The organism is Ferruginibacter sp., from assembly GCF_028288465.1.
Lineage (GTDB): Bacteria > Bacteroidota > Bacteroidia > Chitinophagales > Chitinophagaceae > Ferruginibacter.
Genome location: NZ_JAQBNR010000019.1, coordinates 1 through 57,671, shown reverse-complemented (window position 1 = coordinate 57,671; position 57,671 = coordinate 1). Strand labels below are relative to the sequence as shown.

The 57,671-nt window shown below is 42.0% G+C and carries 46 protein-coding genes (1 of these 46 running past the window's edge); 30 read left to right on the top strand and 16 right to left on the bottom strand.

The genetic code is table 11. The features are described 5' to 3' along the window. Together JWR61_RS08335 and JWR61_RS08330 are read left to right on the top strand one after the other, a co-directional pair. On the top strand, positions 1 to 309 hold the end of the coding sequence (locus tag JWR61_RS08335) for a sugar MFS transporter (RefSeq protein WP_301927386.1). Its footprint begins 948 nt before the window's first position; the window shows 309 of its 1,257 coding nt (coding positions 949-1,257); the start codon falls outside the window, past its left edge; it ends in the stop codon at positions 307 to 309. Then, complete coding sequence (locus JWR61_RS08330; protein ID WP_301927385.1) at positions 306 to 1,151, top strand: N-acetylglucosamine kinase; 846 nt, start codon at positions 306 to 308, stop codon at positions 1,149 to 1,151. The genes JWR61_RS08335 and JWR61_RS08330 overlap by 4 nt, the downstream gene beginning before the upstream one ends. On the opposite strand, the gene JWR61_RS08325 is transcribed toward JWR61_RS08330, so the two are convergent. Both JWR61_RS08325 and JWR61_RS08320 read right to left on the bottom strand, forming a co-directional pair. Continuing rightward, positions 1,126 to 2,706 (bottom strand): sodium:solute symporter, encoded by a 1,581-nt coding sequence (locus tag JWR61_RS08325; RefSeq protein WP_301927384.1) that lies wholly within the window; start codon positions 2,704 to 2,706, stop codon positions 1,126 to 1,128. The genes JWR61_RS08330 and JWR61_RS08325 overlap by 26 nt on opposite strands. Before the next feature lie 35 nt (positions 2,707 to 2,741). Beyond that, the gene (locus JWR61_RS08320; protein ID WP_301927383.1) at positions 2,742 to 3,683 is read right to left on the bottom strand and encodes a dihydrodipicolinate synthase family protein; all 942 of its coding nucleotides are present in this window, start codon (positions 3,681 to 3,683) and stop codon (positions 2,742 to 2,744) included. Positions 3,684 to 3,856: 173 nt separating this feature from the next. Here JWR61_RS08320 and JWR61_RS08315 point away from each other — a divergent pair, with 173 nt between their 5' ends. Then, positions 3,857 to 5,047, top strand: coding sequence for an exo-alpha-sialidase (locus JWR61_RS08315; RefSeq protein ID WP_301927382.1), 1,191 nt, complete (start codon positions 3,857 to 3,859; stop codon positions 5,045 to 5,047). Between the two features lie 7 nt (positions 5,048 to 5,054). On the opposite strand, the gene JWR61_RS08310 is transcribed toward JWR61_RS08315, so the two are convergent. The 5 genes from JWR61_RS08310 to JWR61_RS08290 all read right to left on the bottom strand — a co-directional run bounded on the left by JWR61_RS08310 (position 5,055) and on the right by JWR61_RS08290 (position 10,772). Continuing rightward, entirely contained in the window at positions 5,055 to 6,308 is a 1,254-nt protein-coding gene (locus tag JWR61_RS08310) for an NAD(P)/FAD-dependent oxidoreductase (RefSeq protein ID WP_301927381.1), read from the bottom strand. Positions 6,309 to 6,385: 77 nt separating this feature from the next. Then, positions 6,386 to 7,882 carry a malate:quinone oxidoreductase gene (locus JWR61_RS08305; protein ID WP_301927380.1) on the bottom strand — a complete coding sequence of 499 codons (1,497 nt, stop codon included), beginning with the start codon at positions 7,880 to 7,882 and terminating at the stop codon, positions 6,386 to 6,388. Between the two features lie 83 nt (positions 7,883 to 7,965). Next, positions 7,966 to 9,594, bottom strand: coding sequence for a glycoside hydrolase (locus JWR61_RS08300; RefSeq protein ID WP_301927379.1), 1,629 nt, complete (start codon positions 9,592 to 9,594; stop codon positions 7,966 to 7,968). 63 nt (positions 9,595 to 9,657) lie between these two features. Further along, a complete protein-coding gene (locus JWR61_RS08295; RefSeq protein WP_301927378.1) occupies positions 9,658 to 10,446 on the bottom strand; it encodes an SDR family oxidoreductase in 789 nt (262 codons plus the stop codon). A gap of 2 nt (positions 10,447 to 10,448) precedes the next feature. Then, positions 10,449 to 10,772, bottom strand: a complete 324-nt coding sequence (locus JWR61_RS08290; protein ID WP_301927377.1) for a cupin domain-containing protein — start codon at positions 10,770 to 10,772, stop codon at positions 10,449 to 10,451. Positions 10,773 to 11,269: 497 nt separating this feature from the next. On the opposite strand from JWR61_RS08290, the gene JWR61_RS08285 reads away from it, so the two are divergent. Both JWR61_RS08285 and JWR61_RS08280 read left to right on the top strand, forming a co-directional pair. After that, the gene (locus JWR61_RS08285; RefSeq protein ID WP_290341105.1) at positions 11,270 to 11,641 is read left to right on the top strand and encodes a hypothetical protein; all 372 of its coding nucleotides are present in this window, start codon (positions 11,270 to 11,272) and stop codon (positions 11,639 to 11,641) included. Between the two features lie 122 nt (positions 11,642 to 11,763). Continuing rightward, positions 11,764 to 12,288: a DinB family protein gene (locus JWR61_RS08280; RefSeq protein ID WP_301927375.1), complete on the top strand. Its 525-nt coding sequence runs from the start codon at positions 11,764 to 11,766 to the stop codon at positions 12,286 to 12,288. A 15-nt stretch (positions 12,289 to 12,303) separates the two neighbouring features. Here the strand turns inward: JWR61_RS08280 and JWR61_RS08275 are convergent, their stop codons facing one another. After that, entirely contained in the window at positions 12,304 to 13,065 is a 762-nt protein-coding gene (locus JWR61_RS08275; protein ID WP_301927374.1) for a metallophosphoesterase, read from the bottom strand. Between the two features lie 249 nt (positions 13,066 to 13,314). Between JWR61_RS08275 and JWR61_RS08270 the strand changes: the two genes are divergently transcribed. Then, positions 13,315 to 14,736, top strand: coding sequence for an MATE family efflux transporter (locus JWR61_RS08270; RefSeq protein ID WP_301927373.1), 1,422 nt, complete (start codon positions 13,315 to 13,317; stop codon positions 14,734 to 14,736). A gap of 64 nt (positions 14,737 to 14,800) precedes the next feature. On the opposite strand, the gene JWR61_RS08265 is transcribed toward JWR61_RS08270, so the two are convergent. Next, positions 14,801 to 15,121 (bottom strand): hypothetical protein, encoded by a 321-nt coding sequence (locus JWR61_RS08265; protein WP_301927372.1) that lies wholly within the window; start codon positions 15,119 to 15,121, stop codon positions 14,801 to 14,803. Between the two features lie 128 nt (positions 15,122 to 15,249). Beyond that, positions 15,250 to 16,233 (bottom strand): YihY/virulence factor BrkB family protein, encoded by a 984-nt coding sequence (locus JWR61_RS08260; protein WP_301927371.1) that lies wholly within the window; start codon positions 16,231 to 16,233, stop codon positions 15,250 to 15,252. 282 nt (positions 16,234 to 16,515) lie between these two features. On the opposite strand from JWR61_RS08260, the gene JWR61_RS08255 reads away from it, so the two are divergent. From JWR61_RS08255 to JWR61_RS08155, 21 genes are all read left to right on the top strand, one after another. After that, the gene (locus JWR61_RS08255; protein ID WP_301927370.1) at positions 16,516 to 18,549 is read left to right on the top strand and encodes a glycoside hydrolase family 65 protein; all 2,034 of its coding nucleotides are present in this window, start codon (positions 16,516 to 16,518) and stop codon (positions 18,547 to 18,549) included. An 89-nt stretch (positions 18,550 to 18,638) separates the two neighbouring features. Next, positions 18,639 to 19,214: a hypothetical protein gene (locus JWR61_RS08250; protein WP_301927369.1), complete on the top strand. Its 576-nt coding sequence runs from the start codon at positions 18,639 to 18,641 to the stop codon at positions 19,212 to 19,214. A gap of 63 nt (positions 19,215 to 19,277) precedes the next feature. After that, complete coding sequence (locus tag JWR61_RS08245; RefSeq protein ID WP_301927368.1) at positions 19,278 to 20,603, top strand: vanadium-dependent haloperoxidase; 1,326 nt, start codon at positions 19,278 to 19,280, stop codon at positions 20,601 to 20,603. Between the two features lie 108 nt (positions 20,604 to 20,711). Then, positions 20,712 to 21,866 (top strand): hypothetical protein, encoded by a 1,155-nt coding sequence (locus JWR61_RS08240; protein WP_301927367.1) that lies wholly within the window; start codon positions 20,712 to 20,714, stop codon positions 21,864 to 21,866. A gap of 190 nt (positions 21,867 to 22,056) precedes the next feature. Further along, a complete protein-coding gene (locus JWR61_RS08235) occupies positions 22,057 to 23,154 on the top strand; it encodes a hypothetical protein (RefSeq protein WP_301927366.1) in 1,098 nt (365 codons plus the stop codon). 50 nt (positions 23,155 to 23,204) lie between these two features. Next, on the top strand, positions 23,205 to 24,155 hold the full coding sequence (locus JWR61_RS08230; protein WP_301927365.1) for a hypothetical protein: 951 nt from the start codon (positions 23,205 to 23,207) through the stop codon (positions 24,153 to 24,155). 1 nt (position 24,156) lies between these two features. Beyond that, a complete protein-coding gene (locus tag JWR61_RS08225) occupies positions 24,157 to 25,710 on the top strand; it encodes a phosphatase PAP2 family protein (RefSeq protein WP_301927364.1) in 1,554 nt (517 codons plus the stop codon). A gap of 245 nt (positions 25,711 to 25,955) precedes the next feature. Continuing rightward, positions 25,956 to 26,516 (top strand): carboxymuconolactone decarboxylase family protein, encoded by a 561-nt coding sequence (locus JWR61_RS08220; RefSeq protein ID WP_301927363.1) that lies wholly within the window; start codon positions 25,956 to 25,958, stop codon positions 26,514 to 26,516. 3 nt (positions 26,517 to 26,519) lie between these two features. After that, the gene (locus tag JWR61_RS08215) at positions 26,520 to 27,791 is read left to right on the top strand and encodes an MFS transporter (RefSeq protein ID WP_301927362.1); all 1,272 of its coding nucleotides are present in this window, start codon (positions 26,520 to 26,522) and stop codon (positions 27,789 to 27,791) included. Positions 27,792 to 27,848: 57 nt separating this feature from the next. Next, positions 27,849 to 28,400: a carboxymuconolactone decarboxylase family protein gene (locus JWR61_RS08210; protein WP_301927361.1), complete on the top strand. Its 552-nt coding sequence runs from the start codon at positions 27,849 to 27,851 to the stop codon at positions 28,398 to 28,400. 142 nt (positions 28,401 to 28,542) lie between these two features. Then, a complete protein-coding gene (locus JWR61_RS08205) occupies positions 28,543 to 29,103 on the top strand; it encodes a carboxymuconolactone decarboxylase family protein (protein ID WP_301927359.1) in 561 nt (186 codons plus the stop codon). Positions 29,104 to 29,157: 54 nt separating this feature from the next. Continuing rightward, positions 29,158 to 32,109, top strand: a complete 2,952-nt coding sequence (locus JWR61_RS08200) for a SusC/RagA family TonB-linked outer membrane protein (protein WP_301927358.1) — start codon at positions 29,158 to 29,160, stop codon at positions 32,107 to 32,109. Positions 32,110 to 32,163: 54 nt separating this feature from the next. Beyond that, the gene (locus JWR61_RS08195; RefSeq protein WP_301927357.1) at positions 32,164 to 33,465 is read left to right on the top strand and encodes a RagB/SusD family nutrient uptake outer membrane protein; all 1,302 of its coding nucleotides are present in this window, start codon (positions 32,164 to 32,166) and stop codon (positions 33,463 to 33,465) included. A gap of 161 nt (positions 33,466 to 33,626) precedes the next feature. Then, on the top strand, positions 33,627 to 34,175 hold the full coding sequence (locus JWR61_RS08190) for a carboxymuconolactone decarboxylase family protein (RefSeq protein WP_301927356.1): 549 nt from the start codon (positions 33,627 to 33,629) through the stop codon (positions 34,173 to 34,175). A gap of 31 nt (positions 34,176 to 34,206) precedes the next feature. After that, positions 34,207 to 35,343, top strand: a complete 1,137-nt coding sequence (locus JWR61_RS08185; protein ID WP_301927355.1) for a DUF3179 domain-containing (seleno)protein — start codon at positions 34,207 to 34,209, stop codon at positions 35,341 to 35,343. A gap of 119 nt (positions 35,344 to 35,462) precedes the next feature. After that, positions 35,463 to 37,160 carry a hypothetical protein gene (locus tag JWR61_RS08180; RefSeq protein ID WP_301927354.1) on the top strand — a complete coding sequence of 566 codons (1,698 nt, stop codon included), beginning with the start codon at positions 35,463 to 35,465 and terminating at the stop codon, positions 37,158 to 37,160. Positions 37,161 to 37,324: 164 nt separating this feature from the next. Further along, a complete protein-coding gene (locus tag JWR61_RS08175; protein WP_301927353.1) occupies positions 37,325 to 39,331 on the top strand; it encodes a transglutaminase family protein in 2,007 nt (668 codons plus the stop codon). Positions 39,332 to 39,344: 13 nt separating this feature from the next. Further along, positions 39,345 to 41,555, top strand: a complete 2,211-nt coding sequence (locus JWR61_RS08170; protein ID WP_301927352.1) for a hypothetical protein — start codon at positions 39,345 to 39,347, stop codon at positions 41,553 to 41,555. Positions 41,556 to 41,876: 321 nt separating this feature from the next. Then, positions 41,877 to 43,124 (top strand): sugar MFS transporter, encoded by a 1,248-nt coding sequence (locus JWR61_RS08165; RefSeq protein ID WP_301927351.1) that lies wholly within the window; start codon positions 41,877 to 41,879, stop codon positions 43,122 to 43,124. Between the two features lie 23 nt (positions 43,125 to 43,147). Next, entirely contained in the window at positions 43,148 to 44,650 is a 1,503-nt protein-coding gene (treF, locus tag JWR61_RS08160; RefSeq protein WP_301927350.1) for an alpha,alpha-trehalase TreF, read from the top strand. An 80-nt stretch (positions 44,651 to 44,730) separates the two neighbouring features. Continuing rightward, positions 44,731 to 45,729 (top strand): LacI family DNA-binding transcriptional regulator, encoded by a 999-nt coding sequence (locus tag JWR61_RS08155; RefSeq protein WP_301927349.1) that lies wholly within the window; start codon positions 44,731 to 44,733, stop codon positions 45,727 to 45,729. 37 nt (positions 45,730 to 45,766) lie between these two features. On the opposite strand, the gene JWR61_RS08150 is transcribed toward JWR61_RS08155, so the two are convergent. After that, the gene (locus tag JWR61_RS08150) at positions 45,767 to 46,111 is read right to left on the bottom strand and encodes a hypothetical protein (protein ID WP_301927348.1); all 345 of its coding nucleotides are present in this window, start codon (positions 46,109 to 46,111) and stop codon (positions 45,767 to 45,769) included. 240 nt (positions 46,112 to 46,351) lie between these two features. Between JWR61_RS08150 and JWR61_RS08145 the strand changes: the two genes are divergently transcribed. The 3 genes from JWR61_RS08145 to JWR61_RS08135 are packed head-to-tail and all read left to right on the top strand — an operon-like array spanning position 46,352 to position 50,679. Then, positions 46,352 to 47,692 (top strand): MFS transporter, encoded by a 1,341-nt coding sequence (locus JWR61_RS08145; protein WP_301927347.1) that lies wholly within the window; start codon positions 46,352 to 46,354, stop codon positions 47,690 to 47,692. 46 nt (positions 47,693 to 47,738) lie between these two features. Then, a complete protein-coding gene (locus tag JWR61_RS08140) occupies positions 47,739 to 48,713 on the top strand; it encodes a carbohydrate kinase (protein WP_301927346.1) in 975 nt (324 codons plus the stop codon). A gap of 16 nt (positions 48,714 to 48,729) precedes the next feature. Beyond that, positions 48,730 to 50,679 carry an alpha-amylase family protein gene (locus tag JWR61_RS08135; protein ID WP_301927345.1) on the top strand — a complete coding sequence of 650 codons (1,950 nt, stop codon included), beginning with the start codon at positions 48,730 to 48,732 and terminating at the stop codon, positions 50,677 to 50,679. A gap of 25 nt (positions 50,680 to 50,704) precedes the next feature. Here the strand turns inward: JWR61_RS08135 and JWR61_RS08130 are convergent, their stop codons facing one another. The 5 genes from JWR61_RS08130 to JWR61_RS08110 all read right to left on the bottom strand — a co-directional run. Continuing rightward, positions 50,705 to 54,049, bottom strand: coding sequence for a VCBS repeat-containing protein (locus JWR61_RS08130; protein WP_301927344.1), 3,345 nt, complete (start codon positions 54,047 to 54,049; stop codon positions 50,705 to 50,707). A gap of 7 nt (positions 54,050 to 54,056) precedes the next feature. Continuing rightward, complete coding sequence (locus JWR61_RS08125) at positions 54,057 to 54,824, bottom strand: DUF1080 domain-containing protein (protein WP_301927343.1); 768 nt, start codon at positions 54,822 to 54,824, stop codon at positions 54,057 to 54,059. A 79-nt stretch (positions 54,825 to 54,903) separates the two neighbouring features. Beyond that, the gene (locus JWR61_RS08120) at positions 54,904 to 56,631 is read right to left on the bottom strand and encodes a GMC oxidoreductase (protein ID WP_301927342.1); all 1,728 of its coding nucleotides are present in this window, start codon (positions 56,629 to 56,631) and stop codon (positions 54,904 to 54,906) included. Between the two features lie 75 nt (positions 56,632 to 56,706). Beyond that, the gene (locus tag JWR61_RS08115) at positions 56,707 to 57,387 is read right to left on the bottom strand and encodes a DUF1080 domain-containing protein (protein ID WP_301927341.1); all 681 of its coding nucleotides are present in this window, start codon (positions 57,385 to 57,387) and stop codon (positions 56,707 to 56,709) included. Between the two features lie 33 nt (positions 57,388 to 57,420). Next, positions 57,421 to 57,671, bottom strand: a 251-nt coding sequence (locus JWR61_RS08110; protein WP_301927340.1) for a hypothetical protein, incomplete at its 5' end; no start/stop codon positions are given.

The following is a 57,671-nucleotide window of genomic DNA, read 5'->3' as shown; positions in this document are numbered from 1 at the left end:
TTTGCCCTTTTAACCAGTGGGTATATTTCTGTTGCTTTCATTGCTTTGCTGGGGCTGGCAAATTCGCTGGTTTGGCCATCCATCTGGCCGCTCGCCATTAATGGCCTCGGACGCTTTACAAAAACTGGCTCTTCACTTTTGATAGCGGCTGTAGGCGGAGGTGCGCTGTTGCCTTTATTGTACGGATGGCTGGCGGGTCATTACTCACCGCAACACGCGTACGCCATGTTACTTCCCTGCTACCTGTGCATTTTTTATTATGCCATGGCGGGTCATAAAATCGGATTACCAATAAAAAATTCCAAATGATACTTGTTGCTGACAGCGGTTCAACCAAAACAAGCTGGTGCCTGATAAATGAAAAAGCAGGTCTCTCTTTTTTTAATACCGAAGGTTATAATCCTTATTTTGTAAACAGCAGTTACATTGCTCAGTCACTTTCTTTAGGTTTGCCATCCGTCATACCCCCATTGCAGATCAGCCATATTTATTTTTACGGTGCCGGTTGTTTTGAAGATAAGACGCACATTATCAAAGACGCCCTGCAAAAGGTTTTTCCAACAGCGACCCTTGCTGTGGGTCTTGATTTGTTAGGTTCTGCAAGAGCTGTATTGCATGATCAGCCAGGCTTTGCTGCTATATTGGGAACCGGTACCAATAGTTGCCTGTATGACGGAAGCGCCATCACTGCCAATATAGATTCACTGGGTTATTTACTGGGAGATGAAGGCAGTGGATTTTACATCGGCAGGCAATTGCTGGGCGACTATATCCGGGAGTATATGCCTGCTGCGGTAAGGGCTGATTTTTTTGCCGCCTACGGCCTTAAAAGAGAACAAATTATGGACCGGGTATATTCGGAAAAACTTCCCAACCGTTATTGTGCCGGCTTTGTGCAGTTTATCTCTGTTAGCACAGCTGATAAAGAATACACCAACCAGCTGGTGAAAAATGCTTTCATTGATTTTTTTGAAACGCTTGTGACCAAATACCCCAACTACAGGCAGTATAGTTTTAATTGCACCGGATCTGTTGGGTATGCTTTTAAAGATATTTTATCCGCAGTGGCAACCCTGTACGGCATGAAGCCGGGTGGAATTATACGGACGCCTATTGAAGGGTTGGCTAGATATCATTCACTTCAAGGCTAACATTTTTGCGGTTGCCCTTTAGCAAAGAAAAAACGGTGCCTGTTAAAAATATGGTGAGTGTGCCAATTACAATTACCATATTGGTATGAAAGCTGCTTCGGATGCCGGCCAAATTTTCCGGAATTAAGGAAGGAAATGTCATCCAGGCAATTACCAATACCCCAATAATAACGGCTATTATAGCTTCTGCATTTTTTGCACGGCTGGCGATACCCAGTAAAAAAAGCCCCAGCATACCAGCCGCAAAAATACCAGACAGTTGCCACCACACATCCAGTATGCTTTTAACCCCAATCATCGCAATACCGGTTATGATAGACAGAACGCCTATCACAAATGTGGAAGTAAAAAGCAACGTCATGGTTTGACGCTGGCTAATGTCATGTTTTATATAGCGCTTGTAAATATCAAACGTAAACACAGTAGCGCAGGCATTCATTCCCGAGCTGATGGTGCTCATCGCTGCGGAAAGTATTGCTGAAACAATAATGCCGACGATACCAACCGGTAATACATTTACCATAAAATCAGGCAATACTTTATCACCGTAATCGGCTGGTAGCAACGTGTTGGCCACGGCTCCCATTTCGGTTACCGAAGCCCCGGAAGGCAAGCGTTCTGCTGCTGCCCTTAGCTTGATGGCATTCAGCATCTCCGGGTGCACCTGGTACCAGGCATACAGCGAAGACCCGATTACAAAAAACAGAAATGAAGCGGGCAGGTATATTTTAACACAAAGCCACAACGATTTAGCAGCTTCTTTACCGGAACTGGTTGCCTGATAACGCTGAATGTAGTTCTGGTCCATTCCAAAATTATTCAGGTTGATAAAAATGCCGTAAAAGAAAATCACCCAGAAGGTGGAGGTAGTAAAATCCGGTTTAAAACTGCCCAGGCTGAATTTACCATCTGCTTTACCAATGGCCATGATATGATCCACACCACCCGGCATTTTGCTGATGATAAAATATAAAATAATGATAGCTCCAAATGTCTTGATAATACCTTGGGCAACTTCGGTCCAGATCACGGCTTCCATTCCACCCAACACGGTATAAATTATAATTATGATACCCATTACAACCATGATGCTTTGCATGGAATATCCCGTCATGGCCTGCAGGCTAAGCGCTATACCAAAAAACACAGAGCCCATGCGTGCCAGCTGCGTCAGCAGAAAACAAACTACTGCATAAGTTCTGGCCCAGGCACCGAAGCGTTTCTCCAGGTGAGTATAGGCTGATACTTCGCCACTGTTTCTGTAAAAAGGAATAAAATATTTTGCCGCAATCCAGGCTGCAAAAGGCATCGATAAACTAAAAACAAAAGCATTCCAGTTGGTACCAAATGCTTTTCCTGGTACGCCTAAAAAAGTATTGCTGCTTAAAAAAGTGGCATAGATAGAAATGCCAACGGCCCATTGTGGAATCTGGCCTGAAGCTTTTGTAAACTGGTCCGGGTTTTTATTCTTTTTCGAAAACCAAACACCGGTCAATATCATGGCCAGCATATACAAGGCAATAATGGCGAGGTCCGCAACCGGTAAATGTTTCATAATAGCTTATTGGCAATCGTAGTTCTGCAAAGGAATTAAATAACTGGCTGTATGCCCAGGCGGTGGCACCAGCCAAGAAAGCTGGTATAGATGTCATCCAGTGTTTTCTTTTGATCAGGAGTTAATTCCAATGCAAATGTTCTGCTGATGGTACGGATGGGCAAACCTCTTTTTTGTAAAAAATATTTTGCACTCATAGGGTATGCCTGGTGAATTAAAGGGTCTACCCTGGTGATTTCAGATTGCAGCCATTTTACGTCCTCCTGCTTGTCGGGGTTGGTAGCATTGTTACACATCCAAACCAATATTTCAGGATAAAAATTACCGGAAATAGATGACATACCTTTAGCACCGGCTTGCAATGAGAACATGGCATTGGGTGAATGCGCATCGTAAAACTCCAGGTTATTATTTCCAACCGATTTCAGCACATCCAGCTTTGCTTTTACCTGTGCGTGTTCTATAGAAGTATCCTTATGATAAACCAGCCGGTTAAAACTTAACAGTTGTTTGAAAACATCCGCTGAAATAATTCTTTTGTACGGCGCAGGGCATTCATACATGCCCAAAGGAATGTTACCGGTGAGATCAAACATTTTTTCAAAATTGCGCAGCAACACATCATCACCGTCTTCTACATTGGCAAAATGTCCGGTAATCATGATGGCCGCGTCGATACCGGTATAGTATATTTTTTTTGTAAACTTTGCCTTGTCTTCAATTGTCAATCCAAAAGATCCGGTAGCTACTACGGGCACCTTTCCATTTACATACTTAACAATATGCTTGGTAATTTCCAGCCTTTCATCTTCACTGATGCTAAACATTTCACTGCTTAAACAATTCGCAAAAAAACCTTTCACCCCTGCCGCCAGGTAAAAATCAACCAGGCTGTTTAAAGCATCCATATCAACGGTTGCCTTCAGGTTAAAAGGTGTAATCATCACCGGAACAAATTTCTTTTCATCGTTGTTCATGCTATTCATATTTAATGGTATAAGACAAGAAAAAGTATATATTTATGATCTGGCATTAAATATAAATCATCCTGATAAAACCCAGCCTGATTTTTATTTTAATAAATAGTTACACCGAATTTTTACCAGACTCATCCAATAAAAAATAACCCTTTTTAACTTACACATATCAAATGAAACGATTACTTGTAATTTGCTTTGCCGGCAGTTTTATATCCAATGCCCTGCTGGCACAACCTGCAACAGAAAAAGTATTGCCTGTTTTTGAAAGCTTGATTTTTCCCACGCAACCGCAGCATACGCATGGCAGCAGCATTGTTGCTTTGCCCAATGGGGACATACTGGCGGCATGGTTCCAGGGAAGTGGCGAACGAACTGCAGACGATGTAAAAATTATGGGCGCACGGTTAAAAAAAGGATCAACTGTATGGTCAGCACCGTTTGAAATGGCAGATACCTACGGCTTACCGGATTGTAACCCGGTATTGTTTCTCAACAGCAACAACAAGTTGTTTTTGGTTTGGATTGCCGTACAGGCTCATCGATGGGAATGCTCTGTTCTGAGATTTCGTACAGCTATTGACTACAATAACAGCGGAGCGCCGGTATGGAACTGGCAGGACAATATATTGCTTGCCCCAAAGGATAGTTTCGCAACAGAAACCGCCATCAAATTTAAACAGCTCACCCCCAACATCGGAGGCTCTGGTGCTTATGCTCCTTCTTACGATAACATGATAATAGACGCCAGTAAGGACCTGGCAAAAAGAAGTACTGGCTGGATGACAAGAATAAAACCTTTGCGGCTTGCCGAAGGTAGAATACTATTGCCATTATACTCAGATGGCTATAACATGTCGCTGGTTGCTATTTCTGATGATAACGGCGATACATGGCATGCAAGTCTTCCTATTGTTGGAAGAGGTAATGTACAGCCGGCCCTCGTGCAAAAAAAGAATGGCAATATCGTTGCTTTTATGAGAGATAATGGAGATGACCCGCCAAGGGTACAAACAAGTGAATCGGCAGATAATGGTCAAAGCTGGAGTGCCGCAAAAAAAACTACCATTCCTAACACAGCAAGTGTTGAACTGATAGCAATGAAAGATGGCCGCTGGGCATTTGTAGGTTGTGATGAAGATGATGGCCGCTACAGATTAAGCCTTTATTTATCGGATGATGAAGGCGCCAGCTGGAAGTGGAAAAGAACGCTGGAGAATGAAGCAAAAGGAAAAGGTAGTTTTTCTTATCCCTGTTTAATACAAACTGCTGACGGGCTGTTGCGCATCAGCTATTCTTATTCAATGGAGAAGTCTGGGGAAGCAATCAAGTATGTGGTTGTAGATCCAAAATCAATTCATTAATACACGACTATCGGTTGAATAAAATCTTTAAGTAAAATAGTGGGTTCATAAATTTTTTTCTGATATCTACATTCTCAAACATACAACTAATCGTTTCTCTTAACTCTTTACTGCGACTGGCTTTGCCGATTACAAAATTAAACAGGCGGGGTTTGCTGGAAAGTATTTGCAGGTAATGGCTTAGCTTCAGCTCTGCCCATAATTTTTTATAAATGACTTCGTCGTATTGCTGTAAAAAGGCTGCGGAAAAGTCATTTGCGGCTATTGCTTTTTTTATTTCTCTAGACGCCACCAAACCAGAAACCATTGCATTGCCGATACCTTCTCCTGTAAACGGATCTATCAGTGATGCTGCGTCGCCGGTTAATAAAAAGCGGTTGCCGCTAAGTGTTCTTTTTTTAGAGCCAAGGGGCAAGCCCCAGCCTTCAATGGCTCCTTCCAGCGTTGCATTTTTAAACCGGTCTTTTAAATTGGGATGTGTTTGAATGGCATCCAGCATCAATTGTTTCAGGTTAACTTTTTTCAGTGAAATGTTTTTGCTGAGCATGCCCACACCCACATTGGCGGCACCGTTTGCCAATGGAAAAATCCATAAATAACCTGGCTGAAATTCTTTTAAAAAATGCAGCTCAATATAATTTTTGGCATGCAGCCCGCCTACGTTTTTATAATAGCCACGAATACCTGCACTGTAATGTTCAGGCTCCATTTTTTGATTGGCCATTTTTTTCGCCACGATGCTACCCCTGCCTTCGGCACCCACAATCATTTTGGTAAATATCTGTTTACGTTCGTTGCCCTGTTTTACGGTTACGAGTAAACCACCTTCCTGTTCTTCGATGTCTTCAAGTATTGTTTCAGTAAACCATGTAGCGTATGGACTTTTAATTAAACCTGCCAGCGTATTATCAAAATCAATGCGCTTGCTTACAAAGCCCGGCGGGTCTTGCCGGCCGGTATCATTTAGTAAAAAAGGCACATTGAGTGTGGCATTACTGGGCGCAATAAATTGGATGCCGGTGCAAACAATGGCTTTGTTTTTATCTGCTAAAAAATAATCCTGCCAGGCGGGTGTAATGCGTTTTAACATGCCGACAGATTTGCCACTTAATGCATCGCCACAAATTTTATCTCTCGGAAAAATAGCTTTGTCAATAATAATGTGGTTGATTTTTTCCTTTGTAAGAAAAATAGAAGTGCTTGCTCCGCCGGGCCCTGCACCTGCAATTAAAACGTTGGTTGTGTATTGAGGATTATTCAAGATTTTTTATTCAGAAAATTTTAGCCTTGCAAAATAACACAGTAATATAATATTGTTTGGATGGCTTTTAAACTGCTTTAATTTACCAATCCCAATACAGCACTTGTTTTTGCCCTGATGGCATCACAGAGGTCCGGATTTGTTACCAGTGAACTACCATAAGAGGGTATCATTTTTTTGATGATTGATTGCCATTCGGATGATTTTATTTTCTCCGGAAAACAACGTTCAATTAAACCAAGCATAATAGACACCGATGTAGATGCTCCCGGCGAAGCACCCAACAGCGCAGCCAGGGAGCCATCAGCAGCTGCCACTACTTCAGTTCCAAACTCCAGTACACCCCCTTCTTCCTTATCTTTTTTTATTACCTGTACCCGCTGACCTGCAATTTCCAAATCCCAGTCTTCCAGCTTCGCTTCAGGTAAAAACTGTTGGAGTGATTTTAATTTATCTTCCGGTGTTTGTAATACTTCGTGGATAAGATATCTTGTTAAAGGAATATTTTTTAGGCCCACCGAAATCATCGGCACTATGTTGCTGAACTTAACCGACAGGGGCAGATCAAGATAAGATCCATTCTTTAAAAACTTGGTGCTGAAACCGGCATAGGGTCCGAACAACAATGCTTTTTTTCCTTCAATCAGGCGAGTATCCAAATGCGGTACCGACATGGGCGGTGCTCCTTCCGGCGCTTTACCATACACTTTTGCTCCGTGTCTTTCAATCACAGCGTCATTGGTACAACGCAGCCATTGCCCACCCACCGGAAAACCTCCAAAACCTTTGCCTTCAGGTATACCCGACTTTTCCAGCAACCACAACGAGCCGCCGCCTGCGCCAATAAAAACAAATTTGGCATTCAGTTCACGTGAATCTTTTGTAGCCAGGTCTTTTACAGAAATACGCCATTGATCGTTTTCGGCCCTTTCAATATCCCGTACTTCATGCTTCAGGTGCAGGGTTACATTATCCCGCTGTTGCAGGTGCGTAATCATAGCACGGGTGAGCTCGCCAAAATTTACATCGGTGCCGATGTCCATATAGGTAGCCGCTATTTTTTGCGAAGGCTCTCTGCCTTCCATTACAAGCGGCATCCATTTTTTTAGTTGAGCAGCATCTTCACTATACTGCATTTTTTTATAGGGATGATATTGCGTAAGTGCTTCGTATCTTTTTTTAAGATAAGTAACATTGTCTTCGCCCCATACAAAACTCATGTGCGGTACACTGTTTATAAACCCGGGTTGGATGATTTGCTGTTCTACCATCCAGGACCAAAACTGCCGGCTGATATCAAACGCTTCGTTGATGGCGAGGGCCTTTTTGCAATCGATGGTGCCGTCTTCTTTTTCGGGTGTATAATTCAATTCGCATAAGGCTGCATGACCCGTACCTGCATTGTTCCATGCATCTGAACTTTCTCCGGCCACCATATCCAGCCTTTCAAAAATTTCAATGCTGGCTTGCGGCATCAATTCTTTTATCATCATTCCCAGGGTAGCGCTCATAATACCGGCACCAATTAAAATAACATCTACCGTTTTCTCCCCGTTTATATCCTTCTCAATCATCAAAATTTGTTTTGGTTTTTTTACATCACTTCACATGCCATAAATCTAGGCTGGTTTTATTTACCTTAAAGTACGGACATTAACTATAAAGAAAATAAGAGAGTAGTGATTGACCTGGCCGGCAATATAATGTCATAGCTATTGGCCGATTTTTCATCTGCTGTGTTTGCAACGGGGTAGGGCATCATATCTTCTCCGGCACCCGCTGATGTTATATACCGTTTGATCAACCTTGGTTTTGCAGCCTTTGGTAAACCCTGCAATGCGAAACCGGCAATGGTGTTTTCTATCGTATAATTGATCACATTTACCACCAATGTTTTAGCATCTTTAAAGGAAGATACCATTACCTGCTGTGCAGCGGCAATATCGCTTAAACCATCACTTCGACTGGTTTGCAGCCGGTACATGCCCGGGCGCACAAATAAACTGTAATGCCCCAGCGCCCATAAGTTTTTGGTTACGCTATACAGCTTTGCAGTTGTATCTTTTGGTTCTTTCAGTGCTATCAGGTAATACCTTGTATTGCTGTCGGCAGCGCCCGGTTCAAAAGCATTCCAATAATGCCAGGCAGTAGCATTGCCTGCTGTAAAATCCTGGTGAATTACTTTCGCTAAAAAAAGAGCGCAATCCATAGCACTTCTTTTTTCAGTCATGGCTTTTTCTTTATATCCATCTCCAAGCATGCAATATTCCGATTGCCAGTATTCCAGGCGTGGATCATATTTTTTTAAAGTATCTCTCAGTTTTTTTCTAGCACCCAACAGGTTTTCATCACCTTCATCTGTAAAATATCCATGGCCTTCAACAAAGGGTGTAGTATGGCTTAAATTACCAATGAACAAATCGCTTTTGGGGTTCCAAAAATGGGCAATTTGCCGGGAAGCCTTTGCGTTGGAATCATACAGATTGGATAACATGGCAGCTTCGGTAGTAATTATTTTTGTGCTCAACTTTTTTTGCTGCAAACTATTGTTCAGTGATTTCACCACTTTATAAATTTCTTCGTTTGTCCATGGAGATCCTTCCTGCTTTGCCTTGCCATACTCCCCGCTCCAATCCCATTGCGGCTCGTTTACCGGGCTGATGTAATTGAAATGGCAGTTGATCTTATCAAAGTGCTGAATGACGGTTGCTAAAAAATTAGTGTAGTTTGTATATTGATCTTCTTTTAAATTACTTATAAAGTCTTTCTGTAGTTTATACCCCAGGCCGTTTTTTGTAAACTGAACAGGTGGACTGTTTACAAATGCAATCAAATCTTTTACCCCATATTCTTTTGCCTGTTTTAGCAACCAGGTGTATCCCTGTTGTTTGCTCCAGTCGTATTTACCTTGCGGCGAAAGGAAACACTCTACCCGGCGTGCAGGATCACTGATCCCGCTGCTGTCTCCCTGCTCGGCAGTACCGGCGCCGATATTAAATCGAAAGGCAGAAAGGCCAATGCCTTTGGGCTGACCATTCTTTTCAAAGCCACGGCTAAACAGGCGTTCCGTGATGACTGCCTTTTCAGCTGCCGGCCATTTCTTCCCAATCTCTTCTCCAAACCAACAGGCCGATGCCCCAATGTTCCTGATTTTTTGTACGGTGTCGTTTAAGTTAATGGTAAAAATTGTCTGGCTTTTTTGTTGCGAAAATGCTGCTGGTAAAATGAGCAACAGGGTGCCGACAATCCATCCAATTTTTAAATCTGGTTTGTATAAATATGCCATAAAAGAACTGGTTTAAAATAACTTGGTTTATTAAAATATGCTGTATTGTTTTTTGGCAGTTGGTTACAAACTGCCGGTTCTTCCGCCGTCAACCGGGATATTTACGCCGTTGATATAAGCTGCCGCAGGCGTACATAAAAAAGCCGCGACGGCTCCAAATTCTTCGGGTTGCCCCAGGCGTTTTGCCGGAATGCTGTGCACAATATTTTTTTCAATATCGGCTATCGTCAAACCTTGGTTACTGGCTTGCTTTTCAAAAAGATATTTCAACCGGTCGGTATTGGTGTAACCCGGTAAAACATTGTTGACCGTAATGCCGGAGTGGGCAATTTCATTGGCCAGTGTTTTTGCCCAGTTGGCCACTGCCGCCCGAATGCTATTTGAAATCCCCAGCCCATTGATGGGTTGTTTAACAGCGGTAGAAACAATATTGATGATGCGCCCATATCCAGCCTGCTGCATACCCGGCACCAATAGTTGCGCCAGTAAATGACTGCTTACAACATGTGACAGAAAAGCTTTTTCAAGGTCTGCAGCATTAGTATCAATCATAGGCCCCGACGGCGGTCCGCCTGCGTTATTGATTAAGATATGTATCGTTCCATGTTGATGCATCCATTCTTCCACAACGGCTTTTGCTTTTTCAGGATCAGTGAGATCTGTCACCAGGTAATGATGTCGCTGGCCTGCGGTGCTATCCAGTTGTTGAAGGGCTTCCACTAATTTATTTTCTGTACGGCTTGCGATAATAACTGTTGCACCCAGTAAGGCAAGTTCTTTAGCTGTTGCTAGTCCAAGTCCTTGCGAGCCTCCGCAAACAAGAGCAGTTTTATTAATCAGGTTAAGGTTCATGTTTAAAATTTATAATCTTCTCTTTCCGGTGTAAAAACATCCAGCAATTCGCAGGCCGTAATGGCCCTGCCACTATGTACCGCATAAGACGGAATTACAGCGACAGTACCGGGTTCTAAAATTGTTGTTTCTCCATTTATCGTTAATTCAAATCTGCCTTTTAATACATTGGCCACCTGTTCGTGCAGGTGTTGATGCTCCGGCACTTCGGCCCCGGCCTTCACATCCCAGTAAATAAAACTCATGGTACCTGTATGGATTCCCCGTGCGGTAAAACCCGGAAAAATTTCTTTTTCAGGCAGGTTCTCTAATTCTATAAAAGGCATGTTATATGGTTTATTGAACAAATGTAATACTAAGATGATAAGCGAATATGCTTTGCCCTTAAACAGTTATACAAATTTCTTTTTGTATCATCATGAACTTTATAAAGAGGTAGTTTGCGCTGTATCCTGAAACTTAAAATTGGTAATTAAAAAAAAAGCTGTAGTTTTACAATGCTTCTACGTACCCTGACTCCAACATCCGTTTAACAACCAGCCATTCCAATTTAGATTTAAACTTTACACCAGTCATTTTGTCCAACATCTTGCGAACGCCAATAACTGGCACGGCAAATGCACATTAGTTTATAAAATCCTTCTATACTTTTTTTGATTTATTCCTATCCTGTTTAAAAATCATCCGTTATTGCTGTTTCTGATTTAGTGCGAAATGCACATTGGTACCATACTTTAACTTGTTCCACTATCTGCACTGAAAACCGGGAAATTATCTTAAATACAAACACCGGTAAATACCGTAAATTTTAAAAAATACTTGTATGGAACATTATTACAGCGCCTATACCCGGACGATTAATAACAGCCTTTATTTTTTTGTAAAGAAATATATCCGTTACACTGAAGTAAAAGATGCACCGGCCATGCTGGAAGGTTTTGGTATGCATACAGACTTTGATAAGGCCTGCAATATTGCCGGTATAAAAGATGCAGAATTAAAAGAATGGCTTAAGGCAGAAGCAAGGCCATCAAAAGTGCATCCTGAAAAAGTTGCGCCAGTTATACCCATTCTTTCTAAAAACTTCAGGGTGGAACATGTCAATAACAGAACAGCACTGGTGAATAAATTATCTGGCATTAAAAAAAGTATAACAGATAGAATGCCACAGTGGATGGCCATTTCACATTCTTAAAGACAGTTTCTTTTTAGTATATATATATTTGCAACAGGGTATTTTGGTAATTCAAAATACCCTGTTTTTTTGGACCACAATAACCTCTTTATTTCGGATTGATAAAATAATTTTTACAAAATATGGCAGATCAAAATTTAGAGGTTTGGCAACGGGGCCCTGTACCAGATGTGCCTCCTTTACTGCAACCTGTTGCACATGCGCTGTTGCAGGCCAGAGAAGAATTGGCCGTACTGTTGCAACATTTTCCGGACAGCCTGTTATGGGAAAGGCCCGCCGGCGTTGCGTCTCCTGGATTTCATTTACAGCATTTATCCGGCGTCCTGGACAGGGTATTTACTTATGCACGCGGCGAAGCATTGACTGCTCATCAACTGGAGCAATTGCATGCTGAAGACATCGCCCCTCAAACAGGTGTTGATACCAACGCACTGTTAACCCGTTTTAATCAGCAGGTAGATGAGGCAATTGCGCAGTTAAAAAATACAGATGAAAAAATACTTACTGCCTTTAGAGGTGTGGGACGAAAGCAGTTGCCTTCAACTGTAATTGGTTTGCTGGTGCATGGCGCAGAACATACCATGCGGCATGTGGGTCAATTGATGGTAACGGTAAAATTTTTACAACACAATAACACAAAGAAATAATTCTTTGCCAATTGTTTATACAATCTCAATCACTGCATCATTTTTGAAACCTGCATTTTCCCTGAATTTAATATAGCCAAGCTGGTTGGTGATGAGTTTGGTTTTGCCAATGTTAAATGCAGGCGTATTAAAATGGTGGTGGCCATACAACCAGTAATCAATGCCTGACTGTTCAATCAATGTATGCAGTTCGGTTGCAAAGGCTTCATTCAAAACATCTCTTTTATATTTTGCCGGGTACTGTAAAAATGTTGGAACATGATGGGTGATTACCATGGTGGCGGTATCTGCTTTAATCGCTAATTCATGCTCAATAAAATTTTTGCATTGGCCATGCAGTGTGTTATAATCATCAGGAGTGAAAACCCTTTCGCCAAAGTTGATAGCACTAAAATCAGCCATCCTCCTTTGAATAAAAAAAGCTGCATCTGTTGATATAGCAGACCACAATGTTGAAAAGATTAATCTTGCCTTATTCGTTTGTATCGTTTGATTATTGACTAAAAAAACATTGCTTCGAATAGCTTCATTGATAGTGCCGCTTTTTGTACTGATGTCCCAATAATAATACTCATGATTTCCGGGAACCCAATAGGTTGTTTCAAAGTTATCAGCCAGGTAATTAAAAAATTCATGCTGTTCTTCGATTATTGCAAAAGGCACTATATCACCGGCCATTACCAATATATCTCCCGCAGGTTTTAACGGATGTTTTTTTATAAACTTGTTATTCTGTATAAACTCCAGGTGAAGATCAGAACAGTATTGTATTTTCATTTCTTAATAAATAGCCGTTGTAAAATTAGGTCACCTGTATGGCAACCATGAGATAATTCTGTACTCAATTATTTTCAAGATGATTGTTTTTAAAAACTAAATCCCTATTTTTATAATCTCAATTTAAGTTTATGAAAATGGTTCCGGGTTCTGTAATCTGCTAAGAACCTCTTTTTTACCGGCAAAAATTAACAGCTCATCCCTTGGCTGTGCCTTACATTTCATCTACATCTAAATCTACTTTACAAAATGGAACAAGCCATACCTGCCAATAAACTATCTTATTATTTTACCTTACTAAAACAGGCCATCAACGGGCACGAAATGGATTATACCTCCGGCAGCCTGCGGAAAGCCGTGCTGATGCTGGCCATACCCATGATGCTGGAAATGTGCATGGAGAGCGTATTTGCAGTGGTTGACCTTTATTTTGTCGGCCACCTGAAAGATGCCAGTCATGCCATACAAACTGTTGGCCTTACAGAATCTGTACTCACCATTATTTATTCCCTGGCCATTGGCATGAGCATGGCTGCCACCGCAGTAGTGGCCCGCCGTATTGGTGAAAAAAATCCGGAAGCTGCTGCACATGCGGGCATACAAGCCATAGTGGTTGCACTTGCTGTAACCGTATTAATCAGCATCGGGGGCTGGGTTTTTGCCGCTGATATTTTGCGCTGGATGGGTGCATCTGCCGACACTGTTTTAAAGGGGACAGGCTTTGTCCGCATAATGATGGGCGCCAGCATTGTGATCATGCTGCTCTTTTTAATCAACGGTATTTTTCGCGGCGCAGGCAATGCAGCCATGGCGATGAAGAGTTTGTGGCTGGCCAACATCTGCAATATTATTTTATGCCCTATCCTCATCAACGGACTTGGACCAATACCCGCATTGGGTTTGGAAGGCGCCGCCTGGGCTACGGTGATTGGCCGTGGCAGCGGGGTCGTGTACCAGTTGTATCATTTGATAAACGGAGACAGCCAGTTAAAAATTAAGGAAGATCACTGGGAACCAGACTGGGCGGTGATTGGTTCGCTTGTAAAAATTGCGGCGCCGGGTATTTTGCAATTTATTATAGGCAGCTGCAGCTGGATTTTTTTAGCACAGCTGGTAGCTACAACAGGCGGAGAAACCGGCTCGGCAGGTTACCAGACAGCGCTGCGTTTGATGATGTTTTTTTTATTGCCGGCATGGGGCCTCAGTAATTCTGCTGCAACGCTGGTAGGCCAAAACCTGGGTGCCAAACAATTGCAGCGGGCAGAAGAATCTGTGAAGAAAACCATTTACTATAATGTAATTTTTATGGCCGTAGTAACTGTCATTTTCTGGGTGATGGGAAATTACCTTGTGTCATTTTTTACAGCAGATGAAGCCATCCGGAAAGTGGCAACGCAGGCAGGGCGTATCATTGCATCGGGCTATGTTTTTTACGGCATAGGTATGGTGATGATGAATACGTTTAACGGTGCCGGCGATACATGGACGCCTACCATTATTAACTTTTGCGGCTTCTGGTTAATCCAGATTCCATTGGCGTATATGCTGGCTAAATATTTTGAATGGGGACCTTTAGGCGTTTTTATTGCAATACCCGTTGCTGAGACTGCCATCACACTGGCTGGTTATTTTTACTTCAGAAAAGGGAAATGGAAAACGATCAAAGTGTAAAACAATTTTTTTATTCACAGGATTTTAAATGTGCAGGTTGTAAATCAATCTGCACATTTTAGTTTTACCCAAACAGACAAAAAAGCAAGACGACTCCGATACCAATACATCCTCCCAATACGCCTGCCCATACATCCGGCAATTCGTAATGTCCTTTTCCGGTAATTAACGAGTATAGTTCAAAAGCGTAACACCCTGCAAATAATATCACAAAACTGGCTGCGGTATCCGGCCAGGTATGTTTTGGAAATGCTGATAAGCAGATTATTTGCAGCGATGCACCCAGGGGAATGCCTACAAAAAAATGCTTCCATTTATCAGGTGCTATCTTTTTCAGTACAAAAAAATAAAAGTGAGCAAAATGGTTAGTACTGATAAAATTCATTCTTTTTAATGAAGAATAAAAAGACTTTTATTTGATTGGTATTTGCCGGCACATGTGAAGAAAGGAGTTTAAAAATCAAATTACAAACTTGTAAGTTGTACAAAAATTGTTGATCAAATTGCTGACAATTATTTTTTGTTATTTGTCACCTCGCCGTGATTGGTTTCCATTGTCATATTTTCCTTGGATTGAATACTTTGATGGCCTGTCTCAACTTCTACGATTTTGGTTGTTACCGCATACTGGTTTGGGTGAATAGGTGATCCATACTTTACGGCATAAGCCTTAGTAAGTTCTGCACCAAAATAGAGTATCAATGAAGAATAATAAATCCACAATAATAAAACTACCAGTGAGCCAGCGGCACCATAAGTGCTGCCCACATGGCTTTTGCTGATGTAAAAAGAAATACCAAATTTCCCCAGCATAAACAAAAATGCGGTAGCCATGGCACCAGCCAGCACATCTTTCCATTGAATATCGGCATCAGGCAATACTCTGAATATAACGCCGAAAATGAGTGTTGTAACACTAAAAGTGATCAATACATTGATGATATAAAATACAATAACAGCCACACCGGGAAATTGATTGGTAAGCCTCTCGCTGAAACCATCAATAATGGAACTGATGGAGAGTGAAACAAGCAACAAAAAGCCTAGACTAATAATAACGGAAAAAGAAAGCAGCCTGTTTTGTATCATCTTCAACCAGCCTCTCTTGGGCTTTGGTTTAAGGCCCCAAATACTGTTGATGGAATCCTGGATTTCTGCAAAAATTGATGTAGCCCCCAGTACCAACGTTACCGTGCCAACAATCGCGGCTAATTTGCTTTTGCCGGCCAGCGATGCATTCTTTATCATATCCTGTAACTGCACTGCCGTATCGGAGCCCACAAAACCTGCCAGCTGCCCGTAAATTTTTCCCTCAACCGCTTCCCTCCCTAAAAACATACCACACAAAGAAATAATAACAATGAGCAAAGGAGCCATTGAAAAAACGGTGTAGTAAGCCAGCGAACCGCTTAGTTTCATTACTTTATCATCTCCAAAGCCACTAAAAGCATTTTTAAATATTTCTATCAATCCTTTAAAAGAAAATTTTTTAGCCATCCCGGTAGTTTTTCCATTGCAGAAAACAAATAGGTTGCCAGTTAATTTTTGCCTTATAAAACAATGGCTACACTCCTGTACGGGAAAATTATGCTACAGTGGCCGCCCAGGATTTTATGTTTTCTAACAAAGTGTTGTGGATATAAAATGACGAGTTGTTTTGTCTTTCGATGCGGCTAAAAATATTTCTGCGATTGAGCGTGTGATCAAAAAAATTATATCATCAATTTTGTGCTGTAATGTTTATTTTTAAAAATTCTTACCAACAAGTCAATTGCTGCCATGATACAAAAGCATTTATTAGCCACCGCCTTATTCCTGTTATTTACGTTAACCATCACCGCACAGGATCCATGGAACATCACTGCCACTAAAATAGACCCCGCAAATTATTATGGAATTACGGTTGCCAACGGTATGATTGGCATTGTGTCTTCACCAGAGCCTTTTAAGGTAAAAGATGTAGTACTGGCCGGCGCTTACGACCTGTATGGCCGGGGCCGGGTGAGTAATTTTTTAAGAAGTTTTAACCTGCTCAATATGTACCTGGAAGTGGATGGAAAACGCATTGGCAGCGCTGATGCAGCCAACATGAAACAACAGCTGGATATGCATCACGCCAGTTTCACAACCCGTTTTAATTATGGTGATAAGGCAGATGTTAGTTATACCTATTATTCATTGCGCCAGCTGCCATTTACGGTTTTAATGGATGTTACTGTTACTGCGAAAAAAGATATTACAATTAACAGCGCCAGCGTGATGGAAGCGCCAGATGCCTTAAAGGAAGTACAGAATTATTATAATGAAATTGACCGGCCGCACGTGGTCATCAGCCTGCTGACTTCCACCGCTAAAAGCCCTACGGGTAAATTATTGATGTGTGCCAGCAATACTTTTTTATTCACTGAAAAGCATGGCGAAGAACCAAGGGTAATTCACGAAATGTGGGACAATAACATGCACCTGATGAAGTTTACCAAGAAAATAAAAGCGGGTGAAACCTATCATTTTTCTATCGCCGGTTCCTCCATCACTTCTGCGCACCATGACGACCCGTTGAACGAAGCAGAGCGAATGACCATCACAGCGAAATTAGAAGGCAGGGACAGGTTGATTGCATTTCACAACAAAGCATGGGATGAAATCTGGAAAAGTGACATCACCATCGACGGTGATCCGCAGGCGCAACAGGATATACACAGCATGATGTATCACCTATATTCTTTTGTACGGGAAGGTACGGCTTTAAGTCCTTCACCTATGGGTTTAAGCGGACTAGGCTACAATGGTCACGTGTTCTGGGATACGGAGTTGTGGATGTATCCCGCCATCTTAGTCCTGCATCCAGAAATGGCTAAAAGCCTTGTGGAATACAGGTTTCAGCGACTGGGTGCAGCCAAACAAAACGCTTTTAACCATGGTTTTAAAGGTGCCATGTTTCCCTGGGAAAGTGCGGGCACCGGCGTAGAAGAAACACCCGTTTGGGCATTGAGCGGTCCGTTTGAACATCATATTACCGCATGTGTTGGCATCGCCGCATGGAACTATTATTGTGTAACGCAGGATAAGGACTGGCTGCGTGAAAAGGGATATCCAATACTAAAAGAAACCGCCCTGTTTTGGGCAAGCCGTGTGGAAAGAAACGGGCCGGGCAAATATGAAATTAAAAATGTGGTAGCTTCTGATGAATGGGCTGAAAATATTGACAACGATGCTTTTACCAATGCAGCCGCCAAAGCGGTATTGCAACATGCCACAGAAGCGGCTGTTTTATTAGGCTTAAAACCAGACGCAAACTGGATGAACGTGGCCAATAACATTCCCATTTTGAAAATGGACAATGGTGTTACAAGGGAACATGGTTCTTACAATGGCGAAGGCATTAAACAGGCCGATGTAAACCTGCTTGCTTATCCTTTAAAAGAAATTACAGATGTTAAACAAATCAGGAAAGACCTGGAGTATTATGAAACAAGAGTGCCCAACGAAGGCACACCCGCAATGACGCAAGGCGTGTTTACTTTGTTGTATTCAAGGCTGGGTGATGGCCCCAAAGCTTACCATTTTTTCCAGGATGCTTACCTGCCTAACCTAAACCCGCCACTCAGGGTAATCGCTGAAACCAAGGGTGGCACCAATCCCTATTTTGCTACCGGTGCCGGCGGCATTTTGCAAAGTGTGCTGATGGGTTTTGGCGGACTTGAAATTACCCCGAAAGGCATTGTTCAAATTAAAACCGCGTTACCCCCCAATTGGAAAAGTGTAACCCTAACCGGTATTGGAGTGGATAAAAAAACATATATCAATAAGTAAAAACTGCGCTTTTTTCTGCAGTGAATAAAAATAAATCGCACCAAATGCGCCACCAATAAGAATTTTCATTATTTTCACTTTTCCAAACAATGCGTAAAACTGCTGCCATACTACTTTTAATGCTGTTTGTATTCAACACCATTGGATATAAACTGTGGTTCAGCATCGCCATGCAACAGGCCGATAACAGGCTGGAAGCCGCACTGGATAAGAATAATTTTAACGAGCAGGACCTGTTTACTTTAAAAATTCCCATCAACTTACCTTACCAGAATACCTGGGCCAGTTTTGAAAGAATCAATGGCGAAATTACAGTGGATGGAGAAACATACATGTACGTTCAACGTAAAGTAGCGAATGATACCATGTATTTACAATGCATCCGCCATGCAGAAAAAAATGACCTGCAACAAAAATCAAACGATTATTTTGGAAAAATAAATGATGTCAATGGCAGCAGTGATGCTAAAAAAATGCCGGGCAAAACTTCCGGCATGGTGAAGTTTGCCGCATCTGATTTTACAAATGATATTATCTCCTGGAAATGTATTTCGTTTATAGCCGACCCCCTGGTCTATGCTATCAAACCTTCATTGGATAACAGTTCCGCTCACATCCTGCAACTGATTAAACCTCCGCAGGCAAGTACTTCTTTCACAGTATAGTTACTTAATTTCAGCGATTATTTATACGTTGCTGATACTGTCCATTTACTATAACAACAAAAGATGAGAAGACTTTTTGTATGTCTTTGCATTGTAGCATCATTGTATTCCTGCAAGCAAAACATCGAGTATAAAGCGTACCTGCATGACCCACAGTTGTTTTCCAACACAGTACATGAACTGAATGGTGTTGTAATGGGAAACAATTTTCCACCAATGATTGCCGCACGCAATTACACTTATGGCGCAATAGCAGCGTACGAAGTAATCGCAGCGGGCTACCCAAAAAAATACCAGTCACTGGTGGGGCAGGTACACGGGCTTACTGCGGTAGCTAACCCAGCAGCCAATACGCCGGTTGATTTTGAGCTGGCTGCATTATTAGCTTATATTAAAGTTGGTGAAGCGGTTACATTTCCGGAAGGAAGTATGCAGGAATATAAAGACAGTATTTTGAAACTGGCACGAGATAAAGGTTTGCCGGAAAATATTGAAACTGCATCACAGACATTTGCAGACAGTATGAGCGCAAGTATCATAAGATGGAGTAAAAAAGATAATTATGCTGAAACAAGAAGCGCTGAAAAATACACCGTAAGAGATGAACCCGGCCGCTGGGTTCCTACGCCGCCCATGTATGCGCAGGCCGCAGAACCTCACTGGATGGAAATAAGGACCATGGCTATCGACAGTGCCAACCAGTTTTTAACACCGCCGCCTATCCCTTTTGATATTACCGATAAAAAGAGTAAGTATTACGGGCAGTTAATGGCAATCAAAAATGCAATAGACAGCTTAACCGATGAACAAAAGCATATAGCTGACTTTTGGGATGATAATCCTTTTAAACTCAATGTTTCTGGTCATGTAATGTTCGGTACAAAAAAGTTTTCTCCCTCAGGTCACTGGATGAGTATAATTGGCATTGCGGCTAAACAAGCTAAATCCAGTTACGATGAAACGGTGTATGCATACGCCAAAACTTCCATTGCCTTATTTGATGCATTCATTCAATGTTGGCAGGTGAAGTATACGTACAATACAGTGCGTCCTGAAACAGTGATCAACAAATACATTGATCCCAACTGGAGACCTTATTTACAAACACCGGCTTTTCCGGAATATACCTGCGGACATTCAACCATTTCATCAGCGGCAGCGGAAGCATTAACTGATATTTACGGTGATAATTTTGCCTACACAGATAGCACGGAGCTTGAGTTTGGAATTCAAAACCGCAAGTTTACTTCTTTCAGGCAGGCGGCACTGGAAAATAACTCAGCCAGGTTTTACGGCGGCATTCATTTTCACCCATCCTGCATCGTAAGCAATGCCGTGGGCAAACAAGTAGGCGACTTCATTAACGGTAAATTGAAAATGAAAAAATAACAACCTGTGCCGGTTAGTTAGCAATTAATATTGCCAGGTGTAGTCACCTGTTAGCATTGATTGGAGTTGTACATGGCATCCAAAAAATTCACTACTCAAAAATCAAACATGAAACAGATCATATCTATTTTTATTATAGCTTTATTATTAACCACCACTATTCATTTACAATCAACAGCGCAGGGCTGCGTAGCCGTACGCCAGATGGGCGGGCTGGGCGCCATGTCTCCATCAGGCTCATACAATCTTTCCAAAGGCGATTTCCAGGTTGGAACCAACTACCGTTACTTTCACAGCTGGCGGCATTTTGTAGGCACAGATGAACAGCCTCAGCGCCAGGTATTGGGCAATGCGGTTAATATTTATTCTCATGCGGTGGATCTTAATTTGTCTTACGGTTTAACCAATCGTTTACAGTTAAATGTGACACTACCGTATGTGCACAATGAGCGCTCTCAAACGCTAACGCTGAATAAAGATTCGGCTTCAAAAAAACTAACCCGTTACAGTGTATTTGCGCAAGGAATTGCTGATGCCCGTTTGGGACTTAACTATTGGGTTACTGATCCTGCAGTTGCACACACAGGAAACCTGATGATTGGCTTTGGTTTGAAACTGGCAACTGGTAGCCATAATACCAGCGACAATGCACTGCAAAAAGATGGCACCACTAAAAGTTCAATCAACGATCAGGCAATACAACCGGGCGATGGTGGCGTAGGATTTTCTTTGGAATTCCAGGGATTTACAAAAATCTACAAAGACATTTATGGCTTTGCAAATGGCTATTATTTGTTTAACCCAAGGGAGTCAAACGGCACATTTAAATCTGCGGCAAAACCAGGTTTGGCAGGTTACAACATTTACGCCTGTCCTGATCAGTATTTTGTTCGTGCCGGCTTTATGGCTTCTGTTTTAAAGGCTAAAACACTCACTTTTTCATTGGCAACCAGGATGGAAGGCATTCCTGCGTATGATATAATCGGCGGCCAGGTAGCATACCGCAGACCAGGTTATGTAGTAGCTATTGAATCCGGTGTTTCTTACCGCATGGGTCAACACAGCATTAGTCTATTTGTTCCATATAACTTCATTAAAAACCGTACACAGAGCGCCGCTGATAAGGCAGACCAAAATCTGCAAAATTCAAAAATCAGCGACGTAAGTAAATTGGTTCATGTACAAGGCGATGCTGCTTTTGCAGATTATTCCATCAGCCTTGGTTATTCTTACAGGTTTGCAAAAAATAAAAAACACGCTTAACCAGAACACCCTTTTTTAAACCAGCGACATAAGACTTTGTAAAATTAATGAAGCCCTGCATTGGGGTATATTAATTTTCACACGCCTTATCTTTTTATTTACTGCTCCGCATTGAAAAATAGGGCCGCTATTCATTCTATTGACTTAAACATAAACCATTCTTAAAAACTAACTACTAAAAAAAATTATTATGAAGTACATTTTATCTATCCTGTTGATTGCAGGCTTTTATATTCAAACATCGGCGCAGGGCTGCGTTGCAGTTCGCAGTACAGGCAACATCAATATGCTGCATCCTGACGAACATGATAAAGCTTCCTGGTTATTAAGTACCACATCCCGCTCCTTCAGGTCTTTTCGCCATTTTTCCGGCACTACTGAAAATAAGCAAAGACTGGTAGATGGGAGCGAAGTAATCAATCACCAGACAAGTATTGATCTTGCATTAACACGCATAGTAAATGACCGCTGGTCTTTTATGGTTGACCTGCCTATTTTGTCGAATGCACGTTCATCCCTGTATGAACATGGGCTTGTAAACGGCGCTTACATAAAAAAGGAAAGACACACTACACACTCTTTTGGCCTGGGTGATATGCGTTTTGCTGCCTACAGATGGTTGCTTGATCCAAAGAAAAGTACCAAGGGAAATATCCAGGCAGGGTTGGGAATTAAGCTGCCAACAGGTGATGACAATTTTAAAGATTACTGGTATAATGTAGGGCCTAACGGAACAAAAGAACTGCGCACAGTAGATCAGTCCATACAATTGGGCGATGGTGGCACCGGCTTTACAACTGAACTAAATGCCTATTATAATTTCACCCGCAATTTTGGTATGTATGGCAATTTCTATTACCTGATTAATCCCAGGGAACAGAATGGCGTAAGAACTTATCGTGAAACATTGGTGGCGTCTTTAGCCAACGAAGCCATTTGCAGTGTGCCGGATCAATATATGTTCAGAAGTGGTTTTAATTATTCAATCAACAGCTTGCACGGATTAACTGTGGCGGCCGGTGCCAAATTAGAATGTGTACCAGTGCATGACCTGATTGGCGGCAGCGGCGATTTTCGCAGACCAGGCTATATATGGTCAGTAGAACCAGCCGTTGCTTACATGGTGCATAAACTAAACTTCTTTGTTTCTGTACCCTTTGCTGTTGCCCGCAACAGAACACAAAGCGTAACAGATAAAGAAAACAGCGTTACACAAAATAAACATGTACAGGGCGACGCCGCCTTCGCAGATTATGTGGTTAACCTTGGTTTTAGTGTGAAATTCTAAATGACAATTCCCGCTTTTATCAAATTAAAAAAGAACTATAAAAATTGGATATGAAATACTTGTTATCGATTTTATCAATCGCAATAGCTGTAACAGGCTTGCCTTTAATGAGCAAGGCGCAAACAGATTTGGATGCCATTATGATGGAGAAAAAGCAGTTTTGCGTAGGACCAATGTACAACCATAGCAGTTGGAAAAATTATTGGGAAGGAACTCTAAAAAGAGACAATCAAAACCTTGGCACAGTAAGCACGAATACTTTTGCAGTAATGGGCGCATACGGCATTACCGGAAAACTAAATGCTTTATTTAATGTTCCCTATATCAAAACAAAAGCCTCAGACGGCACACTGCATAGCATGCAGGGCTTTCAGGATCTAAGCCTGTTTATAAAATGGATGCCAGTTGAGCAGATGCTCGGCCCTGGCACATTTTCTTTGTACACCATTGGGGGCGCATCTATACCGCTCAGTAATTATGTGGTTGATTTTCTTCCCCTGTCAATCGGGCTGCACAGCAAAACACTTTCTGCAAGATTGCTGCTGGACTACCAGGTAAACAACATTTTTGTTACCGGCAGTGCTACTTATGTGGTAAGAGATAACACAAAATTGGACCGCACATCTTACTATGATACGCAGTCGCATCTCACCAATGAAGTGTCAATGCCCGATGCTTCCAACTTTAATTTCAGAGCTGGTTACCGCAGCAGTAAATTAATTGCAGAAGCCGTGCTGAACAAATGGACCACGCTTGGCGGTTTTGATATCACCAGGAATAATATGCCTTTCCCCAGCAATAAAATGAATGCCACCACCATAGGTGCCAATGTTAAATATGTTGTTACAGCAAATCACAATTTATCATTGGTAGGCGGTGGTAATACAACTGTTGCCGGAAGGAATGTTGGGCAGGCAACTGCTTTTTACGGCTCCGTTTTTTATATCCTCGACTTTACACGCAAAACAACATCAACTGATAAATCAGGTAAAACAAATTAACATGAACAAGAAATTATTTTTGTACCAGGTTTGTATTGTGGTTGCTGCGGCAGCAATCATTATAGCATGCAATAAAGATATCGTGGGCAGAACAGACAATGCACCTGCCCTGGCACCAACCAACATTGATTCGAATGCAGGCACGTGGAAACCCGTGCTGCTGGCTGCACCGACAGATATCGTGGTAGCAACTCCTATCGCCACAAACACTCCTGATTACATTGCGCAGATCAATGAAATAAAAAGCGCCCAGGCCAATATTACGCCGGAAGAAAAAAAGATGGTAAAGTATTGGAGTGCCGGCGCTATACTGCGCTGGAACGAAATTTTAAGGGAACTGGTAGCCAAACACAACCTGCCTCCTTATCAAAACCCCGATGGTACCTACCCTATTCCAAGTGCCGCCAATCCACTGGCATACCCGCAATTTCCATTCAGTAATCCGCCTTATGCAGCAAGGGCCTATGCTTATGTAAGTGCAGCCCAATACGATGCTTTGGTAACTGCCTGGTATTATAAAAAACAATTTAACCGTGCGGCACCGTATAAAGTGGATGCTACTTTACAGGTATTGGTTCCAAAGTCAGAGTTGCCGTCTTATCCATCCGAAGATGCGGTAGTAGAAGGTACAGCGGTTGAAATGCTGAAACTACTTTTTCCCGGAGACCAGGATTATATACAACAAAAAGCAGCAGAACACAGAAGAGCAAGAATTATTGCCGGCGCCAATGTACGCAGCGACATCGAAGCAGGTGAGGCTTTGGGCAAAGCAGTAGCACAAAAATTTACAGCGAGGGCACGAGGCGACAGGGCGGGTGCTGCAGTAGGTACGCCCACCATTTGGGCAAAGCTCGAAACGGATTGTATGGCAAGGGGCGAAACCCCCTGGTATAGCCTGGAAATTCCAAAACGGCCGCCCATGCTGCCTGTTTTTGGAAAAACAAAAGCTTTTTTATTTGATTCTTTAACTGCGTTATCATTGCGCCCGGCGCCGCCACCCGCTGTTGGCAGCAAGCAAATGAAAGATGAAACAGAAGAGATTTACCAGATGGTAAAAACCCCAACACGCGAAAGAACCGCCATTGTTCAGTTCTGGGCTGATGGGGTCGCTACATCCACTCCTCCAGGCCACTGGGATGCCATAGCTGCTGAAGATTTTATTGCAAAAGGTTTTAGTGAAGTTCGTTGGGCAAGAAATATGGCATTACTTAACATGTCGCTAATGGATGCCGCCATTGTTTGCTGGGATACAAAAAATTATTATTACAACCCACGGCCGACACAATTGAACCCGGCAATAAAAACACTTACAGGGATACCTAACTTCCCTTCTTATATTTCAGGCCACTCTACTTTTAGCGGTGCCGCGGCGGCCATACTGGGGCATATCATTCCAGAAAGGGCAACCGCTTATGAAGCGATGGCGCAGGAAGCTTCTATGTCAAGAATGTACGGCGGTATTCACTTTCGCAGCGATTGTTCCGTTGGCTTAACAGTAGGGAAAAATGTAGGAGCATATGCCATAGAAAGAGCAAAGACGGATGGCGCCGAATAAATTGATTCAACTTTTAGTTCAGGTTTAGTTTTTAGGTTAATAATGCACAATACAAGGCGTTGTAATTCTTTACAATGCCATTTTCAACAACCTGAGCAATTACAATTTTATAGTTAAAATAATACACCAAACCAGGCAATATTCTTAGTCAGTCGTTTTTAGCAGTTTAGTTTAATGATAAGGCGTCATAATTCTTTATGATGCCTCTATTTTGAATCTTTTTTCTTACTATTTAACCTATCTATATGCCATATATTCCATTAGAGGATCACCTGCCTGGTATTACCGGTTTGCTGGAATACAGCAAAGAAACCGCAGCACCCATCAGGGAGTTAACGCAAATTCTGCTCCGTGGTCCATCCACCTTAACCGAAGGCGAAAGAGAATTAATCGCCACGGTTGTTTCACACCGCAATCAATGTACGTTTTGCACAACAGCCCATACGGCAGCAGCCAATATTTTATTGGGCGAAGAAGAAACCTCGGCCAGGGTAAAACAGGATATTATCACTGCCCCGGTAAGTGAAAAAATGAAAGCCTTATTAACCATTGCCGCACAGGTGCAGCAGGGTGGAAAAAATGTAACAACAGCATCAGTGCAAAAAGCAAAAGAAGCCGGAGCAACAGACATAGAAATTCATGACACTGTGTTGATCGCAGCATTGTTCTGCCTGTACAACCGTTATGTAGACGGGCTGGCAACTGTTACGCCAACCGATCCGGCATTTTACAAAGGGCTTGGAGAGCGTTTAAAAAACAATGGATACAATCGTTTGCCACAAGGCTATGAGCATCTTAAAAAATAGACAATGACTTTACCAACACAAGACGAAAAAATAAAACCCTATCACTGGTTGTTGTTTGCTATTTGTTTTTTGGGAACCGCATTCGCCGGCACCATATCGACGTTGATGAGTGTTTACCTGCCCGTGGCTGTAAAAGATTTACTGGGCGAAAAAAGTGAAGGTGAACTCAATACCATCAGCGCCTATATCAATGCGGTTTTTATTTTCGGCGGAGCATTTGGTGGTTTTATTTGCGGTATCATAAGTGATAAAGCAGGCAGAAAAGCAGGCGTGATAGTGTCAATTGCCAGCTATGGAATATTTACCCTCTTAACTGGCTACATGCCCAACTGGTGGGGCGTTGTAATCTGCCGCTTTTTTAGTGGTTTTGGTTTGGGCGGTGTACTGGTTACCACCGTTACTATCATGATGGAAGAATGGCCACAAAAAACCAGGGCCATCTTCATCGGTATTTTATCCATCTCAATACCCGTGGGTATTTTTTCCGCAGGGGTAATTGATTATTTTGTTTCCTCCTGGCGACAGGGTTTTTTAATAGGTGTCTTCCCTGTGGGTATCGCCATAATTGCCTGTTTTTTATTAAAAGAATCACCCAAATGGAAATACAACCGGGATGAAATTGCTTTGCAATCACATGTTAAAGACACTTTATTTACCGGCAGCCATCGTAAAGATTTAATAACGGGCTCCATTATTTTTGGCACTATGCTGATTGGCTTGTGGGCGATCTTTTCCTGGCTGCCTACCTGGATACAAACACTCGTAATTAATGGTGATGCACAAAAAGAAAGAGGGCTTAGCATGATGATGCTGGGTATGGGCGGTTTAACCGGAGGTTTTTTGTCCGGTTGGTTAACCAACGCCATCGGCCTTCGCAAATCCATGCTGCTTTGTTTTTCAGTTTGTGCAGTAATGTCACTCATCCTGTTTAAAACAAATGTTCATTTTTCTCCGATTGTATATTTCGAAATTATTATACTGGCTTTATTCTTCGGCGCCAGTCAGGGCGTGCTTTCCGTTTATATACCACATTTATTTCCGGTTGAAATCCGCGGGGCCGCAACGGGTTTTTGTTTTAACACAGGCAGAGTTTTAACGGCGGTTGCTGTACTGTTTGTGGGTGTGCTGGTGACTGAATTAGGCGGCTATAGCAATGCCTTATTTATTTTTTCCACGGTGTTCCTGATAGGCTTAGTAGTAACATTTTTCACTGCTGATGCTGCAGACATCGAATCAGTGACGGAAGTAAAATTTTCGGCTGATAGTATTCACTAAACCCTGTATTCTCCTCCAGGCAATTAACCGCCAACCGGCGGCAGAGGCGAAACAACTATGGCGCATATTCAAGTAGAAGAAAACATTCCGGGCATCAGAAGCCTGGTACTTTTTCGGCCTGAAACCGGAAAGCCTTTGTATGATTTGGCACAGGTTTTATTGCGTGGCCCTTCGTCCTTATCTGAAGCCGAAAGGGAATTGATTGCAGCTTATGTATCCTACCGCAATGAGTGTATATTTTGCATGAGCAGTCACGCCGCAGCGGCAAGATGCCTGTATGGGCCGGATAAAAATCTGGTGGATGAGGTGTTGCATGATATGCAGCAGTCTGGCGTGAGTGATAAACTAAAAGCTTTACTCCACATTGCCGGAAAGGTACAGGTGTTGGGAAGAGAAGTAACACCCGAAGACATTGCAGCTGCAAGGGTGTTGGGTGCTGATGACCGCGAAATCCATGATACAGTGCTGATTGCCGCAGCTTTTTCTATGTTCAACCGCTACGTTGACGGACTTGCCAGTTTTACACCGACCGACCTTGCGGTATATGAAGCAATGGGCGAAAGAATGGCGAAAGGATATGTGCTGCCTGCATCTCCGGAACCGAAGTGATGAAAATTATTATAAAGTAATCCATCAAAGCCGCTCCCTTAAAACCTTTCAACTTCCAGGGATATTGCCTTTGCAAAAATAAAAGCCAGGATAGATAATACCGGACTCGCAGAAAAAATCAATTCAATTTTTAAACGATTGTATGCCACACATTAATTTCAACAACGATTTTCCGGGGATTAGAAGCGCCATGGCTTATAGTCCCGAAACTGCTGCACCAATGGGTGTTTTGGCAGAAATTTTATTAAGAAGCGAAGATGGTCTATCGCGTGCTGAACGGGAGTTAATCGGCACTTATGTTTCTTATCTCAATGACTGTTTTTACTGTAATCATTCCCACGGGGCGATTGCCTGTATTTACCTGGACGGTGATAATGAGCTGGTGGAGCAGGTAAGAAAAGACTATTCCAAAGCCCCTGTTTCTGACAAATTAAAATCGCTACTGGCCATTGCGGCAAAAGTACAGCGGGGTGGAAAAAACGTAACCACAGCCGACGTTGAGCTGGCAAAAGAAAAAGGCGCTACAGACAAAGACATACATGATACCGTGTTGATTGCCGCTGCATTTTGCATGTTTAACAGGTATGTAGATGGCCTCGCCACCATTACTCCAACCGATATGGATTCCTATCCGCTTCGGGCAAAACAAATTGTGGATAATGGCTACGGAAACCATGTTTTTACCAATAAACAACCCACTTAAAAGCTATCCATTCTAATAATCCCAAATCAACATTAAAATTCAAAACAAACTCAAATGAAAAAAGCATTTCATTTTTTACCGGTGATCCTATTCCTTATATTTTTACCTGACTGGCTTTTTGCCCAGGAAAAAACAATCACAGGTAAAGTTACCGATGCCAATATGGCCCCGTTAACTGGCGTTACCATCTCCATCAACAAAAGCAATAAAGGCACCATTACAGATGCCGATGGAAAATTTACTTTAACACTGCCTGCCACTGCAAAACTAACTGTCAGCGCTTCGGGATTTAAAACAAAAATAATTACAGCCGATGCCGCACAGAACGACATCCAGGTAAAAATGGAAGAGGATTTTGCCAAACTGGATGAAGTGGTTGTCACAGGCTTGGCTACCAATGTAAAAAGAAGAAATCTTGCCAATGCAGTAGCTACTATTTCTTCCAAACAATTAAACGGCGTAGCGCCAGCCCAAACTTTTGATGCCGCTCTTAACGGAAAAATATCCGGTGCGTATATCAATTCAAACACCGGTGCGCCAGGTGGTGGTATTTCTGTAAAACTAAGAGGCGTCACATCCATTTACGGCAATACCCAACCGTTGTATGTGGTGGATGGTGTTTTTATCGATAACACGGCTACTTCGGGCGGATTGAATGCAGTAACAAACGCAGCTTCAGGTGGTAGCCCCACTTCCAACCAGGACAATGCTTCCAGCCGCATTGCAGATATCCGTGCAGAAGATATTGATAACATCGAAATTTTAAAGGGTGCTTCCGCCGCCGCTATCTATGGTTCCAAAGCATCAGCAGGTGTTATTGTCATCACCACCAAAAGAGGTAAACAAGGAAAAACAAACATCAGTATTTCGCAGGATCTTGGCCAGGTTTCAGCAAGAAAATTATTAGGCGTACGGGAGTTTACTGCAGAAAAAGCCGCCAGTCTTTCGCGAGACCCGTCAGCGGGAGCCGCACTGGCAGCGCAGTTTACCGCAGCAAAAACAGCGGGGCAAATTTATGATTACGAAAAGGAAGTGTATGGCAACAAAGGCTTTGCAAGAAATACTGTGTTAAGCGTGAGTGGTGGGGGCGAAAAAACAAACTTTTTCTTTTCAGCAGCACAAAAAGATGAAGACGGCATTGTAAAAAATACCGGGTACAGAAACAGCAGTCTAAGGTTAAATGTTGATCATCGCATAACGGACAATATCAAAATCGGTATCAGTACAAACTATATCAATTCATCTGCAGACAGGGGTTTATCCGGCAATGACAATACCGGAACGTCTATTGGTATTGCCTTGTCATCTACCCCCAGCTTTGCGCAGTTGCATGCTGATCAGTTTGGCAACTATCCAGCCAATCCATTTGGCGCATCCAATCCTCTGCAAACAATTGCATTGATGACCAATAATGAATCGGTGAACCGTTTTATAACCGGCTTAAACCTGGATGCAATTCTGCAAAAAAACAACAACAGCATTACAAGGTTTGTAGCAAGGGGTGGTTTCGATTTTTATAATCTTGAAACCAATGCTTTATTTCCAAGTGCCCTGCAGTTCCAGGCAGTTAACAAAGGAACTTCAATACAGGGTGCTACAAAAAATTTAAGCACCAACTATATTGCCTCGCTGGTGAATTCCTTCACCCCTTCTGACAAACTCTCTTTTACTACATCTGCAGGTATCACCAGAGAAAGCGGTGATTACTATAATTTACTGAACGTCGCTACACAGGTTATTTCGGGTCAGTCAAATGTTGATCAGGCGGGTGCTTTAACTGCCACCCAGTTCAGGGCCAAATACCAGAATGATGGGGTGTTTGTACAGGAAGAAGCGGTGATCAATAATGGTATTACGTTGACAGGTGGTGTACGTTTTGACCGTTCCAGTAATAATGGCGATGTAAAAAAATATTATGCTTATCCAAAGGCCGGCGTGTCACTCAATTTAACCAGCCTGGGTCTCATACAAAAAGGCTTGTTTGATGACATCAAATTAAGGGCGGCTTACGGACAAGCCACTAACGTTCCGGCGTACGGCAGCAAGTTTACTTCTCTGGTGGTTTCTAATATTGCCGGCAACCCTGGGTCGTTGGTAAATATACAACGCGGCGATGCCTCCATCAAACCAGAAAAACAAACCGAACTGGAAGCTGGTATTGATTTTAGTTTGCTGAACGGCAAGCTGGCTTTTGAATTTACTTACTACAATAAAAAAATATACGACTTCCTGATGCTTGCCGGCCTTCCGGCTTCTTCCGGCTTTTCTACCAAATGGGTAAATGCAGGAGACTTACGCAACCGGGGTGTTGAGCTTGGTGTAAAAGCAAAACCAGTTGCATCAAAAAATCTTACCTGGAATACATCCGTTAATTTCTGGCTGAATAAATCGCTGGTTACAAAATACACCATCACACCCGTTCCACAGGGATCATTTGGTTATGTGCTTGGTTCGTTCCAGGTTGAGCAGGGCAAATCTGCCACACAAATCGTTGGGCTGAATGGTGCTGGCGTGGGCGTGTTAGGCGATGCAGAACCAAAGTTCCAGATGAATACTTACAACGAAATTACTTTTCACAATAAGTTAAGCCTGCGCTTTTTAATGCATTGGAAAAAAGGCGGCGACAATGTAAACCTGACTTACCTGCAAAACGATTTTGGGCAAACCTCGCCTGACTTTGATGCGATGACCCTTAAGGCAGGCATGCCAAATGGCATCTACCGTATTTCACAGGTCGGAAGTTCTGCCAAAGTTTTTGTGGAAGATGCCAGTTACCTGCGCCTAAGGGAAATAGGATTGTATTATTCTTTCAACAAATTACCACCTGCATTATTTATCAAAAATATCAGGGTGGGCGCTTCGCTGAATAATTATCTCACCATCACAAAATATAAATCCTACGATCCTGAAGTGTCCAATTTCGGGACAGGTTTTTCATCAGGTGTTGATGTTGATCCTTATCCTGCATCTAAACGGGCTTCTTTACATCTTGCTATAGATTTCTAAATCTTTTGAAAAGTAAAAACGGATCAATTAAACAAAGCAAATAAAACTATCAAAATGAAACACAGTAAATATATATACACCGCCATAGTAATTGCAACAGCTATTTTCTTTTCTGCCTGCAAAAAAGATTATGGCAATTTAAACAGTCCAACAATTGAACAATTTCTAGGCAACGCCTCCAAAAGCGAATTGAATAATTTGGTGAGTGGCACCGAATCCGGCATGCGCAACAACATCGCTTTTTACCTGGATGATGTAGGCACCATCGGAAGGGAAGGATACCGTTTTTCCGGATCAGAGCCCCGCTATGTTACTGACCTCTTAGGTGCAAATGATGCTACACTAAGCAACAGTAATTTTTATATCACCAATCCATGGGCTGCCCGTTACCGGGTTGTAAAAAATTGTAACATACTTATCCTGGCTGCCACCAATTCAAGTCTAATCAGTAGTTCAGAAAAAAGCGGTTATATCGGTTTTGCAAGGACCATCAAAGCCTACCAGTTATTACTGAATCTCAATCTTACCTATACAAAAGGAATAAGAATAAATGTAACAGACCCGGATAACTTAGGTGCATTTGTTAATTATGATGATGGGCTAACTGCCATCGCATCTATTTTGGATTCCGCGAAAACAGATTTCGCAACAGCTGCAGTAGCATTTCCGCTTGCCGGCTTTGATGGTTTGAATGATGCTGCCGGGCTCTTAAAAGTAAACCGTGCCATCGCCGCCCGTGTTGCTGCCTATCGTAAAAAATGGCCGGAAGTATTAACTGCCTTGAATGAATCTTTTTTTGATGTAACAAAAGACTTTTACCTGGGTGTTAACCATGTTTTTGGCACCGGCTCCGGCGATCAGTTAAATCCGATGTTTATTCCTAAAAACCAAAGTGGAGAAGTGAGGGTTGCGCATGCTTCCTTTGCAGCAGATATTAAAAACGGCGACGACCGGATTAATAAAACAAGTGTTAGAAATTCTACCGCCTCACTCAATGGTCTCAGCAGTGACCGGGACGTATGGGTGTATACTTCAAGTACAGCCCCCTTACCCATCATAAGAAATGAAGAGTTGATATTGTTATATGCCGAAGCAAAAATAAACACCAATGCTTTTCCTGATGCAGTAACTGCATTAAATGTAATAAGGCTGGGACATAACCTGGCTCCTTATGCAGGCGCAATAACAACAGATGCACTGATAGCCGAATTGTTGTACCAGAGAAGGTATTCTCTTTTTTATGAAGGCCATCGTTGGATAGATTTGCGCAGGTATAACAAACTGGCAAACTTACCAATAGACAGAACAGGGGACGATGTGTGGACGGAATTTCCATTGCCTGTAACGGAACAATGATCTTAATGAGTAATTTTTTAATGGATAACGGATAATGGTTAGTAACCAGCTCAAATAATGAAGACAACGATTTCAAATTGATTACGCTTGTATTTCATTATCAATTAAAAAATTATCCATTATCCATTCATCAATACACTTCAAAATTTAATACACCAACAATGGCTCATATTAATTTAGAAAACGACTTTCCCGGCATCAGGGGACCGATGGCTTTTAGTCCTGCAACAGCCAAACCATTGAACGACCTGGCCGAAGTATTGTTACGCAGTGAAAATTCACTAAGCCGTGGTGAAAGAGAATTAATTGCTGCTTATGTATCTTCTTTAAATGATTGTTTTTTTTGTCAACATGTACATGGAGGCCTGGCACAACATTACCTGGAATGCGATAGCGCCTTTATTGATGCGGTGAAGAAAGATTATATGGACACCAACATTTCTGATAAAATGAAAGCGTTGTTATGGATCGCCGAAAAAGTTCAACAAGGCGGAAAAAACGTAACCGCCGAACAAATTGATGCCGCTAAAATTACTGGTGCAACAGACAAAGAGATACATGACACTGTATTAATAGCAGCAGCATTTTGTATGTTTAACCGTTATGTAGATGGCCTCTCCACCTGGGCTCCGGAAGATAAAAATTATTATATTGAAAGGGCAAAGCAAAGGGCGGAGCAAGGTTATGCCGGTTATGATGCAAGCAAGTAATGAACAAGGAATAATCATATAATTGAATTTCATGAAAAAAATATTTTATGCCGGTTTCTTTGGCCTGCTGTTTTTTGAAATATTGAATGTGTACCTCATCATGCCAATGCCGGGCAGCCAGCAGATGAATAGTATTGATGTGGCATATTTTTTATACCAATGGCGCTGGGCATTTAGGATAGTGTTTGCGGCAATGATTATAGTTGGTGCATACAAGTTCGAATGGAAGAGGTGGTGGACACCGTTACTGTTTTTGCTGCTGCTTGTTTCAGTAATTTATATCGTCAATTTTCAAATGGCCGCAGACCATATGTTTTATAAACCAACACAAGTGGTGATGGCAAATGAAACCAATAATAAGGTAGATTCCGGGAGATTGGTAATTGGCGTGGTCAACAACGGCGAAGCAAAAGCTTACCCCATCAGGTTTTTAGGTTATCATCACCAGGTGCAGGATACAGTGGGCGGTAAACCATTATTGATTACTTATTGTACCGTGTGCAGAACGGGCCGCGTATACGAACCAATTGTATATGGCAAACCGGAACAATTTCGTTTGGTTGGTATGGATCATTTCAATGCCATGCTGGAAGATGCGACGACAAAAAGCTGGTGGCGGCAGGCAACCGGGGAAGCCATCACCGGAAAATTAAAAGGACAAAGACTGCCGGAATTTTTTAGCACGCAAACCTCCTTAACAAAGTGGCTGGCACTTAATCCCAACTCGTTCGTGATGCAGGAAGACCCGGCATTTAAAAATGAATATGACACGACCGGTAAATTTGAAAGTGGCAAAAGTACCAGCAAACTAACCGGTACGGACAGCCTTAGCTGGAAAAATAAATCGTGGGTGATTGGCGTAAAAGCTGGCAAGGAAAAGAAAGCATACGACTGGAACCAGCTAAAAGAAAAACGCATTATCAACGATACCCTGGATGGAAAAAATATTATCCTGGTTTTGGCGCAAGACGATAAAAGTTTCTTTGCATTTGAAAACACCGATCCCGCAAATAGCTTTGCCTTGAACAACGATACGCTTGTACAAAATAAGCTGAAATACACTGTGGACGGAAAAGCCGTCGAGGGCGGTAAATCATTAAAAGCTTTGCCTGTCTATCAGGAGTTTTGGCACAGCTGGCGAACTTTTAATCCTGAGACAAAAAAATAAGCACCTGTTTTTCAAAAGGCTTTTTCCCTTATACTATTTTATTGCTGATATTGCAGTTGCTGACGCCAGGCGCCAGCCGAATCCCTTTTTGTTAAATAGAGAAAAAGATAATCCATCAAATGAATAAAAAAATAATTGGCTTTGTGCTAACTGGTTTTACCAGCATTTGCATGCTATCTTCTTTTAACAAAACGGGCAGTCATCAAGGCTTTCCTCCTAAAAATCCCAGCCATCCTAAAATAGTAAACATTGTAAATTTTATCCGGTTGCTGGAGCCGAGAGATAGCGCCGTTACAGAACAGGTGTTGTATGAAACTGTTGCAAAGCAGGTAGAAATGATGCAACAATACAAACTGGGCGGAACGTTTTTGTTGCAGTACGATGCGCTGATGGATGCACGCTATCAAAACTTACTGAAAGCCTTGCCCCGAAATAGTTTTGAAGTAGGGGCATGGTGGGAAATTCCGCAGCCGCTGGTTGAAAAAGCCGGCCTTAAATGGCGTGGCCGTTACCCCTGGGATTGGTTTGCTGATGTTGGATTTTCCACCGGTTATACACCCGTGGAAAGAGAGAAATTATGTGATGTATACATGGCCGACTTTAAAAAAATATTTGGTTACTATCCAAAGTCTGTCGGCTCCTGGTTTATTGATGCACACACGCTGAATTACCTGTATACCAAATACCATATTGTAGCGTCCTGCAATTGTAAGGACCAATATGGTACCGATGGCTACACGTTGTGGGGAGGTTACTGGAACCAGGCTTATTATCCCAGTAAAATAAATTCGTACATGCCCGCCCAAAATGAAAAGAATCAAACACCCGTGCCCATCTTTCGCATGCTCGGTAGTGACCCAATTCGTCAGTACGACAATGGTTTTGGATCAGCAAGACAAGGCGTTGTAACATTGGAGCCCGTTTATCCATCGGCTGGCGGCGATTCTGCCTGGGTTAACTGGTACTTTAAAGAATTTGTTGAGGGCGCAGATATGGAATATAATTATACGCAGGCGGGCCAGGAAAATTCGTTTACCCGGGATGCCATGGCAAAAGGATTTGCCATACAATTGCCTTTAATTGCCCGGCTTAGAGATGAAAAGAAACTACAGGTGGAAACACTGGCTGCCTCCGGCCAATGGTTTAAAGACCATTATAAAATTACACCCGCCACTTCGGTAACTGTAACAAACGACCTGGAAGAAGGAAACCATAAAACCGTTTGGTTTAACAGCCGCTTTTACCGCCTCAATTTGTTGTGGGAAAATGGCACGCTGCGTTTTCGTGATATTCATTTATTCGACGAAAATTTTCCATCATTTTACACTTTGAACAAAGCCACATCCAACGAATGTTCGTTTTTTACGCTTCCCTTTGTTGACGGCTATATCTGGAGCAAACCAGGGAATATCGCTGGTCTGCGTTTTAAAGCCGTTATTGATGGGAAGGAAACACTGTTGACAGGCGGTGATCCTATAATAACCGATTCTGTTCGTGGCAAATTGCATATCGCCTGGCCTCTGCAATCTGTTGATGGAACTCTGCAAATGGATATCGATGAACGGAGTATAAAAATAAACCTGCGTGCGAAAGACAACGTAAAATGGTTTCTTGATCTCAATGCAGCAGACAGCGTTAAACTACCATTTCAAAAAATAAACCTGCACCGGCTGGATTGCAGGTTTGAACACATGAATTATTCCATCACAACCAAAAAAGGAATATTTTCAAAACCAAACGATAGTGTAGTTGCAAGAATAAGTCCTGAAAAAAACTGGCTTGAGCTGAATATGGCAGCTGACAATAAAACAAAATAAATCTGTTTACTACTTTATCAATGAAGTCTCGTGCTTGACCTGAGAGCCCCATTGTAAAAGTGTATCTTAATCTCATTAATTTTAATCTTATATAAAATAATATGGATAAATAATAGTTATATACCTGTACATTTACACTTTGTCGATATCTTAACCAGCATTGCATGAATCATACCCCCAGCGTTAGCTACCCGGCTAAACGTACCTCCGCTTGTTACATTGTAAAAAGATGGACCCTTACCAAATCATCCCTTTCGTTTTCGCTGTTCTGCTTGTTTTCTTTCTTCTCTTTCCCGATACAGGCCCAAAATGATGATGACCTTAGTACGGCAGAATTTTATGCTAAAAAATTTAAAGATGATGGCATTATCTGTAAATCATCTTACCGCTATTTCACTTTTGACAAGGGTAAAAACGCCCTCAATGATAAAGTGGTGGAAATACAGGAAGACGCAGAATACGAATTTCTATCGCTTAAAAAATTTTCGGGTATGACCTATGCTGAATATTACAACAAGTTTATTCAGTTGAAAACGTTTAAAAGGGCTTTCAAATATAACAGTAAATATATCACCTCCGACCGGGGCGGCATAGACCGCTCAGTAACGGATGATGGCGTTTTCTTTGATGATAGCCGGGTGCAGTTTTACCCTTTGCGCTTTTCTCAAAAAGGTGATATGGCAAGAGTAATGGTTAAAAAGGTTTACCTGGATGGTAAGTATTTAACCCGGCTATTTTTTCATGCGGCTTACCCAATCAAAGAGCAGGTATTTGAATTTAAAGTGCCGGACTGGTTAACGGTAGATTTTAAAAAAATGAATTTTGAAGGCCGTAAGATCGAGATCCAGGAAAATAAAAAAGGCGGTTTTACCAACTATGTTTTTACCATGAAAGATATTCCCGCCTACAAGCCGGAGTATAGTCGCATTGGAAGAGCCTATACGGATCCGCATATCATTGTACAAATAAAATCCTTCGAAAGCAAAGGCGAGACGTTGAAAGGATTTGATAAGGCAGATGATGTGTACAACTGGAACAACCGCCTGTATTTAATGGCCGGTAACGTACAGGATAAAGTACAGCAGCTGGTAACAAAAATTATCCTGGGCAAAACCACAGATCTGGATAAAATAAAAGCTATTTATTACTGGGTACAGGACAACATCCGTTACATCGCATACGAAGATGGTTACTCAGGGTATATACCCACTCCGGCGCAGGATGTGTTGGCAAAAAAGTATGGCGATTGCAAAGGCATGGCCAACTTGCTAACAGAAATGCTGAAGCTGGCCGGCTATGATGGCCGCTTTAGCTGGATAGGCACCCGCCTTATTCCCTATCCGCAAAGCATGCCTGCCCTTTGCGTAAACAATCATGCTATTTGCACTTTGTACTTTGGCGGCAAAACCTACGAACTGGATGGTACTGAAAGTTACTCGCCATTCGGTGAAAATGCTTTTCGAATTCAGGGTAAGGAAGTAATGATTGCAAATGGCGATAAATACGAAATTAAAACAGTGCCGTCTTCTACAGCCAATGACAATAAAATTATTACCAGGGCTGATTTTACACTGGCAAATGATAAGCTGAACGGCAAAGTGAAAGTTGTACTTACCGGCAATGAAAGAACAGAATTTCATCAGTCGTTTCAAAACCTGCCGGTGACATCGCAGCAGGAATACCTGAATGATTATCTTGAATTTGGCAATGACAATATGGTTGCCACTAACCTAAAAACCAGCGATCTGAAAAACAGGGAACTGCCCGTAACCATTGAAGGCGATGTGGATTTATCTAATACCGTAAATACTATCAGCGGCGACAAATACGTAGGCATAGACTTCTTTCCAAAATCATTAGACAAATTTATTCCGGATGAAAAAAGAATTGAAGGCTACGATTTGGATGCACTGGTAAAATTTGAAGATGAAATTGCTCTTACCATTCCTGCCGACAAAAAATTTGTTGACAAGCCAGATAACCTGGAACTGAAGTTTGACGGTTACAGTTTTAAAGGTGAATATACCATCACAGGAAATAAAGTAGTGCTTAAAAAAGAACTGGCTATCAACAACAGCATTATTAAAAAAGCAGACTTCGCCAACTGGAAAAAATTTATTGAATCTATCAAAGAGTTCAATAAATATTTACTAAGCATTACCAAAAAATAAACAGCCAACCGCAATGAAAACAATTAATTATAAAAAGATAATTCTGCCGGTTGCGTTTGCATTTCTTGCCTTCGCGGCCAGCGCTCAAACTATTATTAACGAAGATTTTTTAGATAATATTGAAGACAATGCTAAAACACTTTGGGCAGAAAATATTCCTGCATTTGCCACCAATATTGTACCCGATAAATATAAAAATGAATCGGCCATTGTATTTGGTTTTAAACGAAGCGTAACCATTGATAAAAAATCAAGGTTTGGTTTTTTATCCAGGGGAGAAAGAAGTTTATTATTTTTTGAAAACGTACGATTTAAAATAAAACTGAATGATAAAAATGCTGTGAAATCTTTTACTGAAATTTATTTCAGGTACAGCGATAAAACAGATGGCTTTAGTGCCCGGATAACCAAGCCTGATAGCAGTTCCAAAGTAGTTGCTTTAAATGACGCCGTAGGAGTGGAGTCAATATCAGACGTACCCGAATTTTTTAAGAGTTTTTTCGATCAACAGGTTGGTGCTCAAAAAAGATATTATAAAGTTGCCGTGCCAGATCTTGAGCCGGGCGATATATTGGAATATGTTACGAACACCAAAAGCAAGCTGGATGTTAAGGGAACGGGGTACATTGAGTTTGATCCGCAATACGAAGTGTGCAATAAAAGTTATCCCATACTTTTTAACCAGATCAATATTGAAACCGATAATAAATCTTTTTTCAAATCCTTATCCATAAATGGCGCTCCGGATTTTAAAAAGGCAGACGCAAGCGACGACGGTTTCTTTAAATATGTTTTTACAGATAGCGACCGGGGCGTTGAAAAAGATGTGAACTTTATCAGTTCATTCCAGGTGTATCCCTTAACAAAATTCCAGGTAATATATGCCAATAACGAGAAAATAAAAGGAGCACTTATTGGTCAGGCGGGGGAAATTAAAACCGGTTTCACGAAAGAAGAGCTTGCCAAAAAAGCATGGGAAGATTTTGAACAGACCGGAAATTATTATTACCCCGAATACGGTACAGTATACGCATACGCATCTGTTGTGTGGTCACAGTTGAAAAAGCAGGGTGTCAAAGACCTCAGTGATAAAGAATTTCTCAACCTTGTATATTACAAAATGAGGAATATTGCGATAAACCGTGATAATTATTTTAGTGATAAGGTAGCCGCATATATTTTCAGCTTTTTGCTTTCGCAAAAAGACATTCACACAGATATATTGATCAGTGTGTCCAATACTTTGGGCAAACTCAGCAATATATTATTCGACCAGGAACTGCGCTATGTATGCAAAGTGAATAATAGTTTTTATTTTAACTGGACCGATCACAGCAATCCGGGCGACCTTGTGGAAAACCTGTTAGGTAGTGAAGCTTGGATCATAGATAAACCAACAAAACAAAATACGCAGAATATAACTCCCGTACAGCTTCCCGATGCAGGCTTCCAGGATAACGTTTCCGACTACACCATAAATGCATCACTTGCTGCAGATATGAGTACATGGAATGTTTCCCGTGTCAGCACTTACACGGGCATCAGTAAAACCAGGAATATTTATACCGCCCTGAAGTATACACCCTATATGCTGGACGACTATAAATATTATGGCGGTTCATCTCCTACGGAAAAAATGAAAGATGCGCAGGAAGAGGAATACATCAAATCAGTGAAAGCACTGAAGGATGAATTTAAAGAAGCAAAAGTTGAACAGGTGAAAAGTGAGTTGCAGGGAGAGTTTCAACAAAAGATAAAATATAAAAACTTCGCCATTTCCAGCGATGGCCGTTCATTAAAAGCAAAAAACCTGGTGTATACAGAAGACTTTGAACTGGCAGGCATGGTGCGAAAAGCAGGAAAAAAATACCTGGTAAACATTGCTGGCCTGGTAGGGTCTCAATTACAAATAAAAAAAGAAGAGCGTGTAAGAAAATATGATATCAATGTTGGGTACGCCAGAACGCTTAACTGGACCATCAATTTTAAAATACCAGACGGTTACACAGCTGAAGGAGTAAAGGAATTAAAAACAAGTATCGATAATGAGACCGGCACTTTTACCTGTGATGCGGAAGAACAAAATGGGATGGTGGTTTTAAAGATCAAAAAAATATATAAAAAAGCAAATAACCTTAAAGATAAATGGCCTGCTATGCTGGCTTTTATTGATGCCGCCTATAACAGCTCGTTCAAATATATTTTATTAAAACCTAAAAGCTAACCCATTTTATGAGCCCAGGCAGACCGCACCAGGTCCGCCAATGTACCTGTAGGATTTCCAGGTTATAAAGTTTTCACCAATCATCTTTATGCTTGTGTTGGTATACGCTTTAATTTAAACGGAAAAGGTTAGATTTCTACCTTTAATTTTATTGATAACAGGTGCCCGTTTTACAACGGGCACTTTTTAATTTTATAACAGTGGCCTGAAATTTTTCGGAATCTGCAACTTAACGGACATTAAAAATAATACCTGTTGCTGTTGAATCAGTATCTGTAAAGGTTGTGTATATTTAAGCACTCATCACGATCAAATTGCTATATGAATAATTGGAAAATTAAAACCTCGCTGTATTTAAACTATTTTGTTTTTGCAATACTGCTGAACAGCGTGGGTATCCTCATTCAAAAATCCATCAATACCTATCATGTCGATGAATTAAAAGCCAGTTCGCTGGAAGCATTTAAAGATCTGTCGATTGCATTTGTGTCTTTTCTCATAGGATCTTTTTTACCCCGGATAGGATATAAGAAAGGAATGCTGATAGCACTGGCGCTGGTTTTTGTTGGCTGCATCGGAATGTACTATGGCAATTCTTTTACTTCGGTGCGCATCTTGTTTGCATGTGTTGGTATTTCTTTCGCGGTAATTAAAGTATCCGTTTATTCCATGATCGGTATTATCACCAGCAATGATAAGGAACATAAAAGTCTGCTTACTTCCATCGAAAGTTTTTTTATGATTGGCATCGCCGGTGGCTTTGTTGTATTCCCGCTTTTTTACAGCGATACAAATCCTGACGCATGGTTGCGCATTTATCTTTTACTGGCAGTATTGATAGCTGCGTCATTTATCATCCTGCTAGTGTCTGATTTTAAAGTTAATTATGAAATACCCGGCACCAGCCTGGGAGACGATTTTATAGAAATGATTAAACTGCTGAAGCGCCCGCTGGTGCTGATTTTTGCAGTAGCTGCATTTATGTATGTAATGACGGAGCAGGGTATTATGAGCTGGCTGCCCACTTTTAATCAAAAAGTGCTGCATCTGCCGGAGCGTACCAGTGTTTTCATGGCTGTTATATTGATGTTGTCCATCGCGTTGGGCAGGTATATTTCTTCATTGCTTGTTAAAAAAATTGACTGGCTGATCATATTGGCGGCCTGTTTAATTGGGGCGGCGTTGATGGTGTTGTTTGTGTTGCCTCAAACGCAACACCTGGAAGCAAAAGAAATTCTTTCATTAAAGGATGTGCCTGTAATCGCTTACGTGTTTCCGCTGATTGGTTTTTTTCTGGCACCCATTTACCCATTGGTAAATTCGTTTGTATTAAGTGCTACAGAAAAAATGTTTCATAGCCCTATGGCATCATTGCTGGTTTTCTTTTCGGCCATTGGTGGTACAATTGGTTCAAGACTGGTGGGTTATCTTTTTAAACATATTGGCGGCGAAAACGCCTTTTATTTTTCGCTGATACCGATGACGGTGCTGATGATTTGTTTGTTTTTCTTTTACCGCATACAAAAGAAGACCGGCGCTAAAATTGAATTTACAGCCGGAGGTCACTAAACGTTAGTTAAACTATTACAACGATGAGCAATACCGATATCTTTGAGTGTCGTCCCTTGTTTGAGGATGTTCAAATGGGTAATGTATTCGCAGATGGAAAAACCTTTGTGGATTGTATTCCAAAAGGATCGTTGGATAACATTTCCCTTCAATATCTCCAGGAAAAAGATCAACCGGTCTTCGATCTTAAAAAATTTATAGCAAAAAATTTTGATGAGCCGCCAGTGATTGCCGCCAATTATCAAAGCAATAAACAACTTTCTGTTGAAGAAAATATCCGGCATTTATGGGATGTGCTTACAAGAGTTCCTGTTGAAGAGAAAAGTTCGCTGATCAATCTGCCATACACCTACATAGTTCCCGGCGGCCGTTTCAGGGAAATTTATTACTGGGACAGTTATTTTACCATGCTTGGTCTGCAACAGCACGGGCGGGTAGATCTGATCGAAAGCATGATCAATAATTTTTCTTTTTTGCTGCGGACCTGTGGTCATATCCCCAACGGCAACCGCCGCTACTATTTAAGCCGCAGTCAGCCTCCTTTTTTTGCATTGATGGTTACTTTGTTGGCCGGGATAAAAAAAGATGAAGGAATTTTTGTTCAATATAAAAATGAACTGGAAACAGAATACAACTTCTGGATGTTGGGATCAGATAATCTCAAGCACGGCGAAGCAAATGCCCGGGTGGTTATGATGCCCGATGGCGAAATATTGAACCGATATTATGATAACAATCCAAGCCCGAGGCAGGAGAGTTATGCGGAAGATGTGCATGTAAGCAAGCACAGCCGGCAGTCGGCTCACCAATTATTTACCCACCTGAGGGCCGGTGCTGAAAGCGGCTGGGATTTTAGCAGCCGCTGGTTTGCTGACCAACTAAATATTGGAACGATTCAGACCACGGATATTGTGCCAGTTGATTTAAACTGCCTGCTGTACACGCTGGAACTAACTATTGCGAAAGCAAACGCAATGGCGGGTAATGCCTCCTATGCCATTGACTTTGAAATGAAAGCAGCCAGGAGAAGTACCGCTATTCAGAAATACTGCTGGAATAATGAGCTGGGATTTTTCTGCGATTTCAACCTGCAAACAAAAGAAATCAATAGGAATATTACGGCAGCAGGTCTTTTTCCACTTTTTACAAAAATAGCCACGGATGAACAGGCGGTGGAAACAGCCGCGATTACCCGTACATTTCTTTTAAAAGATGGGGGACTTGTTACCACCACCAACCATACGGGTCAGCAATGGGATGCACCCAACGGCTGGGCGCCACTGCAATGGGTTGCGTTTGCCGGACTGAATAACTACCATCATGAAACGCTCGCAAACGAAATAGCCCGGCGCTGGCTTGCGCTAAATGAAAAAGTGTTTAACGAAACGGGTAAAATGATGGAAAAATACAATGTGGAAAACCTGGATGAACCGGCCGGTGGCGGTGAGTATCCCGGCCAGGATGGCTTTGGCTGGACCAATGGGATTTACCTAGCCATGAAAGCTAATTTATTAACGGCTCATTAATCGGTAATATGCAGCTATCCCAATGCATTGGTTGCCTTGTAACAAACACCCCACTTATAAAAGCTTAATTGCCGGCAAAGATGTCTGATGTTATAACGCTAAAGAAAATTTCGCAACTGCTCAATATAAGTATCTCTACTGCGTCACGTGCATTAAAAGATCATCCTGATATTGCAGATGCGACCAAACAAAAAGTAAAGGAACTGGCAGAAATGCTGGACTACGAGCCCAATCCTTTCGCCATACAATTAAGCACAAGCCATAGTAAAATATTCGGGTTAATTGTACCGGAAGTAAGTAATTTATTTTACACTTCTTTTATTGATGCGGTAGAAAATGAAAGCCGCAAAATTGGCTACACTTTGATCATCCTTAAAACCGATGATGATCCGGAGATTGAAGCCAATCACATCCGCTATTGTAAAAAACAACGGGTGGCAGGTTTGTTTGCCTGCATCACGCCGGGTACGTCTAATTTTGAATTGTTTCAGAGCCTGAGTAAATCGGGTATCCCCGTAATTTTCTTCGATCGTGTACCGGACAGCAATAGTTGCAACCGCATTTGTTTTGCTGATGAAGCCGCCGCCACTATTGCCGCAGAAGCCATCATCAAAAAAAATAAAAAAAGGGTACTGGCTATTTTTGCCGAGCCAAGTTTATCCATCACTCAAAAAAGATTAAAGGCTTTTCAAAAAGTTTTTCAGCAACAAAAAAATGCGCCGAAGCTGCTTATCTACAATACCAATCATTACGAAAATACCAAAGAAGTCATCAAGCAAAAATTACTGAACGGTGAACGTCCCGACACCATCTTTTGTATGACGGATGTTATACTGAACAGCACCATGAAAGCCGTTCAGGAACTTGGACTTAAAATACCGGAAGAGGTGGCTGTGATCACCATCAGCAACAGTGACTTTTTTCCAAAACTATACACGCCCGAAATTACCTATGTGGAAACCAGTGGCTACAAGTTGGGCGTACTGGCGCTTTCAGCCATGATGACCTGCGTAAACGACGATGTTCCCTACCAGGAATTATATGTTGACTCTTATTTGGTGGAAGGACAGTCTTTGTAACCTGCTAAATATGAAAAGGTCAAAGCTGGGTAAAAAATCAGGGAAGTATTTTAGGAAGTAACACTGTCCTTTTATAATAGTAAGCGATAATCCTGTCACCGATCAATTGACAAAGATGTTTATCTGGAAATTCGGAGTCGGTCCACGTGAAAATATTTTCCATGTAAGTTAAATGTTCTATAACCCCCGTTTCGCCGGTATCTGAACGTTTGTATTCAACCCGAAACGTTTGGTAAGGTTTGTAATCTTTATACTCAATGGCCTTAATTTTTGTGCTATAAGTGATATGGTTATTGGTGATGCTGAGTAAGAACTCATCTAATACGGCATAGTCTATCATGGTAAATGTTTTTTGCGATTTTTCCGAAACATCTTCCCTCATACATAATCGGGAGCATTTATTTCTATTAACAAAAGTACCAATCATCCCTGGTAAAAAATATGTTTGTAGATCATGAATCAAACAAAAACTTAAAAGAAATCAGTAACGTTTTTTGAAAGAGATACAGTCGTTTATATAACCCAAACTGCCCACATCAAACGTTTGCAACCAGCCAATCAACCGGTTGCAGGGTTTCTATAATTATCTTACTTTCACGATTGTTATAAACATTGCCTGCTTATGTCATTTTCTATCCCAAAGCCTCATTTAAGTTTTCAGCAAATCATCAATATGAATGTTGGTTTTTTTGGCATTCAGTATAGCTTTGGCTTGCAGCAAAGTGCAGTCAATCCTATTTATGATTTTTTAGGCGCAAGCCCTGACCAGATACCGATTTTAAATCTGGCCGGACCAATGACCGGCCTGCTGATTCAGCCCATTATTGGCGTGTTAAGTGATAAAACCTGGCATCCCCGTTTTGGAAGACGCAAGCCGTATTTTTTTATCGGTGCCCTGCTTTGCAGCATCACTTTATTTTTCTTTCCCTTCAGCAGCAGCCTTTGGATGGCCGCAGGTTTATTATGGGTGCTGGATGCAGGAAACAATACCGCCATGGAGCCGTACAGGGCTTTTATTGCAGATAAATTACCTTCAGACCAACACGCCACCGGCTTCTTAACGCAAAGCTTTTTTACCGGGCTCGGCATCACCCTGGCAAACCTATCGCTATTTGTGTTTCAAAAATATTTTCCGCAGGGCCATGGTAAAATTCCAACCTGGGTATATGGCTCCTTCTTCCTTGGTTCATTTTGTTCCATTGCTTCGGTATTATGGTCAATAAAAACAACACCGGAAATTCCGCCAACAGCAGAAGAACTGGCTGCCCTGCGTGCCAATAAAAAGGGTTTGGCCGAACCTTTTATAGAAATCGCCCATGCTATTAAAGATATGCCCAAAGTAATGTGGCAACTGGCGCTGGTGTACCTCTTTCAATGGTATGCCTTGTTTTGTTACTGGCAAAACGCTTCCAAAAGTATCGCCCAATCGGTATGGCATACATCGCCTTCGGCAGATCCCAAATTATACGAAGAAGCAGTTGGCTGGACCGGACTTGTAAATGGCTGGTACAATGTAGCTACCTTTTTATCGGCCTTTGGGCTGGTTTGGCTGGCCAATAAATACAGTCCAAAGCTGGTGCATTTTAGTTGCCTGGTAATGGCAGGTATCGGTTTATTAATTTTTCCGCACATTGAAAATAAATACCTGCTGTTTGCACCCATGACGGGATTTGGAATTGCCTGGGCGAGTATGATGGGCATTCCTTATTTAATGGTAGTGGGCAATATCCCGAAAGAAAGATACGGTGTGTACATGGGCATTATCAACATGATGATTGTAATACCCATGATATTACAGAACCTGACCTTTGGTTATATCCTGAAGCACTTGCTGAATAACAATCCGGGCAGCGCCATTAGTTTTGCGGGCGCCTTTTTAATCATCGCGGCATTGGCAACTGCGCTGATAAAAACGGTGCCGCCGGGTGACGAAGTGCAACTGCCCATGGGTGGCGGCCATTAATTTTGACACAACATTTATCAAACAATCTTCTAAATAATTTATACCAATGGATACCGTTTCAAAAAATAAAGGCAAAATTCTTTGTATCGGCGAAGCGCTGATTGATATGATTTGTACCGACAAGGGAAAATCACTTTCTGACGGAAATAACTTTTTAAAAAAAGCCGGCGGAGCACCAACCAATGTGGCCGCAGCCATTGCAGCCTTAGGTGGTAATGTAGAGCTGGCGGCGAAAGTAGGTATTGATCCCTTCGGCAGACACTTAATAGAAGTGATGCAGGATTTTGGTGTGTCTACCAAATGGATGCTGCAGGATGAACATTATTTTACCACGTTTGCTTTTGTGTCGCTGATGGAAAACGGGGAAAGAGATTTCTATTTTAACCGCGGCGCAGACGGGCAGTTAAGCCGGGAAGAAGTGGATAATATTAATCTCGATGAGTTCTCTATCATTCATTTTGGCTCTGCTACCGGTTTTTTACCGGGACCATTGCAGGCTGCCTACCAGGGCTTATTGCAAAAGGCGTTGCTGAAAAATATCTTTATCAGTTTTGACCCAAATTACAGGCAGCTATTATTTCAAAATAACAAGCAAAGTTTTATTGATCAATCCTGGAATTTTTTAAACTGCTGTCACTTTTTTAAAGTAAGTGATGAAGAAGCCATGCTGATTACAGGTGCCGTAACGCTGCCGGATGCCGTGGCTATTTTGCTGGAAAAAACCAATGGCATTTTCGCCATTACACTTGGTAAGGAAGGCACCATGCTGGGCCTGAATAAAAAAACGATGATTGTGCCCAGCATCCCTGTAACACCTGTAGATACTACCGGCGCAGGTGATGCATTTGTTGGTGCATTGCTTTACCAGTTAAGTGATAAATCGCTGGAGCAGATAAACGCAATGTCTGAAAACCAGTGGAACCAGCTTGTGGTAAACGCCAATAAAGCAGGCGCCCGAACCTGCGAATACCTCGGCGCCATGGAAGCCTTTAAACACCTAACAACAGACATCTTTAATTAACCGTTGCTGAATAAATATGTACGACTACCTGCTGCATCAAAAAATAAAATCGGCGTTACTGAAATTCCGGGTTGGTAAAGAGGAAGATGACCTTTCTTTTTACAGCCGGTTAATCGCCAACGCATCTACCATAAAATCATTGTATGATGAATTGTACCGGCAGCATCCAGCAGCGGTACCACAGTTTGATCTGTTAATTGAAACGCTTACATCTGCTCATAAAAAAAGAAAACCGGCATTAAAAAAAACCGATGCGATCAAAGCAGAAAAAGGAAACTGGTTTTTAAGCAATGAAATAACAGGGATGAGTCTATATGTTGACCAGTTCTGCGGCAACCTCACCAACCTCGGCGAAAAGCTTGATTATTTTGATACACTTGGCGTAAATTTTCTACACCTGATGCCGCTTTTTGAAAGTCCGGCCGGTGAAAGTGATGGCGGTTATGCCGTATCTGATTTCAGAAAAATTAATCCCCGTTTTGGAACCCTCGATGATTTAATTGTCGTTCAACAAAAGATGAGTGCTGCAGGCATGTACCTGATGACAGACATCGTACTGAATCATACCTCCCGTTTACAGGAATGGGCCATGAAAGCCAAGGATGGTGACAAGCATTACCAGGATTATTTTTATATGTACGATGACCGCACCATGCCTGATATTTTTGAGCAGACCATGCCTGATATTTTCCCTGAAACGGCTGCCGGCAATTTTACCTATGTGCCCGAATGCCATAAATGGGTGATGACCGTGTTTCATAATTACCAGTGGGATCTTAATTTCAGTAACCCGGCAGTATTGGCAGAGATGCTGGACATTGTATTGTTTTATGCCAACCTTGGGGTGGATGTTTTGCGCATTGATGCACCCGCCTTTATCTGGAAGGAACCCGGCACTACCTGTCAGAATTTGCCCAAAGCGCATACCCTGTTGCGGCTGCTGAAACAGTGTGTGCAGGTTGCTTCGCCGGGCATGGCTTTATTGGGTGAAGCCATCGTAGCGCCTAAAGAAATCATGCAATATTTTGGTACCGGAAATTTTGTTGCCCGGGAATGCGACTTTGCCTACAACGCCACGCAAATGGCATTGCAATGGGATGCACTTGCTACCGGCGATACCCGGGTAATGCTGGCCGCACAACACGAATTGTTGAAAAAGCCGTATGGCACATCCTGGTTAACTTATACCCGCTGCCATGATGATATTGGTTTGGGTTATGATGATTATATGATCCAGCAAGCGGGCTTCAATCCTTACCTGCATCGCAAATTTTTGAAGGATTTTTACTCCGGCAACACGCCAGGATCTACTGCGACAGGTGCATTGTTTTCTGTAAATCCAAAAACGCAGGATGCAAGAATCAGCGGCACGTTGGCCTCTCTGTGCGGGCTTGAAAAAGCCATTGCTAATAATAATGAAAATGAGATCAGCACTGCAATTAACAGAATCATTGTAATGCAGGCCGCCAGTTTTTTTATCGGTGGTTTACCCATGCTATTTTATGGGGATGAGGTAGGGTATACAAATGATTACAGTTACCTCAGCAACCCTGCCAAAAGTTATGATAACCGCTGGATGCACCGGCCTGTAATTGACTGGGATAAAAATAGCAAGGCTGAAGTGGAAGGAACAATTGAGCATCGCATTTTCAGCGCCACGCAACAAATGATCCGCCTGCGTAAAAAATTACCGGTGCTGGCGGATTATAGTAATCTCACCTGGCTTTCTCCTTACAACATACATGTCGCGGGTTTTTCACGGCAAGTGGAAGACAACAGGCTTTTTTGTTTTTTCAACTTTAAAAACGAAGTAATGTACATTGACTGGCAGGTGGTAAAAGAAAAGGGAAACCCACCAGTTATGTTATATGATCACTGGAATAAAAAAGATTACATCGTGGGCAGAGATAAAGAATATTTGATTGTAGAACCGTATTCCTTTTGTTTGCTGGAAGCAGTAAAATAAGACGCTGCTTTTGCGAAGTAAAAAATTATTCTTTGAAGATAAGTATGCTGTCATTGTTTCTTGCAACAAGTATGTATTCGCCGCCGTTAGCCAGCTTTATTTTTTTGATGTCTCTTACTTCACCGCTTGCCATAAAGCCACTAATGTATGATGGCAATACATTAAATCGATTGGTACCTGCATTTGTCAAAACGCTTCCCAGTCCTGCATCATAGCGGCCTTCATAAGGCAATACGCCGAAAAAATTGCCGGCTGAAATGATATCCGGTTTTCCATCGTCATTTATGTCATCCGTTAAAAAAGAAAACACTGGCGACCATTGAACGGATGCAGGTAATTTACTAATGGTAAACTTTCCTTTGCCATTGTTGGCGAGCATTACAGACGACAATAAACTGGCCGTATATTTTTTTGCATGATCCAATTTTTCACCAAATACTTCTTCCACCGTTTGTCCCGCAAAGCTGCTGTACAGTAAATATTTTTTGCGCATCAAAGCAGGCAATTGTTTTTCTATTTCTTCTTTACCCAGAAAGGTATAATACTTGCCCTTTTTTTCAGTGGCGAGTACCTGGTCCATGGCACCATTGTTATCCAGGTCGCCGGCAAATAATTTTAATGGATATTGTTCACTGGCATGCAGCTTTGAATTTTCTCCCCAGTTACCCGCCAATAGTTCATCGGTGCCATCATTGTTTAAATCAGCAGCATGAATCGTAGTCCATAGGCCGGTTGTCTTTGCCAATCCAGCACCCTCAGTTCCATTTACCAGTTTGCCTTGTTGGTTTTTATACAGAGTGATGGGCATCCACTCACCAACGATTACCAAATCCTGCCAGCCATCTTTATCAATGTCAGTCCATATGGCATCCGTTACCATTCCGATTTTATTCAGGCCCGGCGCTTTTGTATCATCAGCTATTGTAAAATTTCCCTTGCCATCGTTCATCAATAAATAAGAGGTTGGTACATCGCCGTACCTGCCTGCTACCACTCTTCCACCCACAAATAAATCCAGGTCTCCGTCATGATCTACATCAGCAGCAACGGCTGCAGATTTATTTCCATAAAGCAATGGCAACGTGGCGGATTTGCTGAAGTTTCCTTTGCCATCATTGATGTATAACCTGTCTAAAGAAGATGCCACTTTTGCTTCTGTTTCATTGCCGCCCGTTACTACATACAGGTCTTTATCGCCATCATTGTCTGCATCAAAAAAGAGGGCATTCACATCTTCACATGCGGCATCTGCACTAAATAAATTTTGATTGGTGGCAATGAATTTACCGTAAGCATTTTGCTGAAACAAAGCGCCCGCCTGTCCCGCAGCGCCGCAAACAAAAAAATCTTCCAGGCCATCGCCGTTCACATCAGCTACTGCCAATTTTGGTCCTTGTGTAGAAACCATATGTGGAATAAAAGCCTGTACATTAAAATCGTTGAAATTATTTTCCTGGTGTTTATATGACAGTTGAATGGAATCGGTAATATTCTTAAATAAACTATTACCTGTAGAATTAATGCCTGGAAGCAATAAAGTTTTATTGTTATTTTCTGCGTTCTTGTATAAAACTGTTAATCGCTGATTGGCTTTTACATCTGTAAGTATTTCTGATTTTCCGTCAGGCCATGAAATTTCTATTCTATCAATGATTGAATCTGAACCAGTACCAAAATGAATGTACTGAAGCGACGCACTTTCAAAACCTTTGCTGGCATTGAGATAACTGGTTTGTATTTTGTCTTTCTGCTGAAGCGTAACTTTTGCGCCGATAGCAAATTTGTTCTGATCATCTCCATCTAACTGCAGTTCTATGAAATGATTTAATTGTTGCTGCACCGTATTGTTCCTGTAAATAGTAGCTGGTTCATTGATGTTGTTGATAACAATATCAAGGTCGCCGTCATTGTCCAAATCAGCATAGGCAGCACCGTTACTAAAGCCCGGGTGTTGAAGACCCCATGCGGTGGTTTCATCAATAAATTTGAGGCTGTCGGTTCCTTTAAAAATGTAGTTGCTTATTTTGCCTTCGGGCATCTTGCTGATGGCTGCCAAATCTGCTGCACGGCTGGTATCATTGCCTGTTCTGCTGCTGTAAAATTTCACAAAATCAAGATCGTTAGGTCGCCTTAAAATACCATTGGAGATAAATAAATCTTTGATGCCGTCGTTATCAAAATCCGCTGCCAGCGGGCTCCAGCTCCAGTCTGTTGCAGCAACACCAGCATACAGGGCAATGTCACTGAATTTTTTTCCGCCGCCTGCATTCATCTGTAAACAGTTGCGTGCATACTGGTGGTAATATCCAAACCCAAATTTAAAATTGTAAATGTCGAACGGGTCATCCCCGGCAGAAGCCTTTAAAATTTTTTCGTCTGCCGGCAACATATCTAACGTTATAATATCCTGCCAGCCATCGTTGTTCATATCAGCAATGGCACTACCCATGGAGAAGCGACTTTCATGACCAAAAGCCTCGCGGTTTATTTCTGAAAAAGTCCCGTTGTGGTTGTTGACATAGTAATAATCATTTTCGTGAAAATCGTTGCTTACATAAATATCATCCCAGCCGTCGTTGTTGATATCGGCAATGGCAACATTAAGACCGTAGCCGACAATGCTGCTGTAAATTCCAGCTTCAGTTGTTACTTCAACGAATTTTCTGCCGGTGGCTGTACTATCATTCCGGAATAATTTATCCCCTGCGGCATCATTTTTTACATGCCGCATGGAAGAGTCGCTATAGCTCTGGCTGGAATGTACAGAATGATTTACCAGGAACATGTCCAGGTCACCGTCATGGTCGTAATCAAAAAAAACGGACTGGGTATTGAAGCCTTCAATATCCAGTCCGTAAGTATGGGCGCTTTCTGTAAAACTAACCTCACCCCGGCCCTCTCCTTTAGGAGAGGGAGAAGAACCATTATTTATAAAAAGTTCATTGTGGCCTTTAAAACTTTTATATCCTCCCACTTCACAAACGTAAATATCCAGCAAGCCGTCACCGTTAACATCTGCCACTGTAACACCTGTTTTCCAATTGCCCTTTCCCTGTACGCCTGCTTTCGCAGTGATATCTTCAAATTTAAAATTGCCTTTGTTGAGGTATAATTTATTACTGCCCTGGTTGCTGGTAAAATAAATATCCGCCAGTCCATCATTATTAAAATCAGCCACTGCTACACCCCCTCCGTTATAGTAATACAAATAATCGAGGATGTTGAGCGTGTCCGTATCCGCAATTTTATTTTCAAAGTCAATACCCGTCTGCGCTGCAGGCATCATTGAAAAAAGCGTAACCGTTTTACTTTTACATCCGCAAAATATAATGGCCGTAAACAGGCAATATAATGTGCGTTGAAAATTCATTGGTTGGTTATAGTTCTCTCACCCAGATATTGCGGTAACTGATTGGTTCACTTTTATCACCATGGGCTTGTAATTTAATGGGCGCAGCACCATGTTTTTTATATTCCGGTTTACCAATGTAGGGTGTATCGCCTGTTAATGTTGTATTATTTTGTACCAGTACGCCATTGTGTAAAACCGTTACACGGGCAGGGCTTTTCACTGTACCATCTTCGTTAAAGCGGGGTGCAGTCCAAACAACATCATAGGTTTGCCACTCGCCGGGTTTTCGGCAAGCGTTCACCAATGGCGGCGTTTGTTTATACATACTTCCGGCCTGTCCGTTTACATAAGTGGTGTTGTTGTAATTATCCAGTACCTGTAACTCGTAACCACCGGCGCCCCATGGCAATGCCGCTAAAAAGATACCGCTGTTACCACGGGCCTGGCCGCTGCCGGTAATGTTGGCCGGAATACGGTATTCAATATGCAATTGAAAATCGGTAAAAGATCTTTTTGTCTGCAAATCGCCGTTGGCTTTGTTTACGGTCATGCAATTATCAGCAACAGTCCATTTGTTGTTTGAAGTGCTGTCTTTGGTTGGCACCCACTGGTCCAGATTTTTTCCATCGAATAATACAATCGCATCACTTGGCGGCACACCATATGCACTACCCGGGGTAACTACTTTAGGCACCGGTGTATAGTATTCTGTGTCTTCTGGTTTTGCATTCTGCGCATTGGTGCTTAAAAAGCCGGCCACCAGTATTGCTGAAAAAAATAAGTGTTGTTTCATTTTTTAATGATTGATTTGTTGTTAATTATTAGTTGTATTGCAAGCCTTCTTTGATTGGTCACTCTGTTAAAATGTGTGTTTAAATATTTCCTTTCTTCAATTCACTCACGGCATACTCTGCTGCCCGTGCTGTTAAAGCCATGTAAGTAAGTGATGGATTTTGACAAGCGGATGATGTCATCGCTGCGCCATCTGTTACAAACACGTTCAGTGCATCCCATACCTGGTTGTGCGAATTCAATACCGATGTTTTGGGGTCGTTGCCCATGCGTGCCGTACCCATTTCGTGAATGCCTTGGCCAATGTTATAGTCCTTATCCCAGGTAGTAATATTTTTCACGCCTGCGGCTTCAAACATGGCTACCAGTTCTTTAATAATATCTTTACGCATTTTTAATTCGTTTTCTTTCAATCCTGCATCCATAGATAAAACGGGTAAGCCCCATTTGTCTTTTACAGTTTTGTGCAAAGAAATTTTATTATCATGGTAAGGCAGTATCTCACCAAAGCCTGTAGCTCCAATGCTCCATGCTCCGGGTTCAGTCAACGCTTCTTTAAAATCGCCGCCAATATTCAGTTCAGCTACTTCACGGCTCCAGCCTTCCCGGCTGGCACTTCCCTGGTAACCATACCCACGCAAAAAGTCCCTTTTATCACCATATAAATTCGCAAAGCGGGTAATATAAAAACCATTCGCCCTGCGGCCGTAGGTTGTTTTATCTTCAAAACCTTCTATTGTTCCCTGTGCGCCCAGCATGTAGTGATGATCCATTACATTATGACCTAATTCGCCACTGCTGCTGCCCAGTCCATCAGGCCAGATATCAGTTGCTGAATTCATTAGCACCCAGGCACTGTTTAAAGCAGAAGCATTCAGGAAAAGAATTTTTGCATGAAACTCGTAAGTTTTATTGTTTTCAGCGTCCAGCACTTCTACGCCTGTTGCCTTCTTTGTATTTTTATCGTAAATGATTTTTGTAACAATGCTCCATGGCCGAACGGTTAAATTACCGGTAGCAGTTGCCGCTGGAAATGTAGACGACTGCGTACTAAAATAACCGCCGAAAGGACATCCTTCCCAGCAACGGTTCCTGTACTGGCACTGGGTTCTTGCCTGCAATGGTGCTGTTAAATTGGCCACACGCCCAATGATCATATGGCGGTCTTTGTATTGTTGTTTTATTCTTGCTGCCACATCTTTTTCTACCACATTCAATTCCATCGGCGGTAAAAAATGTCCGTCCGGCAAATGCGGTAAACCTTCTATGGAGCCACTAATGCCGGCGAATTTTTCTACATAGTCATACCAGGGCGCCATCTCTTTATAACGGATCGGCCAGTCGATGGCAATGCCGTCTTTTGCATTGGCTTCAAAATCCAGGTCACTTAAACGATAGCTTTGTCTTCCCCATAAGAGTGAACGGCCGCCAAACTGGTAGCTGCGCCACCAGGCGAAAGGCTTTTCCTGTACATAAGGACATTCCTTTTCATTTACCCAACTATCCAGGATGGCTTCCTGCGCTGCGGTGCCATACATGGCCCAATCACGGGATATAACCGGGTTGTCTTTTTTATACTGCAAGGGCGCCTTACCGCGGTGAGGAAAATCCCATGGGTCTTTACTGGCCGATGCATAATCTTTGATGTGTTCATGCGGACGGCCACGTTCCAACATCAATACTTTTAATCCTTTTTCACTTAGTTCTTTCGCGGCCCAGCCACCACTGATGCCGGAACCAATTACGATGGCATCATAAGTATTTTGGGTGGCTGATTTGTTGTTGACGTTGGTGGAATCTCCAGGCATAGCACTCTGTTTTAATCGTTAATCAAATTATTTTTACTGTTCGGTCTTTAATTGTTCTGCTAAAGGCAGTCACCTTTATTTCAATTCGGCAAGCTCAATCTTGCGGTAATATATTTCTGCTCCTTCTGACTGAATAATTATTTTTCCTTCGGTTACACTTGGGTCTGTCGCTTCATTTACAACGGTACCATTTACAATATGTGTAAGCTTTCCGTTGTTTGAAATTACTTCTACCCTGTTCCATTCGCCTGTTGGTTTTTCTGCATCGGCTTTCTTTTTAGCCCGGTTAAAATCTTTAGGACCCGAACGAACGCCATCTACTACAACTGTTGCACTATCCACCATCCAGAAATCACCTACATCACCTTCCTGTATCTGGCATTCGATACCTTTTGGCCAGACAAAATCCTTTGCATTGAGCGGTACGAAATATAAAATGCCGTTGTCTCTTTTAGTAGTGTCTGCATCTCTTGGCGGATACTTTTTTGTGCCCCATTTAAATTCAACTATCAGATGAAAATTGCTGTATACTTTTTCAGTACAAATATAACCGAACTCTTTCCCCGAAATATGCAGCAAACCATTTTCGATATTGAATACTTTTTCAGGATCACTATTCTTTCCTTTTGAAGTAAGAAAGCTGTACCAGCCATTTAAATTTTTGCCGTTAAAAAGTGGTTTCGTTTTCGCTTTTTCGGTTTGTGCATTTGCCGTAATCCCGGCAAATAATAAGCAGGCAACAATTAATTTTTTCATATCAGCATTCGTTTTTTTTTTAAGTGATCCTGCTTATTTATTTATCATTTCAAAAATCTTCGGCGCTTCATTGTTCATGGAAAAAATGGTTAGATTTCTTTTACCAGCTTTGATATTGGTAATATTTCTTACCTGCCCTTTAACCATTATTCCGCTTTGACTTTCATTAACCGCTTTAAAATTGCCCTTGCCATCTCCTTTCAGCAGCAGGCCGTAGCTGGCATCGTAAATACCTGCCTCCGGTTTACTCTGGTAAAAGTTGCCGCCCAGCAGTATGTCCGCCT

Excerpts from the sequence above, each read along its gene's own strand:
- JWR61_RS08305 (WP_301927380.1), bottom strand. The coding sequence starts at position 7,882 with ATGATTGAGAAGGATATAAACGGGGAGAAAACGGTAGATGTTATTTTA.
- JWR61_RS08265 (WP_301927372.1), bottom strand. The coding sequence starts at position 15,121 with ATGAATTTTATCAGTACTAACCATTTTGCTCACTTTTATTTTTTTGTA.
- JWR61_RS08205 (WP_301927359.1), top strand. The coding sequence starts at position 28,543 with ATGCCACACATTAATTTCAACAACGATTTTCCGGGGATTAGAAGCGCC.
- JWR61_RS08140 (WP_301927346.1), top strand. The coding sequence starts at position 47,739 with ATGGATACCGTTTCAAAAAATAAAGGCAAAATTCTTTGTATCGGCGAA.
- JWR61_RS08155 (WP_301927349.1), top strand. The coding sequence starts at position 44,731 with ATGTCTGATGTTATAACGCTAAAGAAAATTTCGCAACTGCTCAATATA.
- JWR61_RS08185 (WP_301927355.1), top strand. The coding sequence starts at position 34,207 with ATGAAAAAAATATTTTATGCCGGTTTCTTTGGCCTGCTGTTTTTTGAA.
- JWR61_RS08190 (WP_301927356.1), top strand. The coding sequence starts at position 33,627 with ATGGCTCATATTAATTTAGAAAACGACTTTCCCGGCATCAGGGGACCG.
- JWR61_RS08315 (WP_301927382.1), top strand. The coding sequence starts at position 3,857 with ATGAAACGATTACTTGTAATTTGCTTTGCCGGCAGTTTTATATCCAAT.
- JWR61_RS08260 (WP_301927371.1), bottom strand. The coding sequence starts at position 16,233 with ATGGCTAAAAAATTTTCTTTTAAAGGATTGATAGAAATATTTAAAAAT.
- JWR61_RS08320 (WP_301927383.1), bottom strand. The coding sequence starts at position 3,683 with ATGAACAACGATGAAAAGAAATTTGTTCCGGTGATGATTACACCTTTT.
- JWR61_RS08280 (WP_301927375.1), top strand. The coding sequence starts at position 11,764 with ATGGCAGATCAAAATTTAGAGGTTTGGCAACGGGGCCCTGTACCAGAT.
- JWR61_RS08135 (WP_301927345.1), top strand. The coding sequence starts at position 48,730 with ATGTACGACTACCTGCTGCATCAAAAAATAAAATCGGCGTTACTGAAA.
- JWR61_RS08300 (WP_301927379.1), bottom strand. The coding sequence starts at position 9,594 with ATGGCATATTTATACAAACCAGATTTAAAAATTGGATGGATTGTCGGC.
- JWR61_RS08200 (WP_301927358.1), top strand. The coding sequence starts at position 29,158 with ATGAAAAAAGCATTTCATTTTTTACCGGTGATCCTATTCCTTATATTT.
- JWR61_RS08235 (WP_301927366.1), top strand. The coding sequence starts at position 22,057 with ATGAAGTACATTTTATCTATCCTGTTGATTGCAGGCTTTTATATTCAA.
- treF (WP_301927350.1), top strand. The coding sequence starts at position 43,148 with ATGAGCAATACCGATATCTTTGAGTGTCGTCCCTTGTTTGAGGATGTT.
- JWR61_RS08290 (WP_301927377.1), bottom strand. The coding sequence starts at position 10,772 with ATGCCTTTTATAGAATTAGAGAACCTGCCTGAAAAAGAAATTTTTCCG.
- JWR61_RS08330 (WP_301927385.1), top strand. The coding sequence starts at position 306 with ATGATACTTGTTGCTGACAGCGGTTCAACCAAAACAAGCTGGTGCCTG.
- JWR61_RS08270 (WP_301927373.1), top strand. The coding sequence starts at position 13,315 with ATGGAACAAGCCATACCTGCCAATAAACTATCTTATTATTTTACCTTA.
- JWR61_RS08180 (WP_301927354.1), top strand. The coding sequence starts at position 35,463 with ATGAATAAAAAAATAATTGGCTTTGTGCTAACTGGTTTTACCAGCATT.
- JWR61_RS08210 (WP_301927361.1), top strand. The coding sequence starts at position 27,849 with ATGGCGCATATTCAAGTAGAAGAAAACATTCCGGGCATCAGAAGCCTG.
- JWR61_RS08325 (WP_301927384.1), bottom strand. The coding sequence starts at position 2,706 with ATGAAACATTTACCGGTTGCGGACCTCGCCATTATTGCCTTGTATATG.
- JWR61_RS08195 (WP_301927357.1), top strand. The coding sequence starts at position 32,164 with ATGAAACACAGTAAATATATATACACCGCCATAGTAATTGCAACAGCT.
- JWR61_RS08215 (WP_301927362.1), top strand. The coding sequence starts at position 26,520 with ATGACTTTACCAACACAAGACGAAAAAATAAAACCCTATCACTGGTTG.
- JWR61_RS08145 (WP_301927347.1), top strand. The coding sequence starts at position 46,352 with ATGTCATTTTCTATCCCAAAGCCTCATTTAAGTTTTCAGCAAATCATC.
- JWR61_RS08130 (WP_301927344.1), bottom strand. The coding sequence starts at position 54,049 with ATGAATTTTCAACGCACATTATATTGCCTGTTTACGGCCATTATATTT.
- JWR61_RS08125 (WP_301927343.1), bottom strand. The coding sequence starts at position 54,824 with ATGAAACAACACTTATTTTTTTCAGCAATACTGGTGGCCGGCTTTTTA.
- JWR61_RS08220 (WP_301927363.1), top strand. The coding sequence starts at position 25,956 with ATGCCATATATTCCATTAGAGGATCACCTGCCTGGTATTACCGGTTTG.
- JWR61_RS08170 (WP_301927352.1), top strand. The coding sequence starts at position 39,345 with ATGAAAACAATTAATTATAAAAAGATAATTCTGCCGGTTGCGTTTGCA.
- JWR61_RS08285 (WP_290341105.1), top strand. The coding sequence starts at position 11,270 with ATGGAACATTATTACAGCGCCTATACCCGGACGATTAATAACAGCCTT.
- JWR61_RS08230 (WP_301927365.1), top strand. The coding sequence starts at position 23,205 with ATGAAATACTTGTTATCGATTTTATCAATCGCAATAGCTGTAACAGGC.
- JWR61_RS08175 (WP_301927353.1), top strand. The coding sequence starts at position 37,325 with ATGAATCATACCCCCAGCGTTAGCTACCCGGCTAAACGTACCTCCGCT.
- JWR61_RS08225 (WP_301927364.1), top strand. The coding sequence starts at position 24,157 with ATGAACAAGAAATTATTTTTGTACCAGGTTTGTATTGTGGTTGCTGCG.
- JWR61_RS08150 (WP_301927348.1), bottom strand. The coding sequence starts at position 46,111 with ATGAGGGAAGATGTTTCGGAAAAATCGCAAAAAACATTTACCATGATA.
- JWR61_RS08250 (WP_301927369.1), top strand. The coding sequence starts at position 18,639 with ATGCGTAAAACTGCTGCCATACTACTTTTAATGCTGTTTGTATTCAAC.
- JWR61_RS08295 (WP_301927378.1), bottom strand. The coding sequence starts at position 10,446 with ATGAACCTTAACCTGATTAATAAAACTGCTCTTGTTTGCGGAGGCTCG.
- JWR61_RS08255 (WP_301927370.1), top strand. The coding sequence starts at position 16,516 with ATGATACAAAAGCATTTATTAGCCACCGCCTTATTCCTGTTATTTACG.
- JWR61_RS08245 (WP_301927368.1), top strand. The coding sequence starts at position 19,278 with ATGAGAAGACTTTTTGTATGTCTTTGCATTGTAGCATCATTGTATTCC.
- JWR61_RS08275 (WP_301927374.1), bottom strand. The coding sequence starts at position 13,065 with ATGAAAATACAATACTGTTCTGATCTTCACCTGGAGTTTATACAGAAT.
- JWR61_RS08120 (WP_301927342.1), bottom strand. The coding sequence starts at position 56,631 with ATGCCTGGAGATTCCACCAACGTCAACAACAAATCAGCCACCCAAAAT.
- JWR61_RS08240 (WP_301927367.1), top strand. The coding sequence starts at position 20,712 with ATGAAACAGATCATATCTATTTTTATTATAGCTTTATTATTAACCACC.
- JWR61_RS08165 (WP_301927351.1), top strand. The coding sequence starts at position 41,877 with ATGAATAATTGGAAAATTAAAACCTCGCTGTATTTAAACTATTTTGTT.
- JWR61_RS08115 (WP_301927341.1), bottom strand. The coding sequence starts at position 57,387 with ATGAAAAAATTAATTGTTGCCTGCTTATTATTTGCCGGGATTACGGCA.